The sequence below is a fragment of the Shewanella sp. SM55 genome (assembly GCF_025654025.1).
Taxonomy (GTDB): Bacteria; Pseudomonadota; Gammaproteobacteria; order Enterobacterales; family Shewanellaceae; genus Shewanella; species Shewanella oncorhynchi.
The window spans coordinates 1-57,671 of record NZ_JAKKRS010000010.1 but is presented as its reverse complement, the minus strand read 5'-3'; the positions used below and the strand labels follow the sequence as shown (position 1 = coordinate 57,671).

Annotated in this window: 43 protein-coding genes and 1 rRNA gene (1 of these 44 running past the window's edge); 25 read left to right on the top strand and 19 right to left on the bottom strand. The window is 45.2% G+C overall.

What is annotated here, in order from left to right; genetic code table 11:
- Together L5L91_RS13640 and sohB are read left to right on the top strand one after the other, a co-directional pair.
- Positions 1-355, top strand: the 3' end of a protein-coding gene (locus L5L91_RS13640; RefSeq protein ID WP_263236872.1) for a VolA/Pla-1 family phospholipase. Its footprint begins 2,129 nt before the window's first position; 355 of the gene's 2,484 nt are visible here — the last part of the coding sequence; the start codon falls outside the window, past its left edge; its stop codon occupies positions 353-355.
- Between the two features lie 111 nt (positions 356-466).
- On the top strand, positions 467-1,483 hold the full coding sequence (gene sohB / locus L5L91_RS13635) for a protease SohB (RefSeq protein ID WP_198572807.1): 1,017 nt from the start codon (positions 467-469) through the stop codon (positions 1,481-1,483).
- An 87-nt stretch (positions 1,484-1,570) separates the two neighbouring features.
- Here sohB and L5L91_RS13630 read toward each other — a convergent pair whose 3' ends face one another.
- Positions 1,571-2,638 (bottom strand): DUF3083 family protein, encoded by a 1,068-nt coding sequence (locus tag L5L91_RS13630; RefSeq protein WP_028760986.1) that lies wholly within the window; start codon positions 2,636-2,638, stop codon positions 1,571-1,573.
- Between the two features lie 145 nt (positions 2,639-2,783).
- Positions 2,784-3,383, bottom strand: coding sequence for an arylesterase (locus tag L5L91_RS13625; protein ID WP_028760985.1), 600 nt, complete (start codon positions 3,381-3,383; stop codon positions 2,784-2,786).
- Between the two features lie 52 nt (positions 3,384-3,435).
- Here L5L91_RS13625 and L5L91_RS13620 point away from each other — a divergent pair, with 52 nt between their 5' ends.
- The 3 genes from L5L91_RS13620 (at position 3,436) to lepB (ending at position 7,583) form a co-directional block, all read left to right on the top strand.
- Positions 3,436-4,164 carry an ABC transporter ATP-binding protein gene (locus L5L91_RS13620; protein WP_212600695.1) on the top strand — a complete coding sequence of 243 codons (729 nt, stop codon included), beginning with the start codon at positions 3,436-3,438 and terminating at the stop codon, positions 4,162-4,164.
- Between the two features lie 2 nt (positions 4,165-4,166).
- Positions 4,167-6,662: an ABC transporter permease gene (locus L5L91_RS13615; protein ID WP_263163351.1), complete on the top strand. Its 2,496-nt coding sequence runs from the start codon at positions 4,167-4,169 to the stop codon at positions 6,660-6,662.
- Between the two features lie 258 nt (positions 6,663-6,920).
- A complete protein-coding gene (gene lepB / locus L5L91_RS13610; protein WP_263236869.1) occupies positions 6,921-7,583 on the top strand; it encodes a signal peptidase I in 663 nt (220 codons plus the stop codon).
- Between the two features lie 75 nt (positions 7,584-7,658).
- Here lepB and gltS read toward each other — a convergent pair whose 3' ends face one another.
- From gltS to folX, 3 genes are all read right to left on the bottom strand, one after another.
- The gene (gene gltS / locus L5L91_RS13605) at positions 7,659-8,882 is read right to left on the bottom strand and encodes a sodium/glutamate symporter (RefSeq protein ID WP_113940752.1); all 1,224 of its coding nucleotides are present in this window, start codon (positions 8,880-8,882) and stop codon (positions 7,659-7,661) included.
- A 532-nt stretch (positions 8,883-9,414) separates the two neighbouring features.
- The gene (locus tag L5L91_RS13600; protein WP_028760980.1) at positions 9,415-10,308 is read right to left on the bottom strand and encodes a TIGR01777 family oxidoreductase; all 894 of its coding nucleotides are present in this window, start codon (positions 10,306-10,308) and stop codon (positions 9,415-9,417) included.
- 87 nt (positions 10,309-10,395) lie between these two features.
- Positions 10,396-10,758, bottom strand: coding sequence for a dihydroneopterin triphosphate 2'-epimerase (gene folX, locus L5L91_RS13595; RefSeq protein WP_006082167.1), 363 nt, complete (start codon positions 10,756-10,758; stop codon positions 10,396-10,398).
- Between the two features lie 98 nt (positions 10,759-10,856).
- On the opposite strand from folX, the gene L5L91_RS13590 reads away from it, so the two are divergent.
- Complete coding sequence (locus tag L5L91_RS13590) at positions 10,857-11,966, top strand: AI-2E family transporter (RefSeq protein ID WP_263163347.1); 1,110 nt, start codon at positions 10,857-10,859, stop codon at positions 11,964-11,966.
- 6 nt (positions 11,967-11,972) lie between these two features.
- A complete protein-coding gene (locus L5L91_RS13585; protein ID WP_131523541.1) occupies positions 11,973-12,890 on the top strand; it encodes a class I SAM-dependent methyltransferase in 918 nt (305 codons plus the stop codon).
- Positions 12,891-12,992: 102 nt separating this feature from the next.
- Here the strand turns inward: L5L91_RS13585 and L5L91_RS13580 are convergent, their stop codons facing one another.
- The 4 genes from L5L91_RS13580 to ackA form a co-directional block, all read right to left on the bottom strand.
- Positions 12,993-13,121, bottom strand: coding sequence for a hypothetical protein (locus L5L91_RS13580; protein WP_263236867.1), 129 nt, complete (start codon positions 13,119-13,121; stop codon positions 12,993-12,995).
- 567 nt (positions 13,122-13,688) lie between these two features.
- The gene (locus L5L91_RS13575) at positions 13,689-14,123 is read right to left on the bottom strand and encodes a hypothetical protein (protein ID WP_263163345.1); all 435 of its coding nucleotides are present in this window, start codon (positions 14,121-14,123) and stop codon (positions 13,689-13,691) included.
- A 477-nt stretch (positions 14,124-14,600) separates the two neighbouring features.
- Complete coding sequence (pta, locus tag L5L91_RS13570) at positions 14,601-16,754, bottom strand: phosphate acetyltransferase (protein WP_028760976.1); 2,154 nt, start codon at positions 16,752-16,754, stop codon at positions 14,601-14,603.
- A 111-nt stretch (positions 16,755-16,865) separates the two neighbouring features.
- Positions 16,866-18,065, bottom strand: a complete 1,200-nt coding sequence (gene ackA, locus L5L91_RS13565) for an acetate kinase (protein WP_107948097.1) — start codon at positions 18,063-18,065, stop codon at positions 16,866-16,868.
- A 141-nt stretch (positions 18,066-18,206) separates the two neighbouring features.
- Between ackA and yfbV the strand changes: the two genes are divergently transcribed.
- Complete coding sequence (yfbV, locus tag L5L91_RS13560; protein ID WP_081729091.1) at positions 18,207-18,650, top strand: terminus macrodomain insulation protein YfbV; 444 nt, start codon at positions 18,207-18,209, stop codon at positions 18,648-18,650.
- Between the two features lie 44 nt (positions 18,651-18,694).
- On the opposite strand, the gene pflA is transcribed toward yfbV, so the two are convergent.
- Together pflA and pflB are read right to left on the bottom strand one after the other, a co-directional pair.
- Positions 18,695-19,435, bottom strand: coding sequence for a pyruvate formate lyase 1-activating protein (gene pflA, locus L5L91_RS13555; RefSeq protein ID WP_263163342.1), 741 nt, complete (start codon positions 19,433-19,435; stop codon positions 18,695-18,697).
- Between the two features lie 63 nt (positions 19,436-19,498).
- Positions 19,499-21,781: a formate C-acetyltransferase gene (gene pflB, locus L5L91_RS13550; protein ID WP_263236864.1), complete on the bottom strand. Its 2,283-nt coding sequence runs from the start codon at positions 21,779-21,781 to the stop codon at positions 19,499-19,501.
- A gap of 1,211 nt (positions 21,782-22,992) precedes the next feature.
- On the opposite strand from pflB, the gene focA reads away from it, so the two are divergent.
- Complete coding sequence (focA, locus tag L5L91_RS13545; RefSeq protein ID WP_028760971.1) at positions 22,993-23,988, top strand: formate transporter FocA; 996 nt, start codon at positions 22,993-22,995, stop codon at positions 23,986-23,988.
- Between the two features lie 154 nt (positions 23,989-24,142).
- On the opposite strand, the gene L5L91_RS13540 is transcribed toward focA, so the two are convergent.
- The 4 genes from L5L91_RS13540 to cysK all read right to left on the bottom strand — a co-directional run bounded on the left by L5L91_RS13540 (position 24,143) and on the right by cysK (position 30,946).
- Positions 24,143-26,857, bottom strand: a complete 2,715-nt coding sequence (locus tag L5L91_RS13540) for a TonB-dependent receptor plug domain-containing protein (RefSeq protein WP_113940758.1) — start codon at positions 26,855-26,857, stop codon at positions 24,143-24,145.
- 693 nt (positions 26,858-27,550) lie between these two features.
- Entirely contained in the window at positions 27,551-28,549 is a 999-nt protein-coding gene (locus tag L5L91_RS13535; RefSeq protein WP_263236863.1) for a TDT family transporter, read from the bottom strand.
- A gap of 152 nt (positions 28,550-28,701) precedes the next feature.
- Positions 28,702-29,775, bottom strand: a complete 1,074-nt coding sequence (locus tag L5L91_RS13530; RefSeq protein WP_219253776.1) for a methyltransferase — start codon at positions 29,773-29,775, stop codon at positions 28,702-28,704.
- Between the two features lie 202 nt (positions 29,776-29,977).
- Positions 29,978-30,946, bottom strand: coding sequence for a cysteine synthase A (cysK, locus tag L5L91_RS13525; RefSeq protein WP_113940761.1), 969 nt, complete (start codon positions 30,944-30,946; stop codon positions 29,978-29,980).
- Between the two features lie 250 nt (positions 30,947-31,196).
- Here cysK and L5L91_RS13520 point away from each other — a divergent pair, with 250 nt between their 5' ends.
- Entirely contained in the window at positions 31,197-32,396 is a 1,200-nt protein-coding gene (locus L5L91_RS13520) for an RDD family protein (protein ID WP_263236861.1), read from the top strand.
- Entirely contained in the window at positions 32,393-33,514 is a 1,122-nt protein-coding gene (locus L5L91_RS13515; RefSeq protein WP_105252150.1) for a beta-ketoacyl-ACP synthase III, read from the top strand. The genes L5L91_RS13520 and L5L91_RS13515 overlap by 4 nt, the downstream gene beginning before the upstream one ends.
- A 99-nt stretch (positions 33,515-33,613) precedes the next feature.
- On the opposite strand, the gene L5L91_RS13510 is transcribed toward L5L91_RS13515, so the two are convergent.
- Both L5L91_RS13510 and cysZ read right to left on the bottom strand, forming a co-directional pair.
- The gene (locus tag L5L91_RS13510; RefSeq protein ID WP_411569203.1) at positions 33,614-36,055 is read right to left on the bottom strand and encodes a DUF5916 domain-containing protein; all 2,442 of its coding nucleotides are present in this window, start codon (positions 36,053-36,055) and stop codon (positions 33,614-33,616) included.
- A gap of 144 nt (positions 36,056-36,199) precedes the next feature.
- Positions 36,200-36,979: a sulfate transporter CysZ gene (gene cysZ, locus L5L91_RS13505; protein ID WP_131523549.1), complete on the bottom strand. Its 780-nt coding sequence runs from the start codon at positions 36,977-36,979 to the stop codon at positions 36,200-36,202.
- A 198-nt stretch (positions 36,980-37,177) separates the two neighbouring features.
- On the opposite strand from cysZ, the gene L5L91_RS13500 reads away from it, so the two are divergent.
- The 12 genes from L5L91_RS13500 (at position 37,178) to L5L91_RS13445 (ending at position 53,855) form a co-directional block, all read left to right on the top strand.
- Entirely contained in the window at positions 37,178-40,594 is a 3,417-nt protein-coding gene (locus L5L91_RS13500) for a chromosome segregation protein SMC (protein ID WP_263163327.1), read from the top strand.
- A gap of 23 nt (positions 40,595-40,617) precedes the next feature.
- On the top strand, positions 40,618-41,691 hold the full coding sequence (zipA, locus tag L5L91_RS13495) for a cell division protein ZipA (protein WP_263236859.1): 1,074 nt from the start codon (positions 40,618-40,620) through the stop codon (positions 41,689-41,691).
- A 103-nt stretch (positions 41,692-41,794) separates the two neighbouring features.
- Positions 41,795-43,852 (top strand): NAD-dependent DNA ligase LigA, encoded by a 2,058-nt coding sequence (ligA, locus tag L5L91_RS13490; protein WP_263236857.1) that lies wholly within the window; start codon positions 41,795-41,797, stop codon positions 43,850-43,852.
- A 247-nt stretch (positions 43,853-44,099) separates the two neighbouring features.
- Positions 44,100-44,585 carry a DUF2919 domain-containing protein gene (locus L5L91_RS13485; protein WP_263173859.1) on the top strand — a complete coding sequence of 162 codons (486 nt, stop codon included), beginning with the start codon at positions 44,100-44,102 and terminating at the stop codon, positions 44,583-44,585.
- Positions 44,586-44,807: 222 nt separating this feature from the next.
- Positions 44,808-46,013: an HD-GYP domain-containing protein gene (locus tag L5L91_RS13480; protein ID WP_131523554.1), complete on the top strand. Its 1,206-nt coding sequence runs from the start codon at positions 44,808-44,810 to the stop codon at positions 46,011-46,013.
- 56 nt (positions 46,014-46,069) lie between these two features.
- Positions 46,070-46,933, top strand: a complete 864-nt coding sequence (locus tag L5L91_RS13475; protein ID WP_263236856.1) for an NAD(P)-binding domain-containing protein — start codon at positions 46,070-46,072, stop codon at positions 46,931-46,933.
- 121 nt (positions 46,934-47,054) lie between these two features.
- A complete protein-coding gene (locus L5L91_RS13470; RefSeq protein WP_263236855.1) occupies positions 47,055-47,675 on the top strand; it encodes a thiol:disulfide interchange protein DsbA/DsbL in 621 nt (206 codons plus the stop codon).
- Between the two features lie 631 nt (positions 47,676-48,306).
- A complete protein-coding gene (locus tag L5L91_RS13465; RefSeq protein WP_219234399.1) occupies positions 48,307-48,573 on the top strand; it encodes a DUF4212 domain-containing protein in 267 nt (88 codons plus the stop codon).
- Positions 48,574-48,584: 11 nt separating this feature from the next.
- Positions 48,585-50,321 (top strand): sodium:solute symporter family protein, encoded by a 1,737-nt coding sequence (locus tag L5L91_RS13460; RefSeq protein WP_263236852.1) that lies wholly within the window; start codon positions 48,585-48,587, stop codon positions 50,319-50,321.
- A 201-nt stretch (positions 50,322-50,522) separates the two neighbouring features.
- The gene (locus tag L5L91_RS13455; RefSeq protein ID WP_168824135.1) at positions 50,523-52,370 is read left to right on the top strand and encodes a DUF294 nucleotidyltransferase-like domain-containing protein; all 1,848 of its coding nucleotides are present in this window, start codon (positions 50,523-50,525) and stop codon (positions 52,368-52,370) included.
- Position 52,371: 1 nt separating this feature from the next.
- Complete coding sequence (locus tag L5L91_RS13450) at positions 52,372-53,058, top strand: exonuclease domain-containing protein (RefSeq protein ID WP_263236850.1); 687 nt, start codon at positions 52,372-52,374, stop codon at positions 53,056-53,058.
- A gap of 203 nt (positions 53,059-53,261) precedes the next feature.
- The gene (locus L5L91_RS13445) at positions 53,262-53,855 is read left to right on the top strand and encodes a lecithin retinol acyltransferase family protein (protein WP_263236848.1); all 594 of its coding nucleotides are present in this window, start codon (positions 53,262-53,264) and stop codon (positions 53,853-53,855) included.
- 87 nt (positions 53,856-53,942) lie between these two features.
- Here the strand turns inward: L5L91_RS13445 and L5L91_RS13440 are convergent, their stop codons facing one another.
- Together L5L91_RS13440 and L5L91_RS13435 are read right to left on the bottom strand one after the other, a co-directional pair.
- Positions 53,943-55,010 (bottom strand): ketoacyl-ACP synthase III, encoded by a 1,068-nt coding sequence (locus L5L91_RS13440; protein ID WP_028760951.1) that lies wholly within the window; start codon positions 55,008-55,010, stop codon positions 53,943-53,945.
- Positions 55,011-55,101: 91 nt separating this feature from the next.
- The gene (locus L5L91_RS13435; protein WP_028760950.1) at positions 55,102-55,773 is read right to left on the bottom strand and encodes a GntR family transcriptional regulator; all 672 of its coding nucleotides are present in this window, start codon (positions 55,771-55,773) and stop codon (positions 55,102-55,104) included.
- Between the two features lie 467 nt (positions 55,774-56,240).
- On the opposite strand from L5L91_RS13435, the gene gmhB reads away from it, so the two are divergent.
- Together gmhB and L5L91_RS13425 are read left to right on the top strand one after the other, a co-directional pair.
- Positions 56,241-56,789, top strand: coding sequence for a D-glycero-beta-D-manno-heptose 1,7-bisphosphate 7-phosphatase (gene gmhB / locus L5L91_RS13430; protein WP_263198400.1), 549 nt, complete (start codon positions 56,241-56,243; stop codon positions 56,787-56,789).
- A 651-nt stretch (positions 56,790-57,440) separates the two neighbouring features.
- Positions 57,441-57,671, top strand: a 16S ribosomal RNA gene (locus L5L91_RS13425); the annotation flags it as partial.

Genomic DNA, 57,671 nt, shown 5'->3' with positions numbered 1-57,671 from the left:
TGGCTTACCTGTGCACTTAATTGAAGTGGCGGGTGATGGTAACGGTAACTTAGCAGATCAAGTGCTGCCTAATCGCGTCGATAACTTCCCATTATCGGGCACTGAGCCGCTGATCGCTGCCATCGGGCTACCTTGTGCCGATAGCACGAGCAAAGGTCATGGCGTTGTGCGCTTCGCTAAAGGTCACCACAGTTCGATTGTTGATCCTAAAGAAAAGGAATCAACGGATGGTATGGCCGCGGCTGCCACGGTTGAAATGCAGACTCAAGTGGCAACCTATGCAGCTACTGCAGGTAAGGGCGATGCGACGATTTTAGTGACAAACAGTGAGGTCATTGCGACTTGTCCTAACTAATCTTGCCTTAATCGGAAAAACCCAGCCTTTGCTGGGTTTTTTTATGGGCCTTTAGGCTGTTAGAATAGCGCGCAATTGACTGAATGATGTAACGCCCTAACGGAGAACACTTTGGAATTTTTATACGAGTATGGAATGTTTTTGGCGAAAGCCGTCACAATAGTGGTCGCAATCGTTGCCGTTATTATTGTGGTGTTGGCTTCTACTGTAAAACACAAGTCAGATAAGGGCGAGCTGAGGATCACTAACTTGTCTGAAGAGTTAGAAGAACTTAAGCATGGCTTAAAAGAAGAACTTCTGTCAAAGAAACAATTCAAAGCCTATGAAAAGCAATTAAAAGCTGACGAAAAGGCAAAAGACAAAGCCGCAGATGAAGCCTGCACGGGCAAAGTGTTCGTGATTGATTTTAAGGGCAGTATCGATGCCGCTGAGGTTGCATCACTGCGTGAAGAAATCAGTGCAATTATCGCTATCGCAGAAAAAGGCGATGAAGTGGTTGTCAATGTAGAGAGTGGCGGTGGTATGGTGCATGGTTATGGTTTAGCCTCCAGCCAGTTAGATCGCTTACGTCAATCAGATATTCCATTGACTGTCTGTGTTGATAAAGTCGCCGCCAGTGGTGGCTATATGATGGCTTGTGTTGCGAATAAAATTTATGCTGCACCTTTTGCCATTGTCGGTTCTATTGGTGTTGTTGCTCAACTGCCTAACTTTAATCGCCTGCTGAAAAAGCATGAAATTGATTATGAGCAACATACGGCCGGTAATTTTAAGCGCACCTTGACAGTATTTGGTGAAAACTCCGATGAGGGAAGACAGAAGTTTCAAGAAGAACTCGAAGAAACCCACGTCTTATTTAAAGCGTTTGTTGGTAAGTATCGCCCTGAGTTGGATTTAGTGAAAGTCGCCACTGGCGAGCATTGGTACGGTCAGCAAGCCATTGAATTAGGTTTAGTTGATGCGATTTCGACCAGCGATGATGTGATAATGTCACTCGCCACAGAGCGTACTGTGTACAAGATACGTTATCAGGTGAGAAAGAAACTCGCTGATAAAATTGCCCACGGTGCCTCTTTGTCTGTGAACGCTATTTTCAATCGCCTCATAGAAAAAAATCGTCCTATGTAATTCTGTCTATTGGTGAATAAAAGTAAAAACGCCTGCATTTGCAGGCGTTTTCATTTGCTGAGCTTTCGCGGCTAATACCGAAGCGGGTTAGATTTGATAGCTGATATGTTGATGGAAACGTACGATGAGATCTTCACGCTCCGGATCGACACCTATGTCCGCAGCAAAGGCCTTCAGGGCTGTTTCAACATTGTTCATAAAGCGACCGAAACCCGAATCGTCACAGTCCTTAGTACCTGCCACTATGGTAAAGTGCGCGGCTTCGACCAAGTTATCGGCATCCCAGCGACGGATAACTTGTTGCTCAGTCGCATTAGGATCGAACCCTATCATTTGTACTTCGGCTTTGCTGTCGAGCTTTTCAAACTTACTGTTACGCACAAGCGGTGTTAAGCCGTTCGCTATCATAGCAAGGCGTGTCAGCTGTCTATTAGCTGCCGCTTTGAGGAAGCAGTCTTCAAGATGCTGATATAAAGGCGTAAAGTCAGTGGCTGAGTCAGGTAATAAACCCTGTTTGAGTTTGCGACTCAGCGGCAAGCTTACCGTCACATAGGTAAGAGAGCTAACGTTTTCTGGTAACTCACATTTTCTGGCTTTATATCTTGGGCCGATGGCGCGCAGTTTATAACCATAGGTTTCTTTATAGCCCTTAGCTTTTGCGAACAGATCATAGGATAAATGCTGATGGTCGCGGACCTTAACCTTAAGATCGCTTATTGGCATTAAGGGCATTAATTCAGTGAGCAACTCACGCACCTTGATATGGAAACTGGCGGAATTACTGCGAATATCGTCACCTGTGGCAAGAAACACAATGCGCAGTTTGCGGGCGCGATAGTTTTCTTGCGAGAATAAGTTTTGGGCTTCGTGGTAGGCTGGGTTATAAAAAAATAGAATTTGTTCAGTGGTTTGGAAGCAATATGCTTCGGTATGGTAACGCACTACTGGCAGTTTATCGTTAGTGATCACGTGAACATTACGGAGATCGTGTTGTTCTGCCAAATTAAATATCAAACGGCTTAAAGTTTGATAACAGCTTTGATAATCGGGATATTGATTGAGTAGCTCATCCGTCACCTTGATTTCGGCTGTGATGTATTGATTTGTACGGGCTTCCTTGGGTATGTACACTTTTTGCTGATGGCTAAGGGACATATTGACTCCTTGTTTGAGTTAACCATTTGCTAACACGAATTTTACTGTTTATCTATAGGGTTAATCTTGCGTTAGAACACGTTTTTATCCGTTGAGTATGAGTTTAGCTAAGTAAGCGGTTCGTTAGCTTAAAATAGCAGCTATTTTATTGGGTTAACGCATTTTCTATCCATGGTTGCATCCAAGCCGCAATCTGAGCTTGTGCCTTTTCGTTGGGATGAATGCCATCCCTTTGCATTAATTCTGGATGGGGCGCGATATCCTGCATAAAGAAGGGGATCAACACTATATCCTGGGTTTTAGATATGTCTTGATACACTTGGGTGAACTTTTGGGTATAGCGAGGGCCATAGTTAGGCGGTACCATGATCTCGGTCAGCAGCACTTTTGCGCCGCTATCTTTGGCTAGGGTAATGATTTGGATTAGATTATTTTCGAGTTGCGTTGGGGGGAATCCACGTAAACCATCATTACCTCCTAGCTCAACGACCACAAGATCGGGAGCAACAGAATCGAGCAAGGCGGGTAATCGGCGTAGGCCGCCCGCTGTGGTTTCGCCGCTCACTGAGCCATTGGTAAACTGATGTTCGGGCAGATTTTTTTGCAGTAGTGCTACCCAGCCTGACTGTTCTGCCATGCCGTAGCTAGCGCCTAAGCTATCGCCGAGGATCAGTATCTTTGCCGCGTGAGCGGGCGTGACCATGAGTACACTCAGTAGGATGAATGCCCCTAGGGTCTTCGCCATTGATTTTAATCTTAGCGATTGATACCAGAACGATTTATATAAGAAGGATCCTATGTCTAACGTCATCTTAAAAAACAGTGCCATTAATGTTGTTAACCTCGAAAAATCAGTGATTACTCAGGAAGGAACGCTCACTATCCTCAAGGGCATTAACTTAGATGTCAAGCAAGGTGAGAGTGTGGCTATTCTCGGCCCATCAGGTTCGGGCAAATCCACCTTATTGGGATTGCTTGCGGCGCTTGATACGCCTACGTCGGGGGAGATTTGGCTCGATGGTGTGGCATTATCACCACTGAATGAAGAGCAAAAAGCGGCACTGCGTAAACAGAAGGTCAGCTTTATTTTTCAATCCTTTATGTTAGTGGATACCTTAACTGCACTCGAGAACGTCATGTTACCCGCCGAGCTTGCAGGCGTGAGCAATGCCAAGGAAAAAGCGCAGGCCATGTTGGTGCGGGTTGGTTTATCCCATCGCTTGACTCATTTACCCAAACAGCTTTCGGGTGGTGAACAGCAAAGGGTGGCGATTGCCCGCGCTTTTATCTGTGAGCCTACAGTTTTGTTTGCCGATGAACCAACAGGCAATTTAGACAGCGTCAACGGCCATAAGATTGCCGATATGTTGTTTGAGCTTAATCAAGAAAGCCATACAACCTTAGTCCTCGTTACCCATGATCTGCTGCTGGCCAAACGGTGTGAGCGTCAACTAGTGATGGATAACGGCCATTTACAGGAAGATATTACTCAAACAGAACCGCTAGCCGATGTTAAGGAGGCTTAATAATGGAGTTAAGTCTGGCATGGCGTCTGTTTAAACGCGAGTTACAGCAAGGGCAATTGTTATTGATTATCCTCGCTATTACGCTCGCGGTTTTGTCTGTGAGTGGCTTGGCGCGGGTGAGTGAACGTCTGCAAGTGGCAATTAGTGGTCAAGCTTCACAGTTTATTGCTGCCGACCGTATTATCGATTCGCCAGTTAAAATTGATGCGGCGATTTTATCCAAAGCCGAAGCGCTTGGGCTTAAGCATGTGACTAATATGCAATTTAATTCCATGGTCTATTCGGGAGATAAGTTTCAGTTAGTCACAGTACGCGCCGTAGAGTCGGGTTACCCGCTTAAGGGGGATATTGAACTCACCAGCGGTAAAACAAAGGCGTTACCTCAAGCGGGCGAAATCTGGTTTGAGACTCGCTTAGGCGGACTTTTGGGTTATCCCAAATCCATCGAACTAGGTAACAGCGAATTTGTGCTCAGCAATGAGATCAGCCGCTTACCCGACGCAGGTTTTAATCCTTTTGCTTCATCGCCTGTGGTATTGATGCGGATGGAGGATGTCGCCAAAACAGGTGTTATTCAACCAGGCAGCCGCGTGACTTATCTGTATCAATTTGCTGGAGATGAAGCCTCGCTTACGGCCTTTGAACAAAGTGTTAAACCGCTTTTGAATAGCACCCAGCGTTGGGTCGATGTGCAATCCGGTGACTCACCTATTGCGGGAGCCGTTAAGCGAGCGGAGCGCTTCTTACTGCTGGCAAGTTTGATGGGCATTGCATTGGCCTGCGCGGCGATAGGTATTGCCGCCCAGCGTTATTGTCAGCGTCATTACGATGTGGTGGCCATGCTGAAAACCTTTGGCGCCTCGGCAAAGCAAATTCGCCTGTTGTTTGGTACTCATTTATTGTTGGTAACGCTACTGGGAATTGGTCTAGGTCTTATTGGGGGGGGGTTACTCGATTTTGGGATCAGTTATCTATTGCCACCCGAAATTGCGGCCTATTCACCGCCACTCACACGACCATTATTACTCGGCATCAGCACAGGGCTCATCAGCGCCTTTATGTTTTCGGCTTATCCATTGATGCGTTTACTGGCTATTCCGCCACTGCGGGTGTTGCAGCGCCAGTTAGAAGGCTTACAGCTTGGTATGTGGCTGCATTTGCTACTGAGTCTAGGGGCTATGGCGCTATTGGGCTATTTGTATTCCCAAAGTTGGACTTTGACTCTGACTGTGGTCGCGGCTGTGCTATTGCTGGCTGCGCTATTAAGTCTGCTTGGATTTGTGATGATACGAGCAGGACACAGTGTTGGTATGAAGACTACCAATCCTTTACAATTAGCGCTGGCGGGGCTAAGGCGTCGTGCGCGGCAAAATGCGGTGCAATTGGTTGGCTTTAGCGCTGCACTGGTACTGTTATTGACGATTTTGGCGCTAAGACAAGATTTACTTAACGAATGGCAAAAACAGTTGCCCGAAAATGCGCCTAATTATTTCCTTGTCAATATTGCGCCTGATGATGCAAAGCCCTTGAATGATTTCATGACGACTAAGGGGATAGTGGCGACAGACATTTATCCGGTGATCCGTGGCCGATTAACTCAAATTAACGGTGAAGCGCTGATTTCGAATGAACAGTCCGAAGCGGGTGAAAAGGGAAGAGTGGGCATTTCGCGCGAGTTAAACCTAACGTGGCGCAATACACTGCCTGCTAACAACGAACTGTTAGAGGGGCATTTTAATCAAGCCGCCGATGAAGTGTCGGTGGAGTCCGGCGTGGCGGAGCGTCTAGGTATTGGTCTTGGCGATAAGCTGACTTACGTGATTGATAATCAAGAGCTCACAGTTAAAGTTGCCAGTATTCGTGCCGTACACTGGGAAACGCTGCAACCGAACTTCTTTATGATTTTCACCCAAGAAGCGCTCGCACCTTTTGCTTATACTTCGATGGCGAGTTTCTATCTGAATGATCAGGCGACTAACGATAAGACTATGAATGCTGATGGTACGCCTAAGGATGCAGTGATCCTTGCGCTTATTCAGCAATTTCCGACGATATCTATCATAGATGTTGGCGCTATGGTGGGGCAGTTGCGGCAGATAATTGAGCAAGTGTCGCTGTCCTTGTCTTTAGTGCTGGCCTTAGTGTTATTAGCCAGTGCCTTAGTCTTGATTGCACAGACTGAGGCTGGCATGGCAACTCGGCAACGTGAACTCGCTGTGTTGCGTACCTTTGGTGCTTCAGGATGGTTATTGCGCAGTGCAACGGGTTTAGAGTTCGCCTTGCTTGGCGGTATTGCGGGTGTGTTAGCCGTAATTGTGGCCGAATTTGCGTTATATCTACTTAAGACACAAGTGTTTGAGCTTAATGTATACATGCACTGGCCTTGGTGGGGTATTGCCCCAGTTTCTGGAGCCTTAATTGTCGCCTTACTAGGGGTTTGGCGTTGTCGACAATTGCTCAGCCAATCTTGCTCTGAGCTATTGAAAGCTGGGAGCTAGGGCGGTTTGTGAACTCTGTTGATGGGGTAAAACATAAAGCTTATTAAGACAACAAGCTGAGCCAACAATAAAAGCACTGATGCGACATAAGCTCAGTGCTTTTTTGTTATGGGGTTGATTCTGCTGCACTTGAATTGAATATGCTTTTTACATCGGCTTACAAATTGATCTGTGCTTAACAACAGAACTTAGTGCAACGCAATGGGTCTATCTAACTGAGAACAGCGACTAGCTTATATATGCCATAGAGGGAATATTATGTTCAAAGGAATAACAAAACTGCTTAAGGATAATCGCTCCTTTTTTCTGTTTATCAGCTTAATGTTAGTGTTCAGGAGCGCGGTGGCCGATTGGAATACTGTGCCATCGGGTTCTATGCTGCCGACTATCGTCGAGGGTGATCGCATTCTAGTTAATAAGATGGCTTATGATCTTAGGGTGCCATTTACGCATATCGCATTAGTTAAACTGGCAGATCCTGCTCGCGGCGATATCGTGGTATTTGACTCAAAAAAGGCTGATAAAAAACTGATTAAGCGGGTAATAGCTGTGCCAGGCGATACTGTGATGATGCAGGATAATCGCTTGTATTTAAACGGCGAACTGCTCAGCTACACATCCCAAGCATTGAGTACTTATGCTCCCGCTGATGTGACAGAAATGCAGGAAAATTTACTCGGTATGGTCCACAGTATTCGCCTTAACCCAGTACCCTCAAGGCTTGCCAATTTTGGACCTGTCACAGTGCCGGATGCGCATTATTTAGCACTGGGTGATAATCGTGATAACAGCGCAGACTCTCGGGTTATTGGCTTCGTGCCCCGTGATGAGATTGTTGGCCGTTCAAGTTCAGTCGTTTTCTCCCTTGATCATGATGATTATTACCTGCCTCGGCCTGAACGCTTAATGCGTGAATTCTAGTCTTAACTATTTTGAACCATGAAATAGGGCGCCAAAGTCGGCGCCCTATTTTTTAAGTGATTGAGTTATAAACAACTACTTCATAAAGCTCAGATAGCCCTGTAAGACAATTAAGTTAACTATGTCGATGAAGAAGGCACCGACGATAGGTACTACCATAAAGGCTTGGGGTGATGGCCCTGTGCGTGAGACTAGCGCGCCCATATTCATTACCGCTGTTGGGGTTGCCCCCATACCAAAGCCGCAGTGGCCACCGGTGATCACCGCAGCATCGTAATTACTGCCCATGACTTTGAACGTCACGAAATAGGCAAAAATGGCCAACACTGCGGTTTGTACCAGTAATATCACCAGTAGCGGGATCGCTAAATCAAAAATTTCCCATAACTTTAAAGTCATTAAGGCCATTGAGAGGAAGAGAGACAGCGCGACAGTCCCTATCACATCGATGCTTTCGGTATGGGGTTTGTAACCGCGGGTGAGTTCTGTGAGATTAGCGATGAGCACGCCAAGAAAAAGAGCATATACAAAGTCGGGCATCTTTAGCCATGCAATACCCGATTGGCTGATCCACAGCGTGAGCCATTTTGATCCTGCAACACACAACAACAGCACAAACAGAGTTTCTAATATGGTTTTGGCGGTGACTTGGTCTTCTTCTAAGTGATCATAAGTGACTAAATGTGGATGTTCACTGTGATGCTTGCGGCCAACCCCATAGCGAGAAACAAGATTATGCTTACCGATTAATCGCTGCGCGACGGGGCCACCGATGATCCCACCCATGATCAAACCAAAGGTTGCCGCGGCCATAGCAAACTCTAAGGTGTTGATACCGTAGCGCTCAGCAAAGGTTTGTGACCAAGCGACGCCGGTACCATGGCCGCCCGACAGAGTAATTGATCCTGCGATAAGTCCCATGATGGGATCGAGCCCCAATAGGCTGGCTAAACTGACGCCGACGGCATTTTGAATCACAATATACACTGAGGCCACACCTAAAAAGATGAAGACTTTTTTACCACCGCTGAGCAATAGCTTGTAGTTTGCCGAGAGACCAATGGTGCTAAAAAACATCAGCATTAAGGTATTTTGCAGTGATAGGCTGAAGTCGAGACTGATATTTTGAAAGTGAAGAAATGTGACTCCCGCGGCGACAACTAGGCCACCCACTATGGGTTCGGGGATATTATATTGCCTGAAGACACGTACATGGCGATTGATAGAGTGGCCGATAAATAGCACGAAAATGGCAATTAAAAATGATTCTAGCTCGCCAATCATATAAGTCGTGTGCATGAAAATTCCTTACAAACTGTCTTAGTGCGGGCGTTTCATTGGGCACAATGTCCAATGAGAAGTAACCCATCTTGTTATTAAGTACCTGCTAATGCTGGATGTTAAGCGCTTGATGTCGAGGACAGATCAGTGTCAATCCGATAAAAAATTTAAAGGACGAGTAGGCGCGAGTGTGTATCGTTTTATGGTCTACAGACCAAGAACAGCAGATTAAATAGCCTGTTCCTGAGCATAAATAACTGTCTATTTATGAGGTGTTGCTGAGTCTATCTGTGGTCAAGGCTGAGGCGGTTAATGCGTGCCTCCTATGACCGAATGGAGGCGAGTTTAGCAGAAAATGGACGGATTGTCGCTAAATCATAATATAAATCATGATGTTACATTCTTGTTTTTCTAGTGTTGCTAAAATAATGGCAAGATTGACGTTACAATATACCTAGTTGTTGAGCGGATTTGAGTACTAAGATCCGCCTGCATCAGCCACTGATTTTATCAGCATATTTAAGCTGAGTTTAGGCTCTAGCGTGCTAGCCTATTTGGCTAACACGTTTGTTAAGGCGTTATCGAGATCACTGAATTGAAACTGAAAACCCGCTTCGAGGGCACGTTTGGGGTAAACAAATTGCCCTTCCGTCAGCAACTCCGACATTTCGCCCATCGCTAAGCGTAATGCAAGCGGTGGGGTCGTGATTAACGCTGGGCGATTAAGTGCTTTTCCGAGCGCTTTGGTAAACACAGCGTTACTCACTGGATTGGGTGCTGTGGCATTAAATATGCCTTTACAGTGTTGTTGAGTGAGTAAAAAATCAATAAGGGAAATGAGATCCTGTACATGTATCCAGCTCATACCTTGGCGTCCATGGCCAATTGGACCACCGAGTCCGAGTTTAAATGGCGGTAACATTTTCTCTAAGGCACCACCTTTACCTAGCACGATACCAATACGGATAATGCAGACACGTGTGTGCTCTGAGGTTGCATTTAGCGCCTCTTGCTCCCATTTTCGACAGATATCATGGCTAAACTCAACATGGGCACCACTAGACTCATCGAGTAATTTATCATCGTGCCGCCCGTAATAACCGACTGCCGAACCACTCACCATGATCTGAGGAGGAGTGCTACTCTGTTGTATTAGCTGAGTTAATCTTGCCGTAATATCCCAGCGACTATCACAAATGCGTTGCTTCTGGTTTTTACTCCAACGTTTAGCGACTATGGGTTCACCCGCAAGATTTACAATGGCATCAATGTGATTTAAGTCGCTTAGCGCATCGAGACTCTCGAGGTAATGGTGCTGATTGCCGAGCACTTTTTGTGTTTGTTGCACTGAGCGAGTTAATAACGTCAGTTGATGATATGGCGCCAGTCGTTCGACTAATTGGCGACCAATAAAGCCGCTTGCGCCGGTGATCAGTATATTCATGGAACCTCTCTTAATTGGTTAAGCTCTGCGGATATATACCAAAATGCGGTGTGCAACGATCACTTAGTCGGAGTATTTTTAGCCAGATTATTTTTGATAACATAACTCCATCGAGACTGAATCGGCAAAGCGTAGTGCATGGGGCTTGTCGATTTCGACACTGGCAAATTCAACCCAAGGATGCTCACTGGCGATGGCCAGCGTTTGGCTGGTGAGATTTTCGAGTAATGAGAAACGGTTATTCTCAATCAGTTCAATGATCTTTTTGGTGATTGTGCGGTAATTGAGCGCATCCTCGACATTGTCACTGTTGCGGGCACGTTCGGCACAATAATGGATCACGACATTAATGATCACGTCTTGGCGATTTTGGATTTCATCTTCTTTAATGCCAATAAAAGTACGAAGTCTTAAGTTTTTAATGCGTATAATCGCGGTTTCTGGTTTCATAATGACAAATGGCTATCTTAAGCTAAAGTTTCTGAGGTTAAGTGGTTTCAAGGGTTAGCCTAACAATTTTATCTAAGATCAAGAAGGATTTTTAATAAATGACTCGACCTAATGCGCCCTCTGCTGCTTATCGTGGCTTTGCGGTTATGGCCTTTGTAGTGATTATTTTGGCAGGGATTAAGGCGGCGAGCCCGATTGTGGTGCCGTTTGTGCTGTCCAGTTTTCTTGCGGTGATTTGTAATCCTGCAATCGGTTTGATGACAAAGTTCCGTGTGCCTAAATGGCTGGCAGTAATTCTCTTGATGGGTTTTATTGTGTTGATGGGCCTATGGTTAGCCTCAGTCGTCGGCAGTTCTGTCAATGAGTTTTCTAAACAATTGCCCCAATATCGCGATCAGCTGGTGGAGCAGTTTTCGTGGATTATCCATAAATTACAGGCATTAAATATTCAGATTTCGAAGGATCAGGTATTAGCCTATTTTGACCCAGGTATGGCCTTGTCTATGACCACGAATATGCTATCGGGTGTCGGCAATGTGATGGCGAATTTATTTCTGATCATCCTCACTATCGTCTTTATGCTGTTTGAAGCTCAGTCGCTGCCAAAGAAATTGCACCTGGCATTGGACGATCCCGATATGCGCTTAAAGCAGATTGACCGCTTTTTACAATCTGTGAATCAGTACATGGTGATCAAGACCTTAGTGAGTTTGGCTACTGGGATCATCGTCGGTGTGGGATTGACCTTCATCGGCGTGGATTACGCCATGTTATGGGCGGTGATTGCTTTCCTGTTTAATTACATTCCCAATATTGGTTCTATCATTGCCGCGATTCCAGCGGTGTTGTTGGCCTTTATTCAGCTTGGCCCTGCGGCGGCGGGGGGAACTGCACTTTTGTACGTGGGTGCCAACATGGTGATGGGCAATATCATTGAGCCTAAATTTATGGGGCGCGGTCTGGGGTTATCGACCTTAGTGGTGTTTTTATCATTAATTTTCTGGGGCTGGTTATTAGGTTCTGTGGGCATGTTGCTGTCAGTGCCATTGACTATGGTGGTTAAAATTGCCCTCGAATCGAGTAAGAGTGGTAATTGGTTAGCCATTTTATTATCGGACGATATCGAAGATAAGTTCGTGGCCAGTAACGCGGAAAATTCAATTCCCGATGGCGATGAAGCCAATACAAGTGCAACTGAGAGTAAGTAATAGAAGATGCAAAGTTTTATACAAGCGCTAGCGACAATTGAGTTAGGTGATGATGCGGTGCGGTTATTCCACGGTCGCGGTGGGCATTACGTGGGTTGTGAGCACCTATGTTTAGATTGGTTTGCACCAGTGCTATTGCTGACCAGCTTTACTCCCTTGGAGGATACGGATTTAACCCTTTGCCAACAGGCGATTGCAGCGCGCTGGCAAGCTATTAGGCCAGATAGCCAATTGAATTTAGTCTACCAATACCGTAGTGCGGGGGAGACGTTTACCCAATTATTGCAAGGTGAAGTGCCTGAGCCGCATATCGTTAGCGAAAATGGTGCACGGTTTCAGGTGCACCTAATGCGCGGACAAAACCACGGACTCTTCCTCGATATGGCCAATGGCCGCGAGTGGGTTAGAGCAAACGCCCGTTATAAAAAGGTGCTTAATTTGTTCGCTTATACCTGTGGTTTCTCGGTCGCGGCATTACAAGGGGGCGCCGATGAAGTCGTGAATATGGACATGAGCAAAGGCGCATTAGGCATAGGCAAACAGAATCATTTGCTGAATGGCTTTAGCGCGGGGGCCCGTTTTTTAGGCCATGATATTTTTAAATCTTGGGGCAAACTGAAAAAGCTCGGTCCCTACGACATTGTTGTTGCCGATCCACCGAGCAATCAGAAGGGCAGTTTTGTAGCGACTAAGGATTATGTGCGTTTAATTAGGCGTTTACCTGAGTTGCTTGCCGAGAATGGCGAAGTATTACTGTGTCTAAATGCACCTGAACTCGATACCGCTTTCCTGCGTCAACAGGTAGCGGAAGCAGCACCTGCACTCGAATACATAGAGCGCTTAGCCAATCCGCTAGCCTTTATGGATGTGTCGGAAGAGAAGTCACTTAAGGTGCTTCGCTACCGCTTATCGACTCAAGCCTAGGCCTGATTTAGCTTAACTGGCCAGTATTAACTGGCTTTTTTGTCGGCTTAGGTTGAGTGTTTAGCTTTCTACACTGTCGCTTATTACACTGTCACTAATTACTCAGTAGCTTAATCGCTTAGATAGCTGCGATTGCCCATAGGTTTTAATCACTTTACGGACTTGATGTTGGTCTAAGTGTTTGAGGGTGGAAATTTCACCATAAAGCCTGCCCTGAACATCTAATGGCATTCCCTAGATTCATTTTATGTAAGCGATTTCTGTTAATCGCTTTTGTATAAAGCGAATGATGAAATGGCGTCAGCATGGCCTCAATATCCTCGTAGAAAGTGAAAGTCTTTCATGTGGAAGTACTGATTGTGAGCTATTTAAATGATAACCAGCCTTAAATGCTATGTTTGGCGGTACAAAACTGAAAGTTTTCTGTAATTATGGCTTTTGCTTTGTTATACTCCCGCCCACGGAATGTATCCCTTTCCTCATAGGCAAAATGTCAGCATAGAATGGCAAGCCTCTGCGACCTTACCCAATCAAGCAGGAGTTGTTATGGAAGTTCATGAATACGAAAATGCTTATTATCAAGTGAAAGACGATGTACTAACGTCTTTACCTGCTGAAAGCGAAGAAGAAGTGATCCAGGCTTAATCGATAACGATTAAACTGACGGTACTTATGAGTCGGAAATAACAGAACAAGCACAAAAAAATAGCAACCTTAGGGTTGCTATTTTTTTGGCTGAAAGTAAGCAGAATGATTGTATGACAAGGTATGCGCGGTGAAAGCAGGCAAGAAAGGGGGTTAACCGTTAACTTTGCGCTTTTCAGGCAGAAGTTCGACGATAATCCATTGGCTCCCAATTTTGTGTAGGCGTATGGTCCTGTCATCAATCCATGGTTGACCACCTTTAAGACCTTTCATTTTGACCACAACAATGACGTCTTTGGTAAATTTGCGGAAGAAGTCGATATCGATATCATCAATTTCCATTTCAACATTGGTCATAGATAGGCCGAGCATATTACGCTGTACGGCTGCGACAATGTGGTAATGGGTGAGCACTTGTTTAATGGGATCGTCGACGTATTGCTTGGCTTGTTCAACATTACGATCAACATAAATCGCTTTAAAAAAGCCTAAGCTCACTTCTTCCGGTGATAACTGGCGTTGCTCTTGCGTTGAGGGATCGCCACAACCGAAGAGGAACAGGAGGGAGAAAAAAAATAGAGTTCGCATAAGTTTTAGTTATTGGAATTTGTTCCGAGTATCGCGATTTTAGCTGTAATGTACAAGTCTTGTCGTGATTTGCTGTCTATTGTGAAAAGCATTGACTCAAACCTCATGTGTGTGGCATATAGTTAGGAGTCATATAAAAAGGTTATCCACAGAAACTGTGGAAAACTATGTTGAAGACTTCAGTGATACTTTGTAAGTCACTGATATTGTCTTGCTTTATTTGCTGGTTAAAAAGTGACGCTTTTCTGCTTTCCATTATGTTCCACTTCTACTTGTGGATATTTTTCGCAATTTGCCGAGCTTATTCACACTGCATAATTCGATATTTCTCGTTTTTTCTTCATCTTTTGTAATTTCGACTTATCCATTAAGCGATTCTTGCGATCAACGGTATGGTTTACGCTAAATTTGAGCATAAAAAAGCACCGGTAATAACCAGTGCTTTTTTGTGCGTAACGCTATGCAGATTTAATGCTGTTAGCCTTTAGCTGCGTCGTTTTGTGCGGCTTGAATTGCCGTTAGTGCGATAGTGTAGACGATGTCATCGACTAACGCGCCGCGAGACAAGTCGTTCACAGGTTTGCGCATACCTTGCAGCATAGGACCAATACTGATCAGATCGGCGCTTCGCTGTACGGCCTTGTAAGTCGTGTTGCCTGTATTAAGGTCTGGGAACACGAAAACGGTAGCTTGACCAGCGACAGGGCTATTAGGTGCCTTAGAGCGTGCAACGTTTGGCATAACCGCCGCATCGTATTGCAATGGACCATCAATAATCAGATCTGGGCGTTTTTCTTTGGCAATACGGGTTGCTTCACGCACTTTATCCACATCAGAACCTGTACCTGAGTTGCCAGTTGAGTAGCTGATCATTGCCACTCTTGGCTCGATACCGAAGGCTTTTGCTGATTCTGCCGATTGGATGGCGATATCTGCTAACTGCTCAGCATTGGGATCTGGGTTAATCGCACAGTCACCGTAAACAAGCACTTGATCTGGCATCAGCATAAAGAAGATGGATGAAACTAAGCTTGAGCCCGGTGCCGTTTTGATCAATTGCAGTGGTGGGCGAATGGTATTGGCTGTGGTGTTAACCGCACCAGAAACGATACCGTCGACTTCGTTTTGCGCCAACATCATAGTGCCGAGCACCATGTTGTCTTCTAACTGTTCACGGGCAACGACTTCAGTTAAGCCTTTGCTGCGACGCAGTTCCAACATAGGTTCTACGTAACGGTCGCGCACCTCTTCTGGATCGATAATGATCACGCCTTCGCCAAGCACCACATCTTGCTGTGCGGCGATACGCAGGATTTCATCTTTTTTGCCTAAAAGTACACAGCGAGCAATACCGCGTTCGGCACAAATGGCCGCCGCTTTAATGGTACGCGGCTCATCACCTTCTGGCAGCACCACAGTCTTGTGGGCGGCACGCGCCAATTCCGTGAGTTTGTAACGGAAAGCCGGTGGTGACAGGCGATGCTCACGGGGTGAGTTTTTAGTCACGCTTTCAATCCACGTTTGGTCGATGTGGCTGGCCACATAATCCTGCACCAGATCGATACGGACAGCGTCATCGACGGGTACTTCATGGTCGAAACGTTGAATGTTGAGCGAGGTTTGCCAAGTGTTACTGTCGATCAAGAACACAGGTAAACCGGTTTCAAAGGCCTGCTCACACAGCTTAAGAATTTCTGGCTCCGGCTCGTAGCTACCTGTTAATAACAGGGCACCAATTTTCACGCCGTTCATGGCCGCAAGACAGGCTGATACGATCACATCTGAGCGGTCGCCTGAGGTTACAAGCAAGGAGTCAGTCTTAATATGAGTGACCATGTTCGGGATACTGCGGGCACAAAACGTTACTTTACGCAGACGGCGGGTATGCATTTCGCCAGCATTCAGAATGCGTGCACTTAAATGTTTCGCTAAATCCGATGCACGAGGTGCAACAAGATCAAGATTGTAGGGCACGCTGCCTAAAATGCGCAGTGGGCTCTTACCCGGCAGTTGGAACATGCTGGCCGCATCTGAGCGTTGAACACCTTGGTGATCAAAGACTTCAGATAGATCTGGGCGCGCGCGACCTTCGTCGTCAACGGGGGCACCAATCTTGTTGATCACAGCACCAATCAGGCGTTTATTCTTTTTTCCGCCCCAAGAGTTATAGGCGATTTCGAGGCGATTCATTAGCCCTGTGGCCGTATCACTGCCTGGTGTGGCAATAAAAATCACGTCGGCATCCATAGCTTTAGCGATGGCATAGTTCACATCATCGGCGAAGGGATGATTACGCGTTGGTACTAGACCTTCGACAATTAAGGTCTCTGTGTTGCTAGCGCAATCGGCCGCACGGGCAATGATTTGCTCCATTAAGACGTCGATTTGGTCGGCGCGGATTAAGGCTTCGGCATGGGCCATGTCGAAGGGCTCTAAGGGATTTACTGTTGGCGATTTGCTCAGAATAGTGGTCGAGCGTTCTGGGCCATTATCGTTTGGACGAAGCTGAGAAATAGGCTTAAAGAACTGAACCTTAACCCCGTGGCGCTCCAGTGCGCGCACCATCCCAAGGCTTAAGGAGGTCAGGCCGACTCCGGTACCTATGGGGATTAACATAATATTACGAGACATAAAAACCTCTAGTTTCGATGGTTTTTGGCAGAAGAGTTTCTGCAAATTTGCTTGTGAGTACGGCTACGTAAGGTATAAAGCCGTTTGGGTGAGCAAACGGCTTAGGTCTTTTTATTTGTTGATAAGTTTAATGGAATCTTCGGCGATAACCCATTCTTCGTTCGTTGGGATCACCATGGCAATCGTGCCTTTATCTTGGGTGATGATACCTTTCTTACCGAAACGCGCCGCTTTGTTGCGCTCACTATCGACATGGAAATTGAATATTTCCAGCATGTTGAGCACTTTTTCACGGATTAAATCTGAGTTTTCACCAATACCACCGGTGAAGACGACTGCATCTAAACGGCCCAGTGGCACAGTGTAAGAGGCGATGTACTTGGCTAAGCGGTAGCAGAAGATTTCTAAGGCTAAGGTCGCGCCTTTATGACCGTCTGCGTAACCTTCTTCGATGCCGCGGCAATCGTTAGTCAGCTCGGAAATGCCCAGCAGACCACTTTGCTTGTTCATCAGGTTATTCACTTCTTCTAAGGTGTAACCCAGTTGATGAACTAAGTGGTAGATGATTGAAGGGTCAATATCGCCACAACGAGTGCCCATGACCAAACCTTCTAATGGGGTTAAGCCCATAGAAGTGTCGACACTTTTGCCGCCTTTGATGGCGGTGACTGATGCACCGTTGCCTAAGTGAGCACAGATTACATTCGTTTCTTCAATTGGCTTGTTGAGCATTTTTGCCGCTTCACGGCTAACGAATAAATGACTCGTGCCATGCATGCCATAACGACGGATACCGTGTTCACGGTATAACTTGTAAGGCAGGGCGTAGACATAAGCTCTGTCTGGCATGCTTTGGTGGAAAGCGGTATCAAATACAGCAACCTGTGGCAATTTAGGGAAAGAGGCCATTGCCGCGCGGATGCCGATAAGGTGAGCAGGATTGTGCAGTGGGGCTAATGAAGCACAGTCTTCGATACCTTTGATCACGCTCTCATCGATGATCACTGAGCGAGTGAATTTCTCACCACCGTGAACGATACGATGGCCAACGGCTTGAATTTTTGCTGCTAATTCAGGTTGTTCCGCAAGAATTTTATTAACAATGTATTCAACTGCTTCACGGTGAGCCGTAAATGCACCTAAGGCTGCTTCATGTTTTTCGCCGTTGATTTTCCATTTAATGCGAGAGTCTTCTAAACCAAAACATTCGGCTAAGCCAGAAATTTGGTCGTCACCTGTTTGCGCGTCAATGACGGCAAATTTGAGAGAAGAGCTACCGCAATTGAGAACTAAAACCAGTTTATTTGACATGTGTAAACCCTTTGCCATTGTGTTTAATATAACGATTCAAAATAATGAGGAACTGCGGTGTTTTTACCATATCAGTCTTGGGGCGATTCGCCAGATTGTGCTATGGTAAGAGCAGTATTCCATTGTAGTTGGTGTCTAAGATTGAGCATTAAGATCCTCAAAACCTTAGGTGATGGTCATCAGTATATGAAGACTTGGCCTATGGTTAGACAACTGGGTTTTTATTTTCCTGAGTATCGGGTCGTCCGAGCAACTCAGCTCGCCATACTGGTGATGCCAGTGCTGGCGATTTTTGTGAGCATGAGCCAGCTGTATATTCACGGTTGGGCATTTCTGCCCCAAGCTGTCACTCTCGGTTTATTTTTCATCAGCTTACCGTTACAGGGGCTGCTGTGGTTAGGCTGGCGAGCTCGCCATCCATTACCGTTAACGCTGTTCGACTGGATTAACCAGTTGAGTGCGAAGTTGTCATCCATGGGCATCAATTGCCACACGTTAGGCGCTAAAGCCTGTTACCTCGATATGGCACTGATTTTAAAAATAGCCTTTGAGCGTTTAGATGCCAGTTATTGGGAAGAACTTTAGGCCGTTGCCGCGGTTATCCGTTTTGGCTTTTCTATTACTGTGGATTAATAAATCGCGTTAATCCCTTGTTGGACAAATACCGCTTTGATCTTTTCCATGGTTTCTCGACTCGGGGGAGATATCCCATCGAGTTGATAGCTTTCGCCCATGGCTTCCCACTTATGTTTACCTAATTCGTGATAGGGTAGTAACTCTACCTTTTCAATGTTTTTCATGGGCTTGATAAACTCGGCCAGTTGTAATGCCGATGCTTCATCGTCGGTAAACCCGCCCACTACGACATAACGTATCCACGTCGCTTGATTACGCTCTGCTAAATACTGCGCAAATTGCAGTGTTCTATGGTTGCTGACTTTGGTTAACTCAATATGTTTTTCATCGTCCATGTGCTTGATGTCGAGCAGAACCAAGTCAGTATGGTCGAGCAACTCATCAATCACTGGCGTGTATTTACGTACAAAACCATTGGTATCTAAACAGGTATGAATACCTTCTTGCTGACAAGCCGTGAATAATTCGGCGACAAATTCGGCCTGTAAAATGGCTTCACCACCACTGGCCGTAACACCACCATTGCTGGCATCGAGAAAAGGCCGATAGCTTAAGATTTGACTCATTAACTCATCGACCAGAACTTCTTTTCCGCCATCAAGATCCCAAGTGTCACGGTTGTGGCAATATTGGCAGCGCATTAAACAGCCCTGCATAAAGGTGATAAACCGTATGCCGGGACCATCTACTGTGCCAAAGGATTCCACCGAGTGGATCCGACCGATAACTGCCATTGTGACTCCTGTTAAAATAAGTGAGGCTGTAGCACAGTGTACTACAGCCTTGACTAATTTAGCTTACAGACCTTTTGTGAATGTACGCGTGATCACATCTTGTTGCTGTTCTGGTGTCAGTGAGTTAAAGCGCACTGCATAGCCAGAAACTCGGATGGTCAGCTGTGGATACTTGTCTGGATGCTTAACGGCATCTTCGAGCATCTCGCGGTTCATCACGTTGACGTTCAAGTGTTGGCCACCTTCTTTTTTGTCATTGTGGTCGAAGTATCCGTCCATCAATGCCGCTAAGTTGGTACGGCGAGCATCATCATCTTTACCCAACGCATTTGGCACGATTGAGAAGGTATAAGAAATACCGTCTTGAGCGTGGGCAAATGGGAGTTTTGCCACTGAGGTTAAAGAAGCGATTGCGCCTTTTTCATCACGGCCATGCATAGGGTTTGCACCCGGTGCAAATGGCGCACCTGAACGACGACCATCTGGTGTGTTACCGGTTTTCTTACCATAAACCACGTTTGAGGTGATGGTCAGAATTGACTGCGTTGGGATCGCATTGCGATACATTTTACGGTCACGAATTTTCGCCATAAAACGTTCAACTAAGTCACAGGCGATATCATCTACACGTGGGTCGTTGTTACCAAATTTTGGATAGTCACCGCTGATATCGAAATCAACTGCTATGCCGTTTTCATCACGCACTGGTTTTACGGTGGCGAATTTTATGGCAGACAGTGAGTCGGCTGCGATAGATAAACCCGCAATACCACAAGCCATAGTGCGACGTACGTCTCTGTCGTGCAGCGCCATAAGCGCGGCTTCGTAAGAGTACTTATCGTGCATGTAGTGGATTGAGTTCAGTGCAGTGACATATTGAGTCGCTAACCAATCCATTAAACCGTCTAAGCGATTCATCACATCATCAAAGTGGAGCACTTCGTCTGTGATCATGTCTGCTTTAGGGGCAATTTGGATTTTCAGTTTTTCGTCTACGCCGCCGTTAATCGCATACAGCATGGTTTTCGCTAAGTTAGCGCGAGCACCGAAGAACTGCATGTGTTTACCCACAACCATAGGGCTCACACAACAGGCGATTGCATAGTCGTCTGATTGGAAATCAGGACGCATTAAGTCATCGTTTTCGTATTGGATTGAGCTAGTGTCGATAGACACTTTGGCGCAATATTTTTTGAAACCGATTGGCAGTTTATCTGACCATAATACTGTGATGTTTGGCTCTGGACTTGGACCCATAGTGTAAAGGGTGTTCAAGAAACGGAAGCTTGATTTCGTCACTAACGTACGGCCATCTAAGCCCATACCGCCGATTGACTCCGTCGCCCAAATCGGGTCGCCTGAGAACAATTCGTCGTATTCAGGGGTACGTAGGAAACGCACCATACGCAATTTCATCACGAAATGGTCAACCATTTCCTGAGCTTGTTGCTCAGTTAAGGTGCCATTTTTCAGATCACGTTCAATATAGATGTCGAGGAATGAAGAGGTACGACCTAATGACATGGCAGCGCCGTTTTGGCTCTTCACTGCAGCTAAATAGCCGAAGTAAGTCCATTGGATCGCTTCTTGTGCATTGGTCGCTGGACGAGAAATATCGAAGCCATACTTGGCAGCCATTTTCTTCATTTGGCCTAATGCACGGTGTTGCTCGGCAATTTCTTCACGTAATTGGATAACGTTAGATAACTCTTCACCCGCTTCGAACTGCGCTTGCAGTGAGCTAAATTGGGCAAACTTATCTTTCATCAGGTAATCGATACCGTAAAGTGCCACACGGCGATAGTCACCAATGATACGGCCACGGCCATAGGCATCGGGTAATCCCGTTAAAATACCTGATTTACGACAGGCCATAATTTCGGGGGTGTAAACATCGAACACACCTTGGTTATGGGTTTTACGCAGTTCTGAATAAACGTATTTAACATCTTCATCCAGTACACGATCGTAGGCGGCGCATGAGCTTTCCACCATACGAATACCACCGTTAGGCAACATAGCGCGTTTTAGCGGCGCATCTGTTTGTAAGCCAACGATAGTTTCTAATTCTTTGTTGATATAGCCAGCGTCGTGGGAAGTGATGGTTGAAACCATCTTAGTGTCGAAATCAACAGGCGCGTGGGTACGGTTTTCCTGTTTGATGCCTTCCATGACTTTATCCCACAATTTTGTGGTCGCTTCGGTGGCACCGGCGAGGAAGGACTCGTCGCCTTCAAAAGGCGCGTAGTTTTGTTGGATAAAGTCACGTACATTGACTTCAGATTTCCAATCGCCAGGAGTAAAGCTTTCCCATGCGTTGGCAAACAGTTCAGTTTTGTCGGTCATCGTACTAATACCTTCTGGTTGAGATAAAAGGTTATTGGCGATCAGCGTTAAGCAATGCTGAGTATAAGCCAATAGCTAATTCCTGAAATAAAGCTCCCTTCATGATGACGCCCTATGATGGGAACTGGATTTTGAAGCGCTCGTCACTCCAAAAGTCTGTCTATTGATACCCGATAAGATGACAAATATTCGCTTACTTTGATTATCGGCTACTGATAAATCTTTATAATTGGTAAGACCAATTGCCCATAGGCATATTAACATAGGTCTGTCGCTATCGCATCTTAAACGGCTTGGTTTATGCTCTGTTAATCCCAAATTTGCTAGCTAGGTAGCATTTTTTTACCACAATAGGGAATACGGCACGCTTTTTAACTTGGTGTGACATCTGAACCCCATTATCTCTTAAATCAGCCTGCCTATATTGTTCCCATTTACTGTCCACCTTTAGCGAGGATAAATCTATCCTCGTATAGGCTGATTTTGATTGATGGGAGTCACGGCTCGATAATGGGAGCTGTCACAGTAGGCGCAGTGGTTATGATATTAAAAATAAGTTTGATGTTAGCTATTTGTATTAATTTATTTTTATTTGCTAACTTAGTGTCGATTTAGGAGACGGCATGTCATAACGCCATCAAATAAAGCATGCAATGCTTAAATCATTCAGGAAGGGTTAAAGAGTGGCTAAATACAGTAGTTGGCTATGATGCAGGCAACTTATTACTTGCTGTTGGACTAAACTGTAAATGCTAAAGTATCGGTTCAATTTAATAAATACCGAGAGACACGCGTCAAGCTATTGGTCATTTAATGTGTCATTGCTGAGGTTAACTTGAATCTATAGCGCATTAATTTAAGCGTTAGTTCGCTAAATATGAGATGGAAACGTGCAGAATATGCATCGTATACCATCTTAATTAAGCCACATTCACGCGATGAAAATCGGGTCGCTGTGGTAAGACCAATTAACCTTTTGTGTTTTTGGCTTCAAAGTTTTCACATTTTGGGTGTGAATAGCATCACGCTTTAGCAATATCTGCTTCACAGCATAAGCGCGTTGTATGATACAAAGCGAGACTTTAGTGAATCATCATTTAAGCTAAGCAAATCATTATCTCGGTTTTGATTCGTGTTATCTGCGCAATGGCGCTGCTGGAGATACCTATGCTACGCGTTCAAGTTTGTTTATCTGAAGTTGGAGTTATGCAATGAAAAGCCCAAATCCATCGTCATCAGTTCCAACTGTGACAAACAGCGCACATGAAGCGCCACAGGTTTCAGCTCATTTTAGTTGTTACAATCAGGCTGAAATTTACGGGACAAGCAAAGTGGTTAAAGCACCTTGGCAGTCCTTTGGCTTAGCCGTGTTTGCTGGCGCCTTTATCGCTTTAGCCTTTGTTTTTTATTTAACCGTAACCACTGGCGCAGGCGATGCGTCTTGGGGTTTAGTTCGTTTCGTTGGCGGAATAGCCTTTAGTTTAGGTTTAATCTTAGTGGTTGTTTGCGGTGGAGAACTGTTCACCAGTTCTGTGCTCAGTACCGTCGCCTGGGCACAAAAACAGGTCACTGGCGCTGAATTACTTAAATGTTGGTGCCGCGTATATGCCGGCAATTTTGTCGGCGCTATGTTGATGGTTTGCTTGATCACTGCCGCAGGTATGTATGATCTCGATGGTGGTAACTGGGGATTAAATGCCCTTAAAGTGGCACAGCACAAACTGCACCATACTTGGATTCAAGCCTTTAGTTTAGGCATTTTATGTAACATGTTGGTGTGTTTAGGTGTGTGGATGACCTTTGCCAGCCGTGATGTGCTGACGAAATCGTTACTGTTAATTTTACCTGTGGCTATGTTCGTCAGTAGTGGCTTTGAACACAGTATCGCTAATTTATTTATGGTGCCTATGGGCATGATGATCCAATCAATCGCCAGCCCAGAGTTCTTCGTGTCTTTAGGGGTTACTCAAGCACAATTTGCCGATTTAACCGTGGCAAACTTTATATTCAATAATTTAATACCTGTAACCTTAGGCAATATTGTCGGTGGCGGTGTGATTGTTGGTTTAGGTTATTGGTGGATAGAGCAGGGTAAAGTAACCTTGGCTGAACCACACAAAGCTCATCATGAACACTTTTCTGCACCACATTCGCATGCTGAAAAATCTCAGCATCAGAGTGAGATTAAGCTGACTAAACATTCCTAGAATTCCTTTAATTATCAGTCTGAAGGGAAAGTGCCCAGCAAGTAGTTGGGCATTTTTTTATGTCGGTTTACTATGATGTGTAAATAATGAAGTAAATAAAAACGGCATCCGAAGATGCCGTTTTTTGATTAGGTTCGAACTAATAAATGCGAGATTAGAATTTAACTTCGCCTTCGATAAACCATTCACGACCACGCGCATCATATGATGAGCGGTTATAGTGTGGCCAGGCTGTATCTGTTGGATCAAAGTTTGGTCCAGCATTAAATAAGTTCATTACACCGCCAGTCACTTTAATTGCGTCTGTGATGTTATAAGCCGATGTTAAGTTCCACTTCGTTTGTGATGCAATTTCGTTTGCACTTTCATCGAATGCCAAACCTTTATCTAATGCAGCTTTTTTAAACGATTTATATCCAACACCATGCATTCTTGCTGTGTGGTAAGCGCCTAAAGTTGTTTCAAAATCGTTTATATACCAACCTAAAATGATATTGGCTTTATATTGCGGTAAACCACCATCATCGATGTCATCATCAATTGCAGCTGTAGGATCTGTTTGTCCTTCAGAAAGAAGAATATAAGTACCATTAAAGTTTAGTTTTAACTCACCAAAGTCAGCGACATCCCATCCGTAACCAGTGGTTAAGTCAATACCACGAACTTTCTGATAAGCAAGGTTTTGTGCGACGGTATTAATGTGAGTAATAGTACCTAATGCGTCACGGGTGATCATGTTTGCATAAGTTTCATATTCACGAGCAGCTTTGCTTGCAGAGATGTCACTTACCATGTCATCCAGTTTCCACTCCCAAATATCGAGTGAAGCATTTAAGCTATCGCCACCATATACAGCACCTATGTTGGCTGTATAGCCTGTTTCAGCGCTAAGATCTTTGTTAGCACCAGTAGTGATATCAATATTGAGTTCATTACAGATTTTGTTCAGTGTTGGATCTGGATTTTTCTGAGATGGAGTTCCACCTAGAGCTTGGCACTGTTTAAAATCAATGATATTGCTATATGCTTTAGTTGCATCTCCATATACGCGATGCATATCTGGTGCGCGGAACACTTTACTGATAGAGCCACGAACTAATAATTCATCAAGTGGGCGATACTCTACGGTTAATTGAGGTGACAAATTTCCACCGAAATCATCATATCGGTCATAACGTAAGGCCGCATCAAGTGTTAAGTCCTCAAGAACTGGAAGCTTTAATTCCATATAGGTTGCCCAGTATGAACGCTCACCAGCACCTGATGAACCACCACGGCTTAGAATATTGCCTTTAACAGATTCTGAGTCAGATTCTGATGAGTAGTCTTGAGTGGTATATTCCGCCCCAAAAGCAAAGTCTGCTGAACCTGCTGGCAGTTCAAATGCTGGACCTGTGATATTTGCCTGAATATTTTTTTGAGTTGATTGAGCTTTTTCAAACGGAGTGTACGCTATACCGCTGACATCATTTGTGCTGATAGGCGCAAGCAGTGATTTACCGTCAGTACCTTGAGCTAGATAATTAAATAATCCACCCACAGTCGCAAAGCCACTATTGAATACATCCACATTAGTACGGCCGTAATTTACGGATGTATCCCAACTATAATCATCAGCGATCACGCCTTCCAAGCCCGCGGTGAAGAAATAGTTACGGGTACTTGTTTCTCCTGCGCGGTTGCCGAATTCGTGCAAACGACGAATATAGTTGTAGTCACCATTTTCGGCATTTTTAAAATCTCCACCAAGACCTGTATTCTTGTCGAATGTCTTTGTCAGTGAATCATCTAAATCAACGCCTAAAGTTACTTTGTCTCCTGCAACATTGACTGTGTAGTTATCGATACCCATAGGTTCGATACGTGTTGTTGATTTTGCTTCTGCAAAATCAAGACGTCCTACAAAGTTCAAATTATCTGCAAGTTCATAGTTAAAGTTCGTTGAACTGATAAAACGAGTGCTTTCTGGTGATAGATCGCGCCACTTTGAGCGATCAAAGCCACATGCGCTACCTGTCCAAAGAAAACCGCCCGCTTCGCATTCACTCGCAGTTAGGACACGTTGGCCTTTTGGTGTTGTTCCTCCAGCAGGTTTTTTACCTGTAATGCCAGCCCCATATGAGCTGTATTGTGAATATTTACTATAAGGTACTTTGTCTGTATCTAATCCAAAAACAGCTCTATCAGTTGCATTCAAACGCTCAGTATCAGTAAATTCGATGAAGGTTGAGACGTTACCACGTTCGGAAGATGAACCCAGAGATAGCGCAATTCGATCGCTTCCACCACCGCCTTCAGTAGTATCACCATGTCGATATTTTAATGCGACGCCATCAAAATCTCTTTTTAAAATAATGTTTACTACGCCACCAACAGCATCTGCACCATAAATTGCTGAACCACCAGATTGTAATATCTCAATACGAGCAACAGCTTCCATTGGTAAGTTTGCGGTATCAACAAAGTTGTCTGTACCACCTGCTGGTTTAGGATATTGGTTGAGACGTTTACCGTTAATCAATGTTAGCGTTCTGCTTGCACCCGCATTACGTAAACTGATTGATGACGCAGCTGGTGTAAAACCATGTACTGATTGAGTTGTCATTGCTCCTGTTGTTGAAGTCAGGCTCTGCAATGCATCTTGTACGTTAGTAAAACCTTGTTTTGCCATATCATCAGCACTTAGTACTGTAACTGGGGTTGCGGTTTCCATATCGGTACGCTTAATACGTGAACCTGTTACTTCAATACGTTCAACTTTGGCACCATCTTCAGCTGCATATACTATCGAAGTGGTTAACGCGGCAGTAGCTGCTCCGCTTATTAATGCAAAGCGAACGGCTTTGGCTAATGTAGAATTTGCACGCATTTTATTCTCCCTTAACACATGTTGTATGTTTATTTTTTATTTTTCTTAAATGGTTACTTATGTAAAGAATTAAGCTCTCATTTAATTGAGTTCAGGATATAACCACAAGAAAATAACAAGTGCAACATTGGTCATGCTGGAGTTTTGTTTAAAATTTGTTATTTACTCTCTTTTTAAAATGCAGATATAAGTAGGGTGTGTGTGTAATCGGTGGCAGATAAGGTTTTAATCTGAGGGTTTTGTTTTTTATTTGGCTTTTTGTTTTTATTATTGGTTCTTTGTGTTTTTTTATTGTTGATAATTTTTTGTTTTATTGTGTTTTAATTTTGTTGTTTTCAATAATAGTTTGAAACTATTTTATGTGAAAAAGTAAAAATTAATAACGATATGGTTTGTCATTCCATATATTTTAGATTGAATGCTTGAGGAGTGTTATCAATAAGGGTTTTCATGCGGTTTAATTTTGTATGGTGATATTTTTACACCGCGTCAGGAAGCTAGAAGTAAAATTATGGAATGAAATGTTGTAAAGAGTAAAAATTAATCAAATGCTATTTCTGATTATTTAATTTTGACTGTTTAAATATGAAATTGAAGTGAATATCTATTCACTTCAATTTCGGTTTATTGTTTAGTTTTTTGAGTGAACAATTCATTTGTATGGTTAATGATTTTTACAAAAAGCTGTTCTATTTATTTGCTATTTAGAACTGATTTGTGCTCTACCACGTTAAATTGCAGTGGAAAGTAGTGTCCTAAATAACGTAGGGCGACATAGGCAACCACTAAGGTGGCGATTACCAGTTCGAATTCTGCTAAGTATTTTATCCATATCGCTAACTCACCCATGTTATTGAGCTGCGTTAACCAAGCTGCGGTTTTAAAGAGGGCGGTTGCACCGATCACCATAGGGAAGGTAAAGGCTGCGTAGCCTGGGCTAAAGGGCAGTTTTAGTAGGTGAAAGAAGGCCAAGTAGATGATGCTGGTCATCAGAATGGCGATGCTCAGTAGTAAGGCGACTAAGGGAATCGACGCCTGCTCGCAAACGGTCAGATAACCTGCAAGTGATAAACTGGCGGGCGCCGCGAGAATGGCAATGGTTGGTTTAGCGGCATCGGGTATCGCCTGACAGAAAATGAGGCGATAGAGCATCAAAGGCAGCATGATTAAGTAGGCTAACATCCCAAAAACCAAAATGGCATTTGCTAACCATTGGTAGTCAGACACAGGGAAAGACACTGCCGCGACGATAATGCCAATCGGTGGTACGAACCAGCTCGGAACCATGTGCTCGAGTTTAAAATCAATGGCGCGATAATAGATAAACGCGCTTAGGAAGATCACATGGATACCAATGGCGACTAGCCACAGAGTTAAGCCTGCATGGGGGAAATAATCGCCGAGTGATTTAGACACCACCATCAAGCCCATGGCGAAGGTGGGGATCACACTACCAATCACAGGGTGGCTTAGCTCGTCCTTTAAAATATTAGGATGAAGCATGAATTTACCCATGAGCAATAACAGTAACACAGAGGCTATGATGGCACCTGTGAGTTGTCCTGCGCCATTAAGTGAAGGTGTCATGTTCTCCCATGTCCAACCTAAGCTGGCAATTGCCAGTGCCAACCCAGCCATAGGGCTGGGAAGTTTAGCTGCGTGGGATGTCCAGCGTTTGCGTTTTGAAGTCATTTTGAATACCTCTCAATACTGACAATGCTTAACATCGCTTTTTTGGGGCGCTGTTTTGATGTATTTAGTGTACTGCGGGTATCAATGATAAATAAATTTGATTAATTTTAGTCATTGCATAAGTTTTGTTTACTTTTATGTTGCTATTAAACTTAAGGTTTGAGTTTACAACGCAGTAGCGTGTGCCCTAGGCCAAGATTGTCTGTGTCTTCATCCACATACAGTCCCGCTTGGTGAAGCAGGGCCAATAAATCCTTAGAGTGATACATGCGGCTATTGCCATTGGCCATGGCGCTGAAATAGAGGCTAGTGGCATTTACGCAATAGGCGGAGGCGGCCGATGGCTGTCTATCCCAAAAGGTTTCGACGATAAAGAGTTGGCTGCTTGATGTCATTGCCTTTGCCGTGCGTTGTAAAATGTTCAGGATTTGGCTTTTTGAGAAGCAATCCAGAAATTGACTCATCCAGTAAGTATCGGCGCCTTCGACAAAGGGTTGGGAGTCGTCCAGCAGATCGGTGGCAAAGGTATGCACTCGTGCTGCAAAACCTCGTGCGAGTGCATTTTGTGTGGCTACCTCAAGTTGCCCCGGAAAATCCATAATCGTGACTTCAACGTTCGCGTCATAATCACAGCAGCTCAGTGCCCATTTGCCCGTATTGCCGCCTATATCCACTAAATGGATTGGCTTATGGGCGAACACTAATGGCAGAAGCTGTGGAAAGGCATGATCCGAATAGTAATGATCGAAGGCAAACCAGCTCTGTTTCGCTTTGGGTGGTAGATCTTTTAAGGCGGGGTAGATAGTATTCCAGTCACCGAACACCTTAAGTCCTGCGGCCTTGCCTTCGAGTAGCGCGGTATCAAGGTTAAAAAGGCCTTGATAGCAAACATCCTGCACAAAGTTAAGATTGATGGCTGCCATGTCGTCATGGAGTAAAAAGTGCCCCGTTTTATCGAGCACATAGCCATTTTCATTTTGCCAAACTAAACCCATACTGAGTCCCATATCCAGCAATACCCCCAAGGCATATTCACTCAGTGGGGTGGATTGGCTTAACTCGGCTGCAGTGATCCCATGCTCGGCCGCTTTATCTATTTGCGTTAGCACATCGAATTTGAGTAGGCAGTGGGCGACTTGAAAGCTGATGGGGCCAAAGGCAATTTTTTGAGCTTCAAACTTTGCATTGAAGGCGCTGATATTACTTGGTGTTCGGTAAAAAGACATAAAAAGGAATGAATTTGCGAGCTGGTCCGTTCTTTATAACCAAGTTAGCCGTGAAAGCCAGTTGAGATACGAAGAACTATGAGCTGTATCCAAACTTGAGCAGTAACTTGTTTATGCTCTGTAATCGAGATCTAAATAATGGAATGCCATAAATAAAAATACCCAGCCAAAGCTGGGTATTTTAAGGACGAGAAAACGTCGTTTATTGAACGTTTTCTTCGTCGCCGAATTGGCCTTGGAACAAGACTGAAGATAGGTAGCGCTCGGCAGCCGATGGCAAAATCACCACAATGGTTTTGCCTGCAAACTCTGGCAACTCAGCGATGCGGTTGGCGGCGACAACGGCGGCACCCGATGAAATACCCACTAAAATGCCTTCTTCTTGCATTAAGCGGCGGGCCATGTCGATGGCTTCATCGTTAGTTACAGCCTCAACACGGTCAATCAATTCTAAATCTAAGTTACCTGGGATAAAGCCTGCACCAATACCTTGAATTTTATGCGGCCCTGGTTGCACAGGTAAGCCAGCTAAGGTTTGAGCTATAACAGGAGAATCTGCTGGCTCAACCGCCACTGAGGTGATGGTTTTACCTGCCACTTTTTTCAAGTAACGGCTTACACCAGTAATTGTACCGCCAGTACCTACACCGGCAACAAACACATCCACTTCACCGTCGGTATCATTCCAGATTTCTGGACCTGTGGTTTTTTCATGGATTTCTGGGTTAGCAGGGTTATTAAACTGCTGCAATAAAATGTATTTTTCAGGAGCCGATTGGCGAATTTCTTCCGCTTTATCAATCGCACCTTTCATGCCTTTCGCGCCTTCAGTCAGCACGAGAGTTGCGCCTAGGGCTTTGAGTAGCTTACGACGCTCTAAACTCATGGTATTTGGCATGGTCAGGGTCAGTTTATAGCCACGGGCCGCGGCAACATACGCTAATGCAATACCTGTGTTGCCTGATGTCGGCTCAATCAGCTCGTGATTTTTTGTTAATAGACCTTTCTTCTCGGCATCCCAAATCATATTGGCACCGATACGGCATTTAACACTGAAACTTGGGTTACGGGCTTCGACTTTGGCCAGCACTTTACCTTGGCTAACACGGTTTAAACGTACTAGTGGTGTATTACCAATAGTATATGAATTATCTTCGAAAATTTTGCTCATGGATTGCTTGCTCCTATGTTGGCACTACTGAATCATAATCTGCTGTGGCGCTTTTAGAAGTGATTGTTTGTTCTTCTTTATTCGATTTGGTTATTAAAGGGTGTGCTGTTATTCGCAAACCCTGATTGGCAGCCAGTTTAACTGTGTTAACCTCTTGCTAACATAAAAAAGATTGTGGCATTAACAGGGATAACTTCTTGATGTCTCAATCGTAAAACTAGCCTATCACTCGTATCGGACAAGCGCAAAGATGAAGCAGCAACAAATGGATCTGGGTAAAGATCCAAAAACGATGGTAACGCCAAAGGCATTTACCATTGCAGCAGCCGTGTTATATACCCCATTGGCGACACCGTTGAAGCGGATGTTAGCCATACTGATTGATGGTTTGCTGATCACTGTGTTAGCTGAACAGATGGATTGGATGTTTGTCTTGCTGGTGGTCAGTATTATCTGGATTGAAAAGCGCAGTCGTAAGTTTGGTCGTTTATTAAAGTGGGGACTTTATGCCCTGATGTTGGTTTTTATGTTGCTGACAACCGCCAATAATCTGTTTGATTTTAATGGAACAGACGTTAAAAGCAGTGAGGGAGTAGAGCAACAATTGGCATTAGGTGAACAAATCATTACGTCACTACCAGCATTGATGTCGTTGAGCCAATGCAATAATTATGCTTGTGGTAAAACTCAAGTTCAATCCCTACATGAAGCGATAAAAAGCGCTTCAGTATCAAAGGGCATGACAGAAAATGATCAACGTGAAATGGTGCTAGAAACCATAGCCAACAGTAGTTTGCCTGCCGTAGACAGTGAAAAGTTACAGGCGGAGGTGCTTAATGGCAGCCTATGGCCTGTTATTACACTTCCTGTTGAGTTGGCGACAACAGATTCTCCGCCTGAGCCACTTCAGCCTATTCAAGCTATTTCGCCGGATGTACAGCCGCAAAGTGCGGCTGATGCAGTGAATGTGAGCTCTTCGCAATATTCTCGCCTCAGAACCGTTGATGAAGCTACAACCCATAGTGTTGTCGCTTGGGTGAAAGGCTTTCTGAGTGATATGGGGTTGGGTTTTGGTTGGGCAGCGTTTTACTTTACCGTCTTTACTGCACGATTTGATGGTCAAACCTTAGGTAAGAAGATGTTGGGCATTAGGGTGATCCAGCTCGATGGTGCCAACATCAGTTTATGGGCCGCGTTTGGCCGTTATGGTGGCTATGCCGCAGGCTTTACTACTGGCTTACTTGGCTTTATGCAAATATTTTGGGATGCCAATCGGCAGGGGATCCAAGATAAAATATCTTCAACAGTCGTGATAGACTTAGTGCAAATGCATAAAAAGCAACGATTAGAGCAACAAGCGCAGGGGCAAAATGAGTTAGCACCTGTGCTTACGAGTGATGATGCATCCTCTGCTCACCTTACAACCAGTACCCGTTTGGAGCATTTATGAAACAGGTCGTCATTTCGGGGAGTGGCCTATTTACGCCGCCCCACAGTATTTCCAATGAAGCCTTAGTTGAGAGCTTCAATGCTTATGTGGATATTTTTAATCTTGAAAATGCAGGCTTAATTGAGCAAGGCCATGTTGCGGCTTTGTCCTATTCATCGAGCGAGTTTATTGAAAAAGCCTCAGGTATCAAACACAGATATGTGATGGTGAAAGAGGGCATTCTGGATCCCGAAGTCATGATGCCGCTAATTCCTGAGCGCAGCAGTGACGAATTATCTATGCAGGCTGAGATTGGCCTTGAAGCTGCCTTGATGGCACTAAAGAATGCCAATCTCAAAGCTGAGCAAATTGACTTAGTGATTGTTGCCTGCGCTTATACTCAGCGTGCGTATCCTGCTATGGCAATTGAAATTCAACGTGCACTGGGTACGCGGGGTTATGGTTACGACATGCAGGTAGCGTGTTCATCGGCGACGTTTGCAATTGTCGCCGCGGCTAATGCCATTGCTACGGGTTCTGCCTCAAGAGTGCTAGTGATCAACCCTGAAATTTGCTCGGCACAGGTGAATTATCGCGACCGTGACAGCCATTTTATCTTCGGTGATGTGGCGACGGCTCTGGTACTGGAAGAACAAAGCTTAGCCCAGTCTGACCATGTGTTTAAGATCATCTCAAGCCGCTGTTTTACCGATTACTCGAACAATATTCGCAGTAATTTCGGTTTCTTGAACCGCTGCGATCCGAGTGCGGCCCATCAAGCCGATAAGTTATTCCACCAACAAGGGCGCAAGGTATTTAAAGAGCTGTTGCCGATGATTTACCAACATTTGGATGAACATCTGGCCGAACAAGCGTTAACGCCACAGTCCTTCAAACGTTTGTGGTTACATCAAGCGAACATCAACATGAATCAGTTTGTGGTGAGAAAGTTGCTTGGGGATGATGTGTCAGCGGAACAAGCGCCCGTGGTACTAGATGAATATGCCAATACGGCTTCCGCGGGTTCTGTTATTGCATTTCACAAGTTTTCCGGTGACTTTAAGACTGGCGATTTAGGTTTATTGAGTTCGTTTGGCGCAGGATATTCTATTGGCAGTGTTATTCTGCAGAAGGTCTAAGATTCTCACCGCCATAATAAAAAGCCCACATCGAGGAAGATGTGGGCTTTTTATGTCAGTTGTTTGCCTAAGTTGCTTTCTGTTTAAGGCAATGATTGTTTATAGCAGCCATGCGTAACTTAACTTCATAAAGTAGGTTTTCTCGTCCCGCGTCAGGCGGCTTAACTCATCATTAGCCTGCAAACTATCAGAGTATCCAAGGTAGAACACACTCTGCGGATTGAGTTTATAACCGTAGAGGAGTTCATTACCTAAATGCGCTTCCTCACTCTGAGGCGCCGAATATAAATACTGCGCCACATTGCGATTTATCCGGGTGTAAATGCTAGAAAGGCGAATAAAACTGTGTAGACTGAATTGCCAGTTGAGGCGTACATCGCTCAGATTAGCGGTAAAAAGCGCACCTTGTTCCACATCCATTTGCTGATAAAGATGGGAGATATCGATAGAAAGTCCATTAGCAATTTTCCAATTGATATTCGGGTTCATTTGCGTTTTAGTGCCCAGCCTATCATTGATAAAATCAATTTCATCGCCGTAGTACATTTCAAGCTCCATACTCAGGGGCGATAACGGGGTTACTGCGCCATAAAACCACACTTGGGTTTCATCATATAGTTGACTATTTCCGGCGATAGTGAGCTGTGAAGCATTGCGGCGAGGGCCCACACGTTCACGGGTTTCTACACCAAAGGTGATTTCGCTTTGTAATGCGCCGAGGATTTCGATGTAGGCTTCATACTCTTCTTCAAGTCGTTCGCCTGCTTGGTTATGAGTGATATCCCAATCTCCCGCTAATTCCACCTTGTTAAAGGTGCCCGTAGGATACCAAATCAAACCCGCACCAGCCTCAAAGGTGCGGTAATCGATTTTTTCGACAAAGCCTAAATCGGCACGAAAATCGGGATCAACTGCGTTGTATTCACTGTAAGCAAACCAATTTCGCTCTTCGTGTTTAAAGGTTAACTGATATAAATTGCCGCCAAAGCGGCTATCAGATTGGCTACGTAATACTTGTTCGTTGAGTTGGCAGTGACCGAGTTCGCAATCAAGCTGAGATTGGCCACAGGGCAAACCATTACTAGGGTCATTTTCAGTATCAGTACAAAATTGACGATAAACTCCCGTGGGGTACTGAGTATCTGATTGGGCCACTTGCGCAGTGAAACTGTCCTGTGGTGTTGGTTGATATTTCGCATCCAGACTAATGACATAGTTGTGGTAATCGGGTTGGCTGTTAATCCCATAGTGTGGGTTATTTGCTGTACCATTGTGAGTGTTGTCACTGCTCGTTTTCGCGGTAAGTAATCCACCGATGGAGAAGGTTTTGCTCATGTCGAAACGATAACGTCCCGCAAGGTTCAAACTTTCTTGATCAAGCGAGGCAACTTCTGAGCTTAAATTTCCCGGTACCAAAAACGTGGTTTGGCTATCGTTACTCGCTAGCAGAGCTAAAGTATGATCATCGCTCTTACTTGTCAGTTTTATACCATAGTCTGGTGCAACAATATTGCGGGTGTGCAGCAGATTCACCTGTGTGTCGAAATAGTCTTTATTATCCAAAAAGAACGGCCGTTTCTCATCATAGAACAAGGAGAAAGTGCTGTTCACATCGAGCTGGCCAGCATCAGATTCGACTTGGGAAAAATCGGGATTAATGGTGGCATTGAGTAAGGTGCTGGAATTAATGCCCCAGCGTAAGTCTACACCTGGCTCGAGATTGTTATCTGCTTCCCAGCCATCCGCCTGTTTATGTTCGTTACGGTTGGCGATAAAAGTCGGGGTGATTTGTACATCCTGTCCTTGTTCTGCCCCCGCTAAGCCAGAAGCCACACCTAACTGACAAAGTTGACAACTCGTATTTCGGTCAATCTTATGGGTCGATAGGCGATGTTTTTCATTGCGTGGATAATAACGAATTAACTCAAAGCCCCATTCTTGTAGGCTTTTCTTGTCGTCAAAGTTGAATAGTCTCAGTGGTAATTCGACTTCGACCTGATAGCCATCGGCGGTGATCTTGCCTGCGGATTTCCAAATCCCATCCCATGCTTCGCTTTCTTCACCCGTTAATTCGTTTTCAATTGAGTCTAATTGCACGCCAAGGGGATTAATAAAAAATTGGTATGCTAAACGGGCATTATTAAAAGTATCGAGTTTAATTCCGACTAAATCATCACTCCACAGCTTGTCTCTGTCCTTGAGGGTTGCCCGAATGAGTTTGGGATTAATGTCTTTGGCAGTAAATGCCACAAAAAGACTGGTTTTAGTCGCATAGACTCGCGCCTCGGTTTTCACTAATGCGGCAATGTTTTCCCCTGGTTGGGTTTCGTATTTGAGCTCTGTGACTGCGGCTTGTTGCCAAATGGCATCGTCCAACTCACCGTCGATATTGGCAGCACTGTTAAGTGTTGGAATGGCTAACTGAAATTGGCTGGCATAGCCAGCAAGACAAGTTACAGGTAGAAAAGTAAGACTAGATAAGATTATGGCTAAGATTGATTTCAACAAAAAAGACTCAAATAACACATTCGTGGCGCGCATTTTGCCAGAAAACGTGAAGTTAACAATAGCGAGTAATTGTTACAAGGTTTGCGTTGATTTTAACGAGGCGAAACATGATTGGATTATTGGGTCTAAAAAAATTGGGGAGCAGTGCTGAGCCATGACTCAGCACTGCTGGTGTTACTACTCGGGTGCGATTGCATGGTTGCGATACGCTTCACGATACTTATCGACCCACATGGCCGTCGCGCCACAAATCGCCACTGGCATGACGATAAAGTTGACTATGGGGATCATCGAAAATAGCGTCACAGTGGCGCCAAAGCTAAAACTGGTGCCACGGGTTTGATTCAAGGCAAAGCGCATATCTTTAAAACTGACCTTGTGGTTATCGAAGGGATAATCGCAGTACTGAATCGCCATCATCCAAGCGCTGAACAGAAACCATAAAATCGGCGCCAGCGTCTGGCCTACCATAGGCACTAAAAACAATAACAAAAATACCAGTGCGCGGGGCAGATAGTATTTGAGTTTGATCCACTCACGCCCAAGGATACGAGGTAAGTCTTTGATTAAATCAATACCAGAACCGGTATTCAGCTGCTTACCAGTTAACAACTGCTCGACTTTTTCAGCCAACAGACCATTAAAGGGGGCGGCGAGCCAGTTCATGACGGAGCTAAATACAAAAGCAAGCATCACCAGCATAGTGGTGACGGCGAGTGGCCAAAGTAAAAAGTTTAACCAGCTTAAGTACTCAGGGAGCTGCGCATTCATCCAAGTGAATAGCGTATCTAACTGGCCTATGGCTACATAAATGACGCCAGCAAACAGCAGAAGGTTAATCATTAGCGGAATAAATACGAAAGTGCGCAGGCCTTTACGTGTGATTAAACCAAAGCCATCGAGAAAATAATTAACGCCACTTTTGGCTGGGAAGGGCAAGGTTTTTTTCTGTGTCATATCGTTTTTCCAAAAAAGTTAAGCGACAGCTATATGCGATTGTGATCAACTCATGGACAGATGACAAGCTAAAAGCCGCATGAATTCAATAAAAAGCGTTACAAAATGCTGCCTGCTTTGTTAAAGTTGGCCGATAAATGCATTTACACCGCTCGGCTCATTTTCGGGCCAGACTTCAGAGACGCGCTAACTGGCACCATGAGATTAAAACAGATAAAACTTGCCGGCTTTAAGTCGTTTGTCGATCCCACGAAAATTCCTTTTTTACAGGCATTAACCGCCATTATTGGCCCAAATGGCTGCGGTAAATCGAACGTGATCGATGCAGTGCGTTGGGTGCTCGGTGAAAGCTCGGCGAAGCACCTACGCGGTGATTCTATGGCTGATGTGATATTTAACGGTTCAAGCGCGCGAAAACCTGTGTCTGTGGCGGGTGTTGAACTTATTTTTGAAAACAAAGAAGGTCGCCTCGCTGGTCAGTATGCCAGTTATGAAGAAATCGCCGTTAAGCGTCAAGTGAGCCGCGACGGTGAGTCTTGGTATTTTCTCAATGGTCAAAAGTGTCGTCGTAAAGACATTACCGACTTGTTTATGGGCACAGGTCTTGGCCCGCGAAGTTATGCCATTATCGAGCAAGGCACTATTTCCCGCCTGATTGAATCTAAACCCCAAGACTTGCGTACCTTTATTGAGGAAGCCGCTGGGATTTCCCGCTATAAAGAGCGTCGGCGCGAAACTGAAAACCGTATTCGCCATACCCGCGAAAACCTCGAGCGTTTGGGCGATATTCGCAGTGAACTCGGTAAGCAGTTAGATAAACTCGCGCAGCAGGCTAAAGCCGCTAAGCAATATCGTGAGCTTAAGCAGGCCGAGCGTAAGACCCATGCTGAACTCCTTGTGATGCGCTATCAAGAGTTGCAAGATCAGATGGCGAGCCTATCTGAGCAGATAAGTGCTATTGAAGTACAGCAAGCGGCGGCGCAGTCACTCGCGCAAACCGATGAATTACAAACCACTGAACTGCAAGTGCAACTCGCGCAACTGGCGGAGCAAGAGCAGCGAGCGGTTGAGGCCTATTATCTGACCGGTACTGAAATCGCTAAGTTAGAGCAACAGCTACAGAATCAAAAGCAGCGCGACGCCCAGCTCGAAACCCAGTTGGCGCAAGTCAAAGAGCAGATCCAACAAAACACCGATAAGCTTAACGGCTATAAAGCGAGTCTTAGTGCGTTAGAGCTTGAGCTTGCCAAGCTTGGGCCACAGCATGATGAGCAACAAGAGCTCATGGATGAGCTGCAATCCCAATGGGAAATGAGCATAGAACGCAGTCAGCAGCAGGCCGAAGTGGCGCGCCAACAGGCCGCGGATGTTTCTCAGCATAAGTTGCAGCTTGAACTGCGTCGCAGCCAGTTAGCGCATCAGCAGCAATTACAGCAACACAAACAGCAGCAAAGTCGTGAGCAGCAGGCGCAACTTTCGGCGTTAATGGATGGTGATCTCGCATCGAGTATTACACCATTGCAGCAAGATATTGAGTCTTTGGATGATGCGCTCACACTGCAAAATGAAATTAATCATCAGCAAGAACAAAGTGTAAGTGCAAGTACGCAAGCCTTAGATGAAGCCCGCCATAGCGCTGAGCAAATTCAGCAGCAATTAACTGCGACTAAAGCGCGCCATGAGCTGGTTGAACAGTGGTTGACTAAGCAAGAACAGCAGAGTGATAAACCGCAGTTATGGCAGAGTTTAACCGTTGAAAATGGTTGGGAAACCGCGGCCGAACTCGCCCTAAATGGCTTGTTGACCTTGCCCGTTGGCGTCACTGAAACTGAAATGGGGTTTCAAGCATTAGCGTCACAATCAAACCAAAGTGAATTTTTACAGGCTAAGGTGAATCTCGCCCCTTGGTTAGCGGGGCTTAAGTGGGCAAAGGATATCCATGCAGCTAAAGAACTGCTGCCACAACTAACATCCGATCAACGGATTGTCACTGCCGACGGTTATCTACTGGGACAAGGTTTTTTAATCACGAAAACAGAGGGCGCCCAGTCACTGGTGCAACTCAGTAAAGAGCAAGCTCAGTTAGCGCAAAATATCCTCGATTTGCAACAATCCCTGCAGATTCGGCAAGACAAGATGACAGATCTTGCGGCTATTTTGCAGCAACAAAGACTGCAACTGACCTATGGCGCGCAAAAATTACATCAATTGCAGTTAGACAAAGCGACTAAGTCGATGCAGCTTAGTGGTTTAATCGAGCAAGTGAAGGCGCGCGTCGAACAGCAAAGTAAACTCGACGCGGCTTTAAGTACGAGTTTGATTGATATTGAACGCTTAAGCGAGCAATGCGAATTATTAGCAGAACAAGAAATGGAGCTCGATGAGACGCTGCAGGCAAGTGAAGATATTCAACGGCAACTCATCCAAGACACGCAGGCCGATAGTGTGCGCCATCAAGCATTAAAAGGGCGTATTACTGAGGTAGAACGTCAATTATCAGCCACTGCGACGGGTTTGCAAGCCGTGACGATGCGCATGGCCGTGAGCACGGAGCAAATTGAATTACAGCAAGTGCGTGTCAATGAACTCATCCACTCCCGCGAGTCTGTGTTAACAGAACTTGCCAAAGTTGCCCAATTGAGTGGGGTGCAAAATAGTGGGCAGCTGACTGAACAGTTAACGCAGTTACTAAAGCAACAACATGAGCAACAACAGGGCTTAAAAGAGGTTCGTCAGCAGCAAAGTGTGCTCACAGACACATTAAACCGTATAGGAATAAAGCAAAAACAAGAGCTTGGTAAGCTTGAGGACTTGACTCAAAGCCTGAGCACGTTAAAGTTACGTCGTGAAGGAATAAAAGGCCAAGCGAATAGTCAGCTGGAAGCCTTACAGGAACAGCAAATCATTCTGTCTGAAATCCTTGGAAACTTGCCCGCAGAGGGGATGCCAGACAAGTGGCAGAGTGATTTAGATCAAATACGGCAGAAAATTGTTCGTTTAGGTGCCATTAACCTTGCGGCGATCGAAGAATTTGAACAGCAAAGTGAGCGAAAATCTTATCTTGATCATCAAGATGACGATTTAAATAAAGGGCTTGCAACCTTAGAGGAAGCGATCCGTAAAATAGATAAGGAAACCCGAAGCCGCTTTAAGACGACATTTGATTCAGTCAACGAAGATCTCGGACGCTTATTTCCGAAAGTGTTTGGCGGCGGCCGAGCTTATTTAGCGTTAACTGACGACGATTTGCTAGAAACGGGCGTGACTATCATGGCCCAACCACCGGGGAAGAAGAACAGCACAATCCATCTTCTTTCGGGTGGTGAAAAAGCATTAACCGCTTTATCATTGGTATTCGCCATTTTTAGGCTGAATCCTGCTCCCTTCTGTATGTTAGATGAAGTGGATGCGCCATTAGACGATGCCAACGTAGAACGCTTCTGTCGATTGCTAAAAGAAATGTCACAGAGCGTACAGTTTATTTATATCAGCCATAACAAAATAACCATGGAAATGGCGGATCAACTTATTGGCGTGACTATGCACGAGCCCGGTGTGTCTCGTATAGTTGCGGTAGACATAGAGCAAGCGGTGGCGATGGCTGACGCTGGATAACTAGAAGAAAGACAGGGTAACCAATGGAAGATTTGCAACTAGTATTGTTTGTTTTAGGCGCCATAGCCATAGTTGCTGTGCTGGTGCATGGATTTTGGTCTATCAGAAGACAACAGCCTAAATCATTGAAAGATAGCCCAATGAGCAACTTTTATAAGAAACAGGCTGAGAAAGGTGAGCCGAGTCCGAAGCGGATCGATTCAGAAGGGTTCGATGCCGATGGTATTGGCGCCGTACGCGTGCGCAAAGCCGGTGAACTTGCATCTAACAACGAAACTCCTGCGGCCAACCCTTATTTGAAGCAGGAAGTAAAGCTAGAACCTAAGCCTGAATTTAAACCACAAGAGTTTAAATCAACAGAATTTAAACCAGAGTTGAAAGTTGGCCCTAAACACGAGCCTGTGATAGCTCAGCCTGATTTTAGCTTGCAGCCACCCGTGGCAAAAGAGCAACACCGTGGCCCGAAAGTCTCGCGTCAAGAGCCCGTTTTGAACACTCAAGTGAGTACGCAAACTCCGCCAATGGGCCAATCTCATGCGGCTATCGTCGCGCAAAAAGCGGCTGAGCAGGAACATGCGTTACGTAGTGCAGCTCCGCAGCAAACGGCCTTGTTTGACGAAAATGAATATAAAGAAGATAGATATCAAGAAGAGGTTGTCGAACAAGCCGCTGAAGATGAGTTAGGTGAACCACGCGACGTACTGGTATTACACGTGGTCGCTAAAGAGGGTCTACAGCTTAACGGAGCCGAATTGCTACCTTGTTTCTTAACCTTGAATTTTAAATATGGCGATATGAATATTTTCCATCGCCATGTGGATAATGCTGGCAATGGTAAAGTATTGTTCTCGATAGCGAATATGCTAAAGCCTGGCGTGTTTGATCCGGATAATATGGAGCAGTTCAGTACCCAAGGTGTGGTGTTTTTCATGACTTTGCCTTGCTACGGTGACGCCCTAATGAATTTCTCGATTATGCTTAACTCGGCGCGTCAACTCGCGGATGATATCGATGCGGTCGTGCTTGACGGACAACGCCAACCTTGGGGTGAGTTCACTAAGCAAGATTATTTACACCGCATTCGCGCTAACGCTTAAGCCGACGCCGCAACTTGGCGGTTAATACATTGATGAGGCCGCGATTGCGGCCTCATTTTTTGTGATCTACTTTTTGTGATCTAAAGAATTCTGGATAAAGAATATGCAAGACATTCAAATCGATACACTTCTGTCTAAAGACGTCACCCCAGAAAACGCATCGCAGGTGATGCAGGCGCTCAGCCAATCGCTGAACGAGCACAACATTCGTTACTATGTGGACGATGCTCCGAGCATTACCGATTCTGAGTACGACAGGTTGATGCAGCGTTTACTCAAGTTAGAAGCCTTGTATCCCCATTTGATTGTCGCTGATTCACCGACTCAAAGGGTGGGCGGATTGGCACTGGCTAAGTTTGAGCAAATCACGCACCTTAAGCCTATGTTGAGCCTAGATAATGCCTTCGATGAGGCGGATTTCAGTGCTTTCCATAAGCGTGTCACCGATAAAGTGGGTGAGGTGAGTTTTTGTTGTGAGCCTAAACTTGATGGCCTTGCCGTGAGTATCTTGTATCGCCATGGTGTGCTTGAGCGTGCGGCGACGCGCGGCGATGGTTCAGTGGGTGAAGACATCACTGAAAATGTTAAAACCATTAAATCGATCCCGCTTAAATTACGCGGTCATGATTTTCCCGAGCTCGTTGAAGTGCGCGGCGAGGCTTTTATGCCAAAAGCCGCTTTTGAAGCTTTGAATGATAGGGCGCGCGCCAAGGATGAAAAACTCTTTGTTAATCCGCGTAACGCAGCAGCCGGTAGCCTACGTCAACTTGACAGTAAAATTACTGCTGCCCGTTCATTGGCTTTTTATGCCTATGCGCTCGGTGTAGTGGAGCCCGATTCCCATCCGTTAGCTAAAACCCATTTCGAACAGTTGCAACAGCTTAAGTCGTGGGGCTTACCCGTTAGTAGTGAAATCAAAGTCTGCGCTGAACTAAGCCAAGTCTATGATTACTACAAAGACATTCTCAGCCGTCGCGGCGATTTAGCCTTTGAAATTGATGGCGTAGTGATGAAAGTTAACGATATTGCCCAGCAGCAACGTTTAGGTTTTGTGGCTAAATCACCCCGCTGGGCGATTGCTTATAAGTTCCCCGCACAGGAAGAAATGACCCAACTTGAAGGCGTTGATTTTCAAGTAGGGCGCACTGGCGCTGTCACGCCAGTAGCACGCTTAAAGCCAGTGTTTGTTGGCGGCGTGACGGTATCAAATGCGACGCTGCACAATGCCGATGAAATTGCCCGCTTAGGCATTAAAGTCGGTGACACTGTGATCATCCGCCGCGCTGGCGATGTGATCCCACAAATTGTTGCCATAGTGCCCGAAAGACGCCCTGAAACAGCGACTGATATTGTATTCCCACACAATTGCCCTGTATGCGGCAGTTTAGTCGAGCGCCTAGAAGGTGAGGCTGTGGCTCGCTGTAGCGGTGGTTTATTCTGCGAAGCGCAGCGTAAAGAAGCGATTAAGCATTTTGCCTCCCGCAAGGCTTTAGATATCGATGGTATGGGCGACAAAGTCGTTGAGCAATTGATTGATAAAGAGTTAGTTCAAAGTCCTGCGGATCTGTTTAAGCTCACTGCTTCCATGATGACTATGCTTGACCGCATGGGGATGAAGTCGGCAACCAATTTAGCTGCCGCGATTGAAGCGGCCAAAACCACCACTCTCGCGCGTTTCTTATATGGCTTAGGTATTCGCGAAGTGGGCGAGGCGACGGCAGCAAACCTGGCGGCGCACTTTGCCAGTCTAGATGCGCTGCGGGTGGCAACTGTGGAGCAGTTAACCGAAGTGGAAGATGTTGGTGCTGTCGTTGCCCAGCATGTGGCCCATTTTTTTGCCCAGCCCCATAACCTTGAAGTTATTGATGCTTTAGTTGCTGCAGGTGTGCATTGGCCCGCCATTCAAGCACCTAGTGCAGATGCACAGCCGCTTAAAGGCCAAACTTGGGTATTGACTGGCACCTTAAATCAGCTCAATCGCAATGATGCTAAAGCGCAGTTGCAGGCGTTGGGGGCGAAAGTGGCAGGCAGTGTCTCCAAAAATACCGATTGTTTAGTGGCAGGTGAGGCGGCAGGTTCAAAACTGGCTAAAGCGCAGGAGCTTGGTGTTAAAGTGATGGATGAAGACGAGTTGTTAGCCCTTCTCGCCGCGAACGCTTGATTGGCGTCATTTCAGAGAGGGCGTTGGCTTGATGTTGATTCAATGCCGACTGTAACGGCTGCAGCCTTGTATCAAGGGGTGAATACCGCCGAATAGCAGATATTAAATAGCGCCTGGCCCAAGGCGCTATTTTTTGTCTGAAAATAATCAAGGTGCGGAAAGATTATCTGCTTTGGCTATTGAATTAACCGCGATTGGCACCATCTCCTTGATATGCTGTTTTAGATTTTGCTGATTGGAAACCTATTTGAATTTTAGTCACATCACTTGGCTCGATGATAAAGGCCACATTAAACCGCCCATCTTTTTATATGCGCTTTTGGCTTATCTCGCGCGTGGTTGGTGTATTTTTATCGCCTCGCTGACTCAGATGGGTGATCGTTCTGAGTTAGTGCGGATTTTTTACCCTGAAAAGTCAGATTTTTTGCTAGCACTCGGGGCGGGACTTGGCGCGGTTTTGATTTATCTTGTGGTGATTGCTGAGCGTCGCCGTTCGCCTCAATGGTTAAGACCTATTTTTATGCATTTAAAATGGGGGTTGTGGTTGCTGTTGATTATTGATGGCGTCTTGTTGGGTCAGCGGTTAATCCATGGCCAATTTCTGTTTCATTGGAGTCTTGCTTTAGATGCTTTAATGTTGTTTTGGTCGAGTATTTATCTTATTAAATCGAAGCGACTCAGTTATTACCTCCGTGATTGGCCAAAAGAAGAAGCTAAAGAACTTCAGCCTTAGTTTTTATCGTATTGTTATATAATAACTTTATTTAGATCTGAGCGGTGGGGCGCATGACGATGTGTTCTATCCCTCAGTTTGATAAGGATTTTTACCTTATTTCTCCATTGAATGCTTTGAATCATCTATAGTTATATGTACTTAGCTTAAATGTGCCCTGTTGGATACGCAGATGAGGCCATCTGTTTATATCCACATTACATTTGAAAGGAGTCATATTGCGTGGCAAAAGTACCTCAAAAAAAGTTGTTACTGTCAGAAATTCAACTTGGCATGAGAGTCAAGTTGCCTTTGTCATGGACGAACCACCCTTTTTTATTTAACCGTGTTGATATTAGCAGTGCCGCTCAAATCGAAATGATCCGTGGCTTAGGCGTTCCCTATGTTTTTTTGTTATCTGAATTGAATCCCGGATCGGAGACTGTTAGGGAAGATGAGGATGTTGAAGATGAAATTGAAGTTCCACCTGAGCGAGATCTTAAGGCCGATACCCGTAAGGCGATACGTTTAAGCCAAAAGCGTTTCCTTGAGAATGTAAATAACTGCCGAAATGTATTTGGCAAGATAGCCAGTGATCCCGAAGGTGCCTATCGATTGTCGGCGTCATTGGTAGAAGACTTGCTAAGCCATTTGCAGGAAGTTGAAAAACCTTTCCTCACTTTGGTCGGAATGGATGATAACGATGTCAGTGTGACCCAGCACGGGGTCTCTGTGGCAGTATTAGCAATGATGATGGGCCATGCACTGGATTTAAGTCCAAGGGAACTGCGTGATATTGCTCTTGGTAGTTTGTTACATGACATTGGAAAACTTAAGGTACCTGATGTTATTCGCCGTAAGCGCGGAGCCTTAACGCCTCATGAGTCAAATTATCTGCAAATGCACCCTAATTTCGCCTATGACATGCTCAATCGTTCCGGATTATTCCCTAAAGAAGTACTCCACATTGTGCTACACCACCATGAGTTTATTGACGGTTCAGGTTTCCCTGATGGGTTAACTGACCATAAAATTCCTATCATTACGCAGATCGTAAGTTTGGCAAATGACTACGATCAACAGCTCAGTGGTCAACAAATATCCTCCCCTCAAGTCGCTTTAGGTTATTTGTTTAAGAATCGGGCCACTAAACATGCCGAATCTTTAATCGCTATTTTGGTTAAAATTCTCGGTATTTATCCACCAGGAACCATAGTGAAACTCTCCGATGGCTGTATTGCAAAAGTCATGATGACGACTAAAGATGTGAGTCAACCCCAAGTGTGGGCCTGCAAAGAGGATGGCAGTGAGCCATCGCTGCGTTTTTTAAGTAATGAAGGCGTAACAGTGCAAAAAGCCATCAAGGCGGAAGAGTTGTCCGAGGGGGCGATTCGTACCTTACAAGTCGATAAAGGGATTAGTTTTTATTTTAGTTCGCTACAAACTTGAATCTTATGCGCTAAGTTCCGTATTCTATCCGCTGATGTGATTCCCTTAGGGCTAATATGGCGAATGTAAAAGCAGAAAACAGCGCAGTAAAATCCAGTGTTGCTTTGGTCGGTTGTGGTTGGTTTGGTTTTGCTTTGGCAAAGCAACTTGTCCATGAGGGCTATCGAGTCACTGGCTGTAAGCGCAGTGCCGAAGAATTATCGGTATTAACTGAAGTCGGGATTGAAGCCTATCCGCTGCAATTGGGCCACGAAGCACCCTCTGCCCCCGATGCTCAGGCGTTAAGCGGTTTATTTCAGACTGATTATCTGGTGGTCAATATTCCTCCACGGCTAAAGCGTGGTAATGCCGCTTATCTTGAAGAATTACAACAACTCATCGCATTAACTCAAGGCTGGCAATATCAGCGGATTGTGTTTATCAGCACTACGGGCGTATATCCGACCCAAGATAAATTGATGACAGAAGCCGATGCGATGGCAGAATCAAGCGATAGCCAAGTGCTGTTAGATGCTGAAGCTTTATTTCAAGCATTGCCCCATACCTGTATCGTTCGTTTTGCTGGACTCGTCGGTCCTAAACGTCATCCTGGGCGTTTTCTTGCTGGAAAAACCGATGTGAGTGGGGCGAATGTCGCGGTAAATTTAGTCCATCTTAGTGACTGTGTGCGCGCCGTTAGCGCAATTCTCGCGGCAACTCATTCTGGATTATCAGTGGCGCCGATTTATAATCTTTGCGCACCTTCACATCCGACTAAAGCTGAGTTTTATCAAGCTGCTGCCGAATCTCTAGGTTTAGTCGCGCCAGAATTTAATCAACAATCTATGCCGAGTAAAGTCATCCAAGCTGACGCGATTGTCACAGATTTAGGCTTTCGATATCAGTATGTTTCGCCGCTGGATATGCTAGCGGCATGTTGAGAAAGGTTCATTACTGTAAAAGGTAAAAGTCGAACTTTTAGGTTATCTTTGGGTCCCAAGTTTGCTTGAGCAAATGTGTCATCCTTATTTAAACAAACGACGAATAAAAAGAGACAATATAATGAGCGTGTTTAATCGAGTTCGACCTATAGCAGTATTTGCGTGCGGATTAATGCTGAGTGCCAGCTTTGCCCTGCAGGCCGCAAGCTTCGAAGAAGGCAAAGATTATGTCACTGTGTCGGGCATTACCGAAGCACAAAAGCCAGTGCTGCGGGAGTTTTTTTCTTATAACTGTACACATTGTTATAAGCAAGAACCGCTCATTGAGTCGACAGTAAAGCTGCTTGGCAAAGATGTGGCCTTTGAGCGTACCCCCGTTGGTGCAGGTCGTCCCGCTTGGGAATTGAGCCAGTTTGCCTATTATATGGCGCAAAAATTAAAGATGACTAAGCAAACCCATGGTGCCATTTTTAAGCAAATTCATGAGAAAGGTGAGCAATTTACCACCCTTGAGCAAGTAAAAGCCTTTTTCCTTGCCCAAGGCGCTAAGGCTGATGATGTCGATGCCGCGATGAATTCCGTCGATGCTAAATTCACCCTAATGAATTATGACTCTCAAGCTGAGCTTGCTGGGATCAAGGGGGTACCGTCATTACTGGTTAATGGCCGTTATATGCTGACCTCAACCGCACATACCGCAGAAGAATTGGCGGCGTTAGTGAAGTTTTTAGCTGCGAAGTAACGGCATTTTATAGACGGACGGCATGTGATTTATCATGCGATGAAAGTAGCTTTTTGCGAGTAACCTTTAGTCACGTTTCCTCAAAGTAGATTGAGTAACCCAGCATAGGCTGGGTTATTTTTTGTTGTTAACCTGCAAGGTGACTATGAGTCAAACCCTAACATTTTGACGAAATGACATGATGAAATAAAACGGTAAGCAATTAGGCTGACCTAGGTTTGATGAGAAATTTAACGTCTCTAATTAATTGAGGAACTCATGATTAAAATTCTCAATAATCTAGGCTAAAAATCTCAATTATCTGATTTTTAGCCAGTCTAGAGCCGTATTAAAGGTCATTTAAATTTCTAATTTCCCTAGTTCAGACAATAAGTTATTTCTATTTATTGGATGAAAATCCTCTTTCTCCATACACATCCCACTCATTCATGTTCGACATTGGTCTAACCTGTTAAAAAAGTTAAAACCGTATCAAAATGTAATATCATTGTTAACTCTTTGAATTTATTTCTATTCGCTATTTTCGGACAGTGTTTTGAATCACGGGTTAGACGAAAGTCGTGATTGTGCTCACACCAGCTGTTGCTAGATTAAACATGACTTAAAATTAAAACAGCACAGGGGAGTCACTATGGGTTTTGAAAACAACGACAAGGCAAAGGGTTATTGGCGCGAGAATATTCGTCTCGTACTGAGCTTATTAGCCATTTGGGCGGCAGTTTCTTTTGGATGCGGCATTTTATTGGTTGATGTACTCAATGAAGTCCATTTCATGGGATTCAAATTAGGTTTCTGGTTTGCACAACAGGGATCTATGTATGTATTCGTTGTGCTTATCTTTGTCTACGCGGCAAAAGCCAACGCCTTAGATAAAAAATATAACGTACAAGAAGACTAAGGAGCTTTGAGATGGATGTTCAAACACTCACATATATTATCGTAGGGCTCTCATTTGCGCTCTACATTGGGATTGCAATCTGGACCCGTGCGGGTTCAACCAAAGAGTTCTATGTTGCTGGCGGCGGTGTTCACCCTGTGGTGAACGGTATGGCAACGGCGGCAGATTGGATGTCAGCGGCGTCATTTATTTCGTTAGCGGGTATTGTGTCTTTCGTCGGTTACGATGGTAGCGTGTACTTGATGGGCTGGACGGGCGGCTATGTATTGCTTGCCCTTTGTATGGCACCGTATTTACGTAAATTTGGTAAGTTTACTGTGCCAGATTTCGTCGGTGAGCGTTATTACTCACAGGCGGCACGTACTGTAGCGGTTATCTGTGCCATCTTTATTTGCTTTACGTATATTGCAGGGCAAATGCGCGGTGTGGGTGTTGTGTTCTCGCGCTTCCTTGAAGTGGAGGTGGATACTGGCGTATATATCGGTATGGCGGTCGTGTTCTTCTACGCGGTACTCGGTGGTATGAAAGGGATTACCTACACTCAGGTTGCCCAATACTGCGTACTGATTTTCGCCTTTATGGTTCCGGCTATTTTCCTTTCAGTGATGATGACAGGCCACTTAGTTCCGCAAATTGGTTTTGGTGCTGAGTTACTAGATGCCGCTGGCAATAATAGCGGTGTGTATTTGTTAGAAAAACTCAATAACGTTTCGGTTGAGCTCGGATTTGCACCTTACACCGACGGCTCTAAGAGCATGATAGATGTGTTCTGTATTACGGGTGCCTTGATGGTGGGTACTGCGGGTTTACCCCATGTTATCGTGCGTTTCTTCACTGTACCTAAGGTGAAAGATGCACGTATCACTGCCGGATGGTCGCTTGTTTTTATTGCGATTATGTACACCACAGTGCCTGCGTTAGCAGCGTTCTCCCGCGTGAACATGATTGAAACTATTAACGGTCCCGATTCTAAAGGTGTGGCTTATGAGTCTGCACCAGATTGGATTAAGAACTGGGAAAAAACCGGTTTGATTAAGTGGGATGACAAAAATGGCGACGGTAAAATTTACTATTCGTCAGGTAAGATTGAAGATCCCGCTAGCAAAAATGAAATGAAGATTGATAACGATATTATCATACTTGCTACGCCAGAAATCGCTAATTTACCAGCTTGGGTTATCGCCCTCGTGGCGGCGGGTGGTTTAGCAGCAGCGTTATCAACATCTGCAGGCTTGCTATTGGTGATTTCAACGTCGGTTTCACACGACCTATTGAAAAAGAATTTAATGCCTAACCTTTCCGATAAAAAAGAGCTGCTATACGCTCGCTTGGCGGCAGGTATCGGCATTGTGATTGCGGGTTACTTTGGGGTGAACCCTCCTGGTTTCGTGGCGGCAGTGGTGGCATTCGCCTTCGGATTAGCGGCTTCCTCACTGTTCCCTGCCATTGTTATGGGTATTTTCTCTAAGACAATGAATAAAGAAGGTGCGATTGCCGGTATGTTAACGGGTCTACTGTTTACTGCTGGTTATATCATCTACTTCAAGTTTGTTGATCCAACGGCTAACGTAGCTGCTAACTGGTTCCTCGGTGTTTCACCAGAAGGTATTGGTATGGTAGGCATGTTAGTGAACTTCGGTGTGGCAGCGATAGTGAGTCGAGTCACTGCGGCAACACCACTGCATGTTCAGGAGATGGTTGAATCTATTCGTTTCCCTAAAGGTTCGGGTGAAGCAAGCGGCCACTAACCTTACTGCGTAATGATGAGTATCAACACAAGAGAGCGCTTCGGCGCTCTTTTTTTATTGCCTCTTTTGGCCTGCCTTTATCACTCTGTGGGGAGTCACTTTATTATGCTTGCGGCTGACTTTAGTCGAATGTAGCGTAGCGACAATGCAGGCTATAGTGATGACATCTCAGTAAAAATTCGCCTAAAGAAGGTGTTGCCTATGAATGCCAGTGAGTTACAACCCGTAGTGCAATTTCTACAGGGACTTGTGCCCTTTGATGCTCTGCCTGAGGATGTAGTCGTGCGCTGCGCTAAGGCTGTTACTGTTGGGTATTACAGCAAAGCCTCTGGTTATGTTAATTTCGACGCGAATTCGCCTAAGTTGTATATGGTGCGTAGCGGCGCCTTTGAGGTGCGCGATCCTGACGGCGTGTTGGTGGATAGAGTGGGCGAGGGTGAGTTTTTTGGCTTTTCTACTTTGTTATCAGGGGAAAAAGTCGTTAATAAAGTCGCTATTCTTGAAGACGGTCTAGTTTATCATCTGCCCCAAGCCTTGTTTGATAGCCTTAGGAGTGAGAGTCGTCACTTCGATAAGTTTTTTACCCGCGCCTTCGCAAAGCGTTTACGCCATGAGGCCCGCTTTAAGGCAAAGGATCTGACGACCACAAGTCGGATAAGTACCTTGATGTCTTCCACTCCCATCGTTATAGATGCCCAAGCTAGCGTGACTCAGGCGGCACTCTTGATGCGAAATCGCCGAGTATCGTCCTTATTGGTGACGGATAATCATAAATTGGTTGGCATCTTAACCGATAAGGATTTGCGTAATCGCGTGTTAGCAGCAGGGCTTGATGGCAGCGTTGCTGTGCATCAAGCCATGACGGTTTCACCTATCTCTATTTCCTCCAATGCATTGATTTTTGAAGCCATGCTGCTGATGAGTGAGCATAACATTCATCATTTACCTATTATCGATCAAGATAAAGCTATCGGTATGGTGACCAGTACCGACATCTTGCGCGGGCAGGGCTCACAACCGCTACTGTTGATTGGTGAGATTGAACGGCAGCAGGATCTTGCCAGTTTAATTGGTGTCAGTAAGCAAATTCCCCTATTGCTGCAAAATCTTATTAGTGCCGATGCCAGAGCTGAAGAAATTGGCAGAGTGTTAACCTCTGTCACCGATGCGCTGACGCGGCGATTAATCTTGCTCAATCAACAATTGCTTGGTGAACCGCCAATGGCCTTTTGCTGGTTAGCATTTGGCTCCCAGGGACGACAAGATCAGGCTGCGTGTTCAGATCAAGATAATGGCTTGTTAGTCGCAGAAGAGATGGATGATTTTGCTAAAGGTTATTTTGATGCCTTAACCCATGCCGTGTGCGCAGGGCTTGACCAATGCGGTTATGAATTTTGTCCCGGCAATATTATGGCGCAAAATCCCCAATGGCGGATGTCACTCAAACAGTGGCAACAGGTATTTGAAAAATGGGTCATAACGCCTGAGCCTAAGGCGTTAATGCACGCCAGCATCTTCTTCGATATGCGATCGGTTTACGGTCCACAAACCCTGTTTGATGCCTTACAGGATAAAGTCTTAGCTCAAACCCGCGATAACGATATTTTCCTCGCGGGTATGACTGGCAATTCGCTGGTGGAGTCGCCGCCGCTAGGATTTTTCCGCAAATTTGTACTCGAGCGGGATGGTAGTGAAGTTAAAGGCATAGATTTGAAGCATAAGGGCAATGCTTTGATTAACGATATTGCCCGTGTTTATGCCTTGTCTGCGGGCATTAAAGAAGTGAATACTGCAAAACGTATTCGTGCCTTGATGGATGCGAATATCCTCAATCGACAAGATGCGCTCAATTTGGCTGATGCCCACGAGTTTATCGCTCATATGCGGTTATCGAACCAAGGTTATCAACATAATCAAGGGGTAGAGGTGAGTAATTATTTGCTGCCTGGGCATTTATCTTCGCTGGTTCGTCATCAGTTACGTGACGCTTTTAAAGTCGTGCATGAGGCGCAGGCGGGGATGAAGATGAAATTTATGCGAAGTTTTTGATATGAATACATTATTGCTGAAAACTCAGCTCAATTGGCGGGCGCTGCGTTGCCAACATCATTTATTTAAAGGCTATTATCAGTCGCTGTTGCCTCTGCTGGCAATGCCGTTATCCGAAGCGCCGTTAACGGCGATGGATTTGGAGATGACAGGGCTCAATCCACAGCAAGACCAAATTCTCAGCATTGGATTGGTGCCGATTGAGCGCGGTGAGATCCCGTTGGCACGCGCCGAGCAAAAGTTAGTGCAAATTCGCGGTAGTGTAGGCCAAAGTGCGACGATCCACGGCATTCTTGATAATCATTTGGTACAAGCCGTCACCATTGAGGAAGCCATGGGCTGGTTTATCAATCAAACCTATGGACGCGTGCTGGTGGCACATCATGCCCCTTTAGATTGTCGTTTTTTACAGCAGGATTTATTGACGATTTATCATCAAGCCCTTGTTTTACCTGCAATCGATACTTTAATGATTGAAAAACACCGTTTACTACGGGAACATTCAGTGATTAAAGAGGGGAGTTTGCGTCTCGGTGCTTGTCGCGAACGTTACGGTTTACCCATTTATACAGCCCATAGCGCGCTGACCGATGCCTTAGCTTGTGGGGAATTATTACTCGCGCAAATGGCCGCCATGGGCGGTGCGGCAAAGCTTACCGTGGCTGATTTATTGCAAAAATCGACTTAGTCAGTGTTAACTGAAATCACTCTTTGTGGTGAGTGAATCCATTTGAGATGGATTGGTTTCACCTGGATTTCATCTTAGGTTAATCACTGACAAGCTAAACTCAGTTGACATTTAATCCTCTGTTCAAATTCAACCTGCCGTTAACTTGGCAATCCAACCAACTTGTACTTCACTCTACTAAGTTGAGTGTGTAGGAGAATATGATGCCGTTACCTTTACTTTGGGTGGGTGGTGCCGTAATCGGTGCGGTTTTGCTGGCCGATGAGCGCCAGCAGCGTCAACAGCTTGAGCGTGACAGATTACTCGGTAAGGCCCCTAAGTACCCCGTTGCCAATCGCGCTATGGTGGCACCGCCGAGTCAATGGCAAAAGGGATTAAAACAAGTATCGCCAATTCCTGGCAGTATCGTCTGTTGTTATGTTTTTGGCGTGATTGAGCATACTGGCATTTGGCTTGGTGATGATTGCCTCGTAGAGTTACATGGCTCAGGGCTGGTGCGAGCTGTATCGGTAAAGCGTTTTTTAGCGGGACGGACCAGTAGCCAAATCTATCTTGCCTGTAATCACCAACATCAGCCTCTTATTGCCGAGTCTGTGTTGCCCCGTGCTGAACAGGCGATTTATCAGTATCGGGAATATGATTTATTCGACAATAATTGCCATCGATTTGTCTGGTTTTGTATTAGTGGCAGCGAAGGCGTGATTAAAGGCTTTAACGAGTTAAATCAAAAACTCGCCGAACATTTTAATCAAGCTATCTATTGGGATGAGATGATCATTAGTAAGCTGAATGAATAAGTTCTGTCGTCATAAACTAAAAAAGCCATCGCTTAAGATGGCTTTTTGTTTTAGTGAAACACTATGTAATCGTTTTGCAGAAACCGTTTACGGCTTACAAAAATAATCTACAGCGCGTTTAACTAACTCTATGCCTGTTTTATCACAAGGCGGTAACTCGGCATCACTGATATTGATAGGTGTGACACGATTTCCCCATTGCAGCAAGAGTGCGGCAGAGGTTAAGCCTGCGCCAAAGGCACAAGAGAGTATGGTTTGATTCGGCTTGATAATGCCTTGTTCTAACGCATCACAAATGGCAATTGGAATCGTCGCCGCCGAGGTATTGCCATAATTAGCGATGTTCACGAAGGCTTTTTCTTTCGGGATTTTCATTCGGCTAACTAAGGTATCAATAATACGTTCGTTGGCTTGATGCGGGATCACGAGATCCACTTCATCCTTATCAACACCACATTTTTCAAGCACTTTAGTGCTCAATTTATTCATTCCGTTAATCGCACGCTTGAAGATTTCTTGGCCATCGAATTCAATGAAAAAGTCCAATGAGTCGGCTGAGAATCTGTCCATCGCCGTGCCAAAGCCCGCTTTCAGAATATCACGACCTTCAGGATCGTTATTCAGCTCATAACCGAGCACGCCACCGGCAACATCTGTCGCTTCAACCACAACGGCACCTGCACCATCACCAAATAGCACTGCGGTTTCGCGGCGTGACCAATCTAAATAGAAAGATAAACGTTCAGCACCAATGACTAATACTTTCTTACTCTGGCCACTCTTGATTTGTGAGCTGGCTAAACCTAAGCCATATAAGAAGCCACTGCAGGCAGCATTGATATCGAATGCGGCACAACTGGCGCCAATATTAGCTTGTACAGTGGATGCAATATTTGGGATCAAAGTGTCTGGGCTGGCACTGGCAAGAATGATCATGTCGATTTCACTGCCATCAATACCTGCTGCTGCGAGCGCACGTTGTGCTGCAACTGAAGCAAGTTCAGAGGTATTTACATGACTGATATGGCGCTGGCTGATCCCTGTGCGAGATTTAATCCATTCGTCGGATGTCTCGATAAAGGTCGCAAGATCATCGTTGGTCAGCGTGGCTGGTGGAACACATTTGCCCCAACCTGTGATAGTGGCGTACTGCATGGTGGTTTCTCTCAAATAAAAAAGGCAGAACCTGAGCGCTGCCTTGAATCGACAACAAAGCTTATCGGCAACTCTAATGGCCGTCCGTGATCTAGACCACCTGTTTGGCGACGAGATCTCGAATTGTCATTGCGGCATGCAGAATATGATGACGCAGTAGCGCCGTCGCTTTTTCTGTTTCTCTCAGTTTGCAGTGGTTGAGCAAAGCCCTGTGCTCATGCTCTGCGGCAGGAATTCCCCCCGCGAGCAATAACTGCAAACGAATGTATCTATCACAATTAGTATTGAGGCCGTGAACAACCTCAAGGGTGTGTGGGCGATTAGCCGCCTGATATAAGCAAGTGTGAAATTGCGTATTCAACTCGCTCCAACTGGCGACGGCATCTTCATGTTTGAAGGCCGACTCCAATTGTTCGAGTACACGTTCTGCTTTTTCTAAATCAGCCTCTTGAAGTCGTGGGATCGCTTTCGCAAGCAGATCGGTTTCGATCATTGCACGTAATTCAAAAAGTTCGGTGACTTGTTCGACGGATAACACGGTCGCAGTCGCACCTTTATGGGGCTCAAACTTAACGAGTCCTTCGGCTTCGAGTTGCAATAACGCTTCTCTCACCGGAATACGGCTGACATTTAACGCTTCAGCCAAGGCACTTTGTCTGAGGGGTTCTCCTGCGGCTATGTCACCTGAAAGAATTCTCTCTCTGAGCACTTCCACAACTAACTGAGTGCGGGTTTTGTGAACGATAGGCGTAGTTCGACTCATTATTTCCGTCTATTTCGGGTATTTTCTCGTTATTTGCCCAAGATTACCGTTAAAAACACCACAAATAAAGGGAAATGCTTGATTGAGTGCAGTACCTAAGAGACTAACAATGCCCAAAAGACGGGGTTTTTTTGTGGTTTTCTCTTACGATTTGAAGCGCATTACTTGCGAGTGGCTTCGATGGCAACGGTGGCAATTATTTGTAAAAACGCTGTTCAGCTTCTTCGATTGAGTATTTTGATTAAAACAGTGCCATTAACATTCCACTGCTGGATTTTTTGTACTCTGATTTGGTGGGACAATTGCTATCTCGCATAGACACAAGCTGTGCATAGAGATTTGCCTGTACAGCCACGAAATATCACTAACGTGCAATTTAGCGCTAAAAGCATAACTTCGCGGTGCAATTTCTGATAATGAATGGAATAATAGCGCGATAACGCCTTAGGCGATTTGGGAGTATTACAGTGAGTCGAGCAGTATTTTTAGACCGTGATGGTGTGATTAACAAAGACCATGGTTATGTCCACCTAGTGGATGACTTCGAATATATTGACGGTGTGTTTGAATCTTGCCTCTCTTTAAAAGAAATGGGCTACAAGTTAGTTGTCGTCACGAATCAATCCGGTATTGCCCGTGGCATGTACACTGAAGACCAATTCCACAGCTTAACGGAGTGGATGGATTGGAACTTTGCCGACAAAGGGGTCGAGCTCGATGGGATTTACTATTGCCCACACCATGCCGAGAAAGGCATAGGGGAATATAAGGTCGATTGTGATTGCCGCAAACCTAAGCCGGGTATGCTTAATGATGCGGCGCAATTCTTAAAAATCGACTTAGCGAACTCAGTCATGGTTGGCGACAAAGCCGAAGATATGCAGGCTGCGAAAGCGGCGGGCGTGACTACTCGTATATTAGTGCGCAGTGGTAAGGTTATTGCTGATGACAGTGATGCCACTGTGGTACTCGACAGTATTGCCGATGTGCCGTCTTACTTAAAAAGCGTGGGTTAGTTGGAGTTCTACTACTTATAAGCAGATAAACATTTGCTTATAAGTTCATCTCAAGTAGCTACTATCACAGTAGCCAGTAGCGTGGGTTATTGCTCTTGTTGAATGGAAGCTTGCGTTAAAAGCGATCTAACGTGGCATAAAGAGCTAACCAATAGGTTGGCTCTTGTCATTTCTAGCGTTGGGTTAACCTCATCTTTTACCTTAATCCAGCACAAATTCGATAAAATTGGCGTTAAAACACACTTTTAGTTTAAAAAGTGTGCGCTTGAATCGTTTTTCGTAATTATTCGCGCCAAAGGGGTTGCGGTAAAATCTGACATCCCTATAATGCGCATCCACTGACCCAGCGGGGTCAAGGGTTAAACGCTGAATAAGCTGATAACCATGCTCTTTAACAATTTATCAAGCAAATCTGTGTGGACACTCACAGGTGTTGAGTTAATCGAAACTGCTTAACCTTCGGGTTGGCAGTCAAAAATTTAAATCAATGTTTTCAAGTCATTCTCCTTAACGGGAAGCGTGATTGAGTGTTCATAGTAATATGTACATACAGTAATGTATGAATTGAAACGCAATGCTTATTAGTGAGCAAAGCGAATCAAAACAGTAGAATTCATTGAGCCGTTTGACGTCAGTCAAACAACAAAACTTTAATTGAAGAGTTTGATCATGGCTCAGATTGAACGCTGGCGGCAGGCCTAACACATGCAAGTCGAGCGGCAGCACAAGGGAGTTTACTTCTGAGGTGGCGAGCGGCGGACGGGTGAGTAATGCCTAGGGATCTGCCCAGTCGAGGGGGATAACAGTTGGAAACGACTGCTAATACCGCATACGCCCTACGGGGGAAAGGAGGGGACCTTCGGGCCTTCCGCGATTGGATGA

What these genes read in the sequence shown, in the direction of transcription:
- L5L91_RS13590 (WP_263163347.1), top strand. Translation starts at nt 10,857, where the DNA reads ATGACTCGACCTAATGCGCCCTCTGCTGCTTATCGTGGCTTTGCGGTT.
- L5L91_RS13535 (WP_263236863.1), bottom strand. Translation starts at nt 28,549, where the DNA reads ATGACTTCAAAACGCAAACGCTGGACATCCCACGCAGCTAAACTTCCC.
- L5L91_RS13460 (WP_263236852.1), top strand. Translation starts at nt 48,585, where the DNA reads ATGGATGTTCAAACACTCACATATATTATCGTAGGGCTCTCATTTGCG.
- L5L91_RS13455 (WP_168824135.1), top strand. Translation starts at nt 50,523, where the DNA reads ATGAATGCCAGTGAGTTACAACCCGTAGTGCAATTTCTACAGGGACTT.
- L5L91_RS13450 (WP_263236850.1), top strand. Translation starts at nt 52,372, where the DNA reads ATGAATACATTATTGCTGAAAACTCAGCTCAATTGGCGGGCGCTGCGT.
- L5L91_RS13465 (WP_219234399.1), top strand. Translation starts at nt 48,307, where the DNA reads ATGGGTTTTGAAAACAACGACAAGGCAAAGGGTTATTGGCGCGAGAAT.
- L5L91_RS13530 (WP_219253776.1), bottom strand. Translation starts at nt 29,775, where the DNA reads ATGTCTTTTTACCGAACACCAAGTAATATCAGCGCCTTCAATGCAAAG.
- folX (WP_006082167.1), bottom strand. Translation starts at nt 10,758, where the DNA reads ATGAAACCAGAAACCGCGATTATACGCATTAAAAACTTAAGACTTCGT.
- L5L91_RS13575 (WP_263163345.1), bottom strand. Translation starts at nt 14,123, where the DNA reads ATGCGAACTCTATTTTTTTTCTCCCTCCTGTTCCTCTTCGGTTGTGGC.
- L5L91_RS13585 (WP_131523541.1), top strand. Translation starts at nt 11,973, where the DNA reads ATGCAAAGTTTTATACAAGCGCTAGCGACAATTGAGTTAGGTGATGAT.
- L5L91_RS13630 (WP_028760986.1), bottom strand. Translation starts at nt 2,638, where the DNA reads ATGTCCCTTAGCCATCAGCAAAAAGTGTACATACCCAAGGAAGCCCGT.
- L5L91_RS13510 (WP_411569203.1), bottom strand. Translation starts at nt 36,055, where the DNA reads ATGCGCGCCACGAATGTGTTATTTGAGTCTTTTTTGTTGAAATCAATC.
- L5L91_RS13440 (WP_028760951.1), bottom strand. Translation starts at nt 55,010, where the DNA reads ATGCAGTACGCCACTATCACAGGTTGGGGCAAATGTGTTCCACCAGCC.
- focA (WP_028760971.1), top strand. Translation starts at nt 22,993, where the DNA reads ATGAAAAGCCCAAATCCATCGTCATCAGTTCCAACTGTGACAAACAGC.
- gltS (WP_113940752.1), bottom strand. Translation starts at nt 8,882, where the DNA reads ATGCACACGACTTATATGATTGGCGAGCTAGAATCATTTTTAATTGCC.
- zipA (WP_263236859.1), top strand. Translation starts at nt 40,618, where the DNA reads ATGGAAGATTTGCAACTAGTATTGTTTGTTTTAGGCGCCATAGCCATA.
- L5L91_RS13520 (WP_263236861.1), top strand. Translation starts at nt 31,197, where the DNA reads ATGAAGCAGCAACAAATGGATCTGGGTAAAGATCCAAAAACGATGGTA.
- L5L91_RS13625 (WP_028760985.1), bottom strand. Translation starts at nt 3,383, where the DNA reads ATGGCGAAGACCCTAGGGGCATTCATCCTACTGAGTGTACTCATGGTC.
- pflB (WP_263236864.1), bottom strand. Translation starts at nt 21,781, where the DNA reads ATGACCGACAAAACTGAACTGTTTGCCAACGCATGGGAAAGCTTTACT.
- pta (WP_028760976.1), bottom strand. Translation starts at nt 16,754, where the DNA reads ATGTCTCGTAATATTATGTTAATCCCCATAGGTACCGGAGTCGGCCTG.
- L5L91_RS13435 (WP_028760950.1), bottom strand. Translation starts at nt 55,773, where the DNA reads ATGAGTCGAACTACGCCTATCGTTCACAAAACCCGCACTCAGTTAGTT.
- L5L91_RS13615 (WP_263163351.1), top strand. Translation starts at nt 4,167, where the DNA reads ATGGAGTTAAGTCTGGCATGGCGTCTGTTTAAACGCGAGTTACAGCAA.
- cysZ (WP_131523549.1), bottom strand. Translation starts at nt 36,979, where the DNA reads ATGACACAGAAAAAAACCTTGCCCTTCCCAGCCAAAAGTGGCGTTAAT.
- L5L91_RS13500 (WP_263163327.1), top strand. Translation starts at nt 37,178, where the DNA reads ATGAGATTAAAACAGATAAAACTTGCCGGCTTTAAGTCGTTTGTCGAT.
- cysK (WP_113940761.1), bottom strand. Translation starts at nt 30,946, where the DNA reads ATGAGCAAAATTTTCGAAGATAATTCATATACTATTGGTAATACACCA.
- L5L91_RS13515 (WP_105252150.1), top strand. Translation starts at nt 32,393, where the DNA reads ATGAAACAGGTCGTCATTTCGGGGAGTGGCCTATTTACGCCGCCCCAC.
- L5L91_RS13620 (WP_212600695.1), top strand. Translation starts at nt 3,436, where the DNA reads ATGTCTAACGTCATCTTAAAAAACAGTGCCATTAATGTTGTTAACCTC.
- L5L91_RS13470 (WP_263236855.1), top strand. Translation starts at nt 47,055, where the DNA reads ATGAGCGTGTTTAATCGAGTTCGACCTATAGCAGTATTTGCGTGCGGA.
- ackA (WP_107948097.1), bottom strand. Translation starts at nt 18,065, where the DNA reads ATGTCAAATAAACTGGTTTTAGTTCTCAATTGCGGTAGCTCTTCTCTC.
- L5L91_RS13580 (WP_263236867.1), bottom strand. Translation starts at nt 13,121, where the DNA reads ATGCCATTAGATGTTCAGGGCAGGCTTTATGGTGAAATTTCCACCCTC.
- ligA (WP_263236857.1), top strand. Translation starts at nt 41,795, where the DNA reads ATGCAAGACATTCAAATCGATACACTTCTGTCTAAAGACGTCACCCCA.
- lepB (WP_263236869.1), top strand. Translation starts at nt 6,921, where the DNA reads ATGTTCAAAGGAATAACAAAACTGCTTAAGGATAATCGCTCCTTTTTT.
- L5L91_RS13475 (WP_263236856.1), top strand. Translation starts at nt 46,070, where the DNA reads ATGGCGAATGTAAAAGCAGAAAACAGCGCAGTAAAATCCAGTGTTGCT.
- L5L91_RS13540 (WP_113940758.1), bottom strand. Translation starts at nt 26,857, where the DNA reads ATGCGTGCAAATTCTACATTAGCCAAAGCCGTTCGCTTTGCATTAATA.
- L5L91_RS13600 (WP_028760980.1), bottom strand. Translation starts at nt 10,308, where the DNA reads ATGAATATACTGATCACCGGCGCAAGCGGCTTTATTGGTCGCCAATTA.
- pflA (WP_263163342.1), bottom strand. Translation starts at nt 19,435, where the DNA reads ATGGCAGTTATCGGTCGGATCCACTCGGTGGAATCCTTTGGCACAGTA.
- L5L91_RS13445 (WP_263236848.1), top strand. Translation starts at nt 53,262, where the DNA reads ATGCCGTTACCTTTACTTTGGGTGGGTGGTGCCGTAATCGGTGCGGTT.